General features: G+C 52.4%; 54 protein-coding genes (1 of these 54 running past the window's edge). 32 read left to right on the top strand and 22 right to left on the bottom strand.

All coding sequences use genetic code 11. From position 1 onward, the window contains the following. From B156_RS0106985 to B156_RS0106970, 4 genes are all read left to right on the top strand, one after another. A protein-coding gene (locus B156_RS0106985) for a M28 family metallopeptidase (protein ID WP_018618950.1) crosses the window boundary here: on the top strand, positions 1-1,001 show its 3' portion. 1,273 nt of this gene lie to the left of the window's left edge; the window shows 1,001 of its 2,274 coding nt (coding positions 1,274-2,274); its start codon lies beyond the left edge, outside the window; the stop codon is at positions 999-1,001. Positions 1,002-1,166: 165 nt separating this feature from the next. Then, positions 1,167-2,750, top strand: a complete 1,584-nt coding sequence (locus B156_RS0106980) for a serine hydrolase (protein WP_018618949.1) — start codon at positions 1,167-1,169, stop codon at positions 2,748-2,750. Between the two features lie 231 nt (positions 2,751-2,981). Further along, positions 2,982-4,211: an MFS transporter gene (locus B156_RS0106975; RefSeq protein WP_018618948.1), complete on the top strand. Its 1,230-nt coding sequence runs from the start codon at positions 2,982-2,984 to the stop codon at positions 4,209-4,211. Between the two features lie 82 nt (positions 4,212-4,293). After that, the gene (locus B156_RS0106970; protein WP_018618947.1) at positions 4,294-4,833 is read left to right on the top strand and encodes a hypothetical protein; all 540 of its coding nucleotides are present in this window, start codon (positions 4,294-4,296) and stop codon (positions 4,831-4,833) included. Positions 4,834-4,838: 5 nt separating this feature from the next. Here the strand turns inward: B156_RS0106970 and B156_RS0106965 are convergent, their stop codons facing one another. Further along, on the bottom strand, positions 4,839-8,405 hold the full coding sequence (locus B156_RS0106965) for a carboxypeptidase regulatory-like domain-containing protein (RefSeq protein WP_018618946.1): 3,567 nt from the start codon (positions 8,403-8,405) through the stop codon (positions 4,839-4,841). Between the two features lie 84 nt (positions 8,406-8,489). Beyond that, entirely contained in the window at positions 8,490-12,017 is a 3,528-nt protein-coding gene (locus B156_RS0106960) for a carboxypeptidase-like regulatory domain-containing protein (RefSeq protein ID WP_018618945.1), read from the bottom strand. A gap of 286 nt (positions 12,018-12,303) precedes the next feature. On the opposite strand from B156_RS0106960, the gene B156_RS0106950 reads away from it, so the two are divergent. Both B156_RS0106950 and B156_RS0106945 read left to right on the top strand, forming a co-directional pair. Continuing rightward, positions 12,304-12,585 (top strand): hypothetical protein, encoded by a 282-nt coding sequence (locus B156_RS0106950; protein ID WP_018618943.1) that lies wholly within the window; start codon positions 12,304-12,306, stop codon positions 12,583-12,585. Then, complete coding sequence (locus tag B156_RS0106945) at positions 12,572-13,051, top strand: PIN domain-containing protein (protein WP_018618942.1); 480 nt, start codon at positions 12,572-12,574, stop codon at positions 13,049-13,051. The genes B156_RS0106950 and B156_RS0106945 overlap by 14 nt, the downstream gene beginning before the upstream one ends. Here B156_RS0106945 and B156_RS0106940 read toward each other — a convergent pair. Beyond that, entirely contained in the window at positions 13,048-13,356 is a 309-nt protein-coding gene (locus B156_RS0106940; protein WP_026260660.1) for a putative quinol monooxygenase, read from the bottom strand. The two genes, B156_RS0106945 and B156_RS0106940, sit on opposite strands and share 4 nt — an antisense overlap. Before the next feature lie 116 nt (positions 13,357-13,472). Here B156_RS0106940 and B156_RS0106935 point away from each other — a divergent pair, with 116 nt between their 5' ends. Then, the gene (locus tag B156_RS0106935) at positions 13,473-14,444 is read left to right on the top strand and encodes an aldo/keto reductase (RefSeq protein ID WP_018618940.1); all 972 of its coding nucleotides are present in this window, start codon (positions 13,473-13,475) and stop codon (positions 14,442-14,444) included. A 572-nt stretch (positions 14,445-15,016) separates the two neighbouring features. After that, the gene (locus B156_RS0106925; RefSeq protein ID WP_018618938.1) at positions 15,017-17,218 is read left to right on the top strand and encodes a TonB-dependent receptor; all 2,202 of its coding nucleotides are present in this window, start codon (positions 15,017-15,019) and stop codon (positions 17,216-17,218) included. Positions 17,219-17,255: 37 nt separating this feature from the next. Here the strand turns inward: B156_RS0106925 and B156_RS0106920 are convergent, their stop codons facing one another. After that, on the bottom strand, positions 17,256-18,581 hold the full coding sequence (locus B156_RS0106920) for a DUF2254 domain-containing protein (RefSeq protein WP_018618937.1): 1,326 nt from the start codon (positions 18,579-18,581) through the stop codon (positions 17,256-17,258). Positions 18,582-18,662: 81 nt separating this feature from the next. Beyond that, on the bottom strand, positions 18,663-19,382 hold the full coding sequence (locus B156_RS0106915; protein WP_018618936.1) for an SDR family oxidoreductase: 720 nt from the start codon (positions 19,380-19,382) through the stop codon (positions 18,663-18,665). Positions 19,383-19,518: 136 nt separating this feature from the next. Here B156_RS0106915 and B156_RS0106910 point away from each other — a divergent pair, with 136 nt between their 5' ends. Both B156_RS0106910 and B156_RS0106905 read left to right on the top strand, forming a co-directional pair. Continuing rightward, on the top strand, positions 19,519-20,253 hold the full coding sequence (locus B156_RS0106910) for a fatty acid desaturase (RefSeq protein WP_018618935.1): 735 nt from the start codon (positions 19,519-19,521) through the stop codon (positions 20,251-20,253). A gap of 62 nt (positions 20,254-20,315) precedes the next feature. Beyond that, positions 20,316-20,771: a sterol desaturase family protein gene (locus tag B156_RS0106905; RefSeq protein WP_018618934.1), complete on the top strand. Its 456-nt coding sequence runs from the start codon at positions 20,316-20,318 to the stop codon at positions 20,769-20,771. Between the two features lie 349 nt (positions 20,772-21,120). Here the strand turns inward: B156_RS0106905 and B156_RS28860 are convergent, their stop codons facing one another. From B156_RS28860 to B156_RS0106890, 3 genes are all read right to left on the bottom strand, one after another. Next, positions 21,121-21,546 (bottom strand): DUF1905 domain-containing protein, encoded by a 426-nt coding sequence (locus B156_RS28860; protein ID WP_018618933.1) that lies wholly within the window; start codon positions 21,544-21,546, stop codon positions 21,121-21,123. A 30-nt stretch (positions 21,547-21,576) separates the two neighbouring features. Continuing rightward, positions 21,577-22,848 (bottom strand): amidohydrolase family protein, encoded by a 1,272-nt coding sequence (locus tag B156_RS0106895; RefSeq protein ID WP_026260657.1) that lies wholly within the window; start codon positions 22,846-22,848, stop codon positions 21,577-21,579. 122 nt (positions 22,849-22,970) lie between these two features. Next, entirely contained in the window at positions 22,971-24,059 is a 1,089-nt protein-coding gene (locus tag B156_RS0106890; RefSeq protein WP_018618931.1) for a helix-turn-helix transcriptional regulator, read from the bottom strand. Positions 24,060-24,253: 194 nt separating this feature from the next. Between B156_RS0106890 and B156_RS0106885 the strand changes: the two genes are divergently transcribed. The 8 genes from B156_RS0106885 to B156_RS0106850 all read left to right on the top strand — a co-directional run bounded on the left by B156_RS0106885 (position 24,254) and on the right by B156_RS0106850 (position 29,486). Next, positions 24,254-24,649 carry a pPIWI_RE_Z domain-containing protein gene (locus tag B156_RS0106885; protein WP_018618930.1) on the top strand — a complete coding sequence of 132 codons (396 nt, stop codon included), beginning with the start codon at positions 24,254-24,256 and terminating at the stop codon, positions 24,647-24,649. A gap of 21 nt (positions 24,650-24,670) precedes the next feature. Then, positions 24,671-25,282 (top strand): PARP domain-containing protein, encoded by a 612-nt coding sequence (locus tag B156_RS0106880; protein WP_018618929.1) that lies wholly within the window; start codon positions 24,671-24,673, stop codon positions 25,280-25,282. A 1-nt stretch (position 25,283) separates the two neighbouring features. Beyond that, a complete protein-coding gene (locus tag B156_RS0106875; protein ID WP_018618928.1) occupies positions 25,284-25,541 on the top strand; it encodes a hypothetical protein in 258 nt (85 codons plus the stop codon). Positions 25,542-25,638: 97 nt separating this feature from the next. Continuing rightward, entirely contained in the window at positions 25,639-26,106 is a 468-nt protein-coding gene (locus B156_RS0106870) for a pPIWI_RE_Z domain-containing protein (RefSeq protein WP_018618927.1), read from the top strand. A 207-nt stretch (positions 26,107-26,313) separates the two neighbouring features. Next, the gene (locus B156_RS0106865) at positions 26,314-27,261 is read left to right on the top strand and encodes an aldo/keto reductase (protein ID WP_018618926.1); all 948 of its coding nucleotides are present in this window, start codon (positions 26,314-26,316) and stop codon (positions 27,259-27,261) included. A gap of 1 nt (position 27,262) precedes the next feature. Continuing rightward, complete coding sequence (locus tag B156_RS0106860) at positions 27,263-28,288, top strand: zinc-binding alcohol dehydrogenase family protein (RefSeq protein WP_018618925.1); 1,026 nt, start codon at positions 27,263-27,265, stop codon at positions 28,286-28,288. Positions 28,289-28,295: 7 nt separating this feature from the next. Continuing rightward, the gene (locus B156_RS0106855; RefSeq protein ID WP_018618924.1) at positions 28,296-29,108 is read left to right on the top strand and encodes a sugar phosphate isomerase/epimerase family protein; all 813 of its coding nucleotides are present in this window, start codon (positions 28,296-28,298) and stop codon (positions 29,106-29,108) included. Between the two features lie 36 nt (positions 29,109-29,144). Then, on the top strand, positions 29,145-29,486 hold the full coding sequence (locus B156_RS0106850; protein ID WP_018618923.1) for an L-rhamnose mutarotase: 342 nt from the start codon (positions 29,145-29,147) through the stop codon (positions 29,484-29,486). Between the two features lie 347 nt (positions 29,487-29,833). On the opposite strand, the gene B156_RS0106845 is transcribed toward B156_RS0106850, so the two are convergent. Next, positions 29,834-30,382 carry a fasciclin domain-containing protein gene (locus B156_RS0106845; RefSeq protein WP_018618922.1) on the bottom strand — a complete coding sequence of 183 codons (549 nt, stop codon included), beginning with the start codon at positions 30,380-30,382 and terminating at the stop codon, positions 29,834-29,836. A 277-nt stretch (positions 30,383-30,659) separates the two neighbouring features. Between B156_RS0106845 and B156_RS0106840 the strand changes: the two genes are divergently transcribed. Beyond that, complete coding sequence (locus B156_RS0106840; protein ID WP_018618921.1) at positions 30,660-31,139, top strand: hypothetical protein; 480 nt, start codon at positions 30,660-30,662, stop codon at positions 31,137-31,139. 148 nt (positions 31,140-31,287) lie between these two features. Beyond that, complete coding sequence (locus B156_RS0106835; protein WP_018618920.1) at positions 31,288-32,229, top strand: homoserine kinase; 942 nt, start codon at positions 31,288-31,290, stop codon at positions 32,227-32,229. Between the two features lie 104 nt (positions 32,230-32,333). Here B156_RS0106835 and B156_RS0106830 read toward each other — a convergent pair whose 3' ends face one another. After that, positions 32,334-33,653, bottom strand: a complete 1,320-nt coding sequence (locus B156_RS0106830; RefSeq protein WP_018618919.1) for a lytic transglycosylase domain-containing protein — start codon at positions 33,651-33,653, stop codon at positions 32,334-32,336. A 514-nt stretch (positions 33,654-34,167) separates the two neighbouring features. On the opposite strand from B156_RS0106830, the gene B156_RS0106825 reads away from it, so the two are divergent. From B156_RS0106825 to B156_RS0106815, 3 genes are all read left to right on the top strand, one after another. Beyond that, on the top strand, positions 34,168-34,731 hold the full coding sequence (locus B156_RS0106825) for a cupin domain-containing protein (RefSeq protein ID WP_026260655.1): 564 nt from the start codon (positions 34,168-34,170) through the stop codon (positions 34,729-34,731). A 156-nt stretch (positions 34,732-34,887) separates the two neighbouring features. Beyond that, positions 34,888-36,357 carry an APC family permease gene (locus B156_RS0106820; protein WP_018618917.1) on the top strand — a complete coding sequence of 490 codons (1,470 nt, stop codon included), beginning with the start codon at positions 34,888-34,890 and terminating at the stop codon, positions 36,355-36,357. A 540-nt stretch (positions 36,358-36,897) separates the two neighbouring features. Continuing rightward, positions 36,898-37,902, top strand: a complete 1,005-nt coding sequence (locus B156_RS0106815; RefSeq protein WP_026260654.1) for an endonuclease/exonuclease/phosphatase family protein — start codon at positions 36,898-36,900, stop codon at positions 37,900-37,902. A gap of 143 nt (positions 37,903-38,045) precedes the next feature. On the opposite strand, the gene B156_RS0106810 is transcribed toward B156_RS0106815, so the two are convergent. From B156_RS0106810 to B156_RS0106785, 6 genes are all read right to left on the bottom strand, one after another. Beyond that, positions 38,046-39,239, bottom strand: a complete 1,194-nt coding sequence (locus B156_RS0106810) for a baeRF7 domain-containing protein (RefSeq protein ID WP_018618915.1) — start codon at positions 39,237-39,239, stop codon at positions 38,046-38,048. Positions 39,240-39,399: 160 nt separating this feature from the next. Further along, positions 39,400-39,954: a DUF4136 domain-containing protein gene (locus B156_RS0106805; protein WP_018618914.1), complete on the bottom strand. Its 555-nt coding sequence runs from the start codon at positions 39,952-39,954 to the stop codon at positions 39,400-39,402. A 109-nt stretch (positions 39,955-40,063) separates the two neighbouring features. Next, positions 40,064-41,107, bottom strand: a complete 1,044-nt coding sequence (locus B156_RS0106800) for an AI-2E family transporter (protein ID WP_018618913.1) — start codon at positions 41,105-41,107, stop codon at positions 40,064-40,066. Between the two features lie 9 nt (positions 41,108-41,116). Further along, the gene (locus tag B156_RS0106795) at positions 41,117-41,680 is read right to left on the bottom strand and encodes a DUF421 domain-containing protein (protein WP_018618912.1); all 564 of its coding nucleotides are present in this window, start codon (positions 41,678-41,680) and stop codon (positions 41,117-41,119) included. Then, positions 41,673-42,659, bottom strand: a complete 987-nt coding sequence (locus B156_RS0106790; RefSeq protein WP_245563697.1) for a mechanosensitive ion channel family protein — start codon at positions 42,657-42,659, stop codon at positions 41,673-41,675. The genes B156_RS0106795 and B156_RS0106790 overlap by 8 nt, the downstream gene beginning before the upstream one ends. Before the next feature lie 281 nt (positions 42,660-42,940). Further along, a complete protein-coding gene (locus B156_RS0106785) occupies positions 42,941-43,477 on the bottom strand; it encodes a hypothetical protein (protein ID WP_018618910.1) in 537 nt (178 codons plus the stop codon). Between the two features lie 326 nt (positions 43,478-43,803). Between B156_RS0106785 and B156_RS0106780 the strand changes: the two genes are divergently transcribed. Then, on the top strand, positions 43,804-44,157 hold the full coding sequence (locus B156_RS0106780) for a hypothetical protein (RefSeq protein WP_018618909.1): 354 nt from the start codon (positions 43,804-43,806) through the stop codon (positions 44,155-44,157). Here B156_RS0106780 and B156_RS0106775 read toward each other — a convergent pair. After that, a complete protein-coding gene (locus B156_RS0106775; protein WP_018618908.1) occupies positions 44,151-44,927 on the bottom strand; it encodes an NUDIX hydrolase in 777 nt (258 codons plus the stop codon). The genes B156_RS0106780 and B156_RS0106775 overlap by 7 nt on opposite strands. 130 nt (positions 44,928-45,057) lie before the next feature. On the opposite strand from B156_RS0106775, the gene B156_RS0106770 reads away from it, so the two are divergent. Both B156_RS0106770 and B156_RS0106765 read left to right on the top strand, forming a co-directional pair. After that, positions 45,058-48,828, top strand: coding sequence for a ThuA domain-containing protein (locus B156_RS0106770; RefSeq protein ID WP_018618907.1), 3,771 nt, complete (start codon positions 45,058-45,060; stop codon positions 48,826-48,828). A 52-nt stretch (positions 48,829-48,880) separates the two neighbouring features. Beyond that, complete coding sequence (locus B156_RS0106765) at positions 48,881-49,261, top strand: hypothetical protein (protein WP_018618906.1); 381 nt, start codon at positions 48,881-48,883, stop codon at positions 49,259-49,261. 146 nt (positions 49,262-49,407) lie between these two features. On the opposite strand, the gene B156_RS0106760 is transcribed toward B156_RS0106765, so the two are convergent. From B156_RS0106760 to B156_RS31270, 3 genes are all read right to left on the bottom strand, one after another. Continuing rightward, complete coding sequence (locus B156_RS0106760; RefSeq protein WP_018618905.1) at positions 49,408-50,043, bottom strand: MCP four helix bundle domain-containing protein; 636 nt, start codon at positions 50,041-50,043, stop codon at positions 49,408-49,410. Between the two features lie 250 nt (positions 50,044-50,293). Further along, positions 50,294-50,977, bottom strand: a complete 684-nt coding sequence (locus B156_RS0106755) for an MCP four helix bundle domain-containing protein (protein WP_084757673.1) — start codon at positions 50,975-50,977, stop codon at positions 50,294-50,296. A gap of 398 nt (positions 50,978-51,375) precedes the next feature. Then, positions 51,376-51,543: a hypothetical protein gene (locus tag B156_RS31270; RefSeq protein ID WP_018618903.1), complete on the bottom strand. Its 168-nt coding sequence runs from the start codon at positions 51,541-51,543 to the stop codon at positions 51,376-51,378. A gap of 70 nt (positions 51,544-51,613) precedes the next feature. Here B156_RS31270 and B156_RS0106745 point away from each other — a divergent pair, with 70 nt between their 5' ends. The 4 genes from B156_RS0106745 (at position 51,614) to B156_RS0106730 (ending at position 55,415) form a co-directional block, all read left to right on the top strand. Further along, positions 51,614-52,594, top strand: coding sequence for a hypothetical protein (locus B156_RS0106745; RefSeq protein WP_018618902.1), 981 nt, complete (start codon positions 51,614-51,616; stop codon positions 52,592-52,594). Positions 52,595-52,629: 35 nt separating this feature from the next. Next, positions 52,630-53,010 (top strand): tellurite resistance TerB family protein, encoded by a 381-nt coding sequence (locus B156_RS0106740; protein WP_018618901.1) that lies wholly within the window; start codon positions 52,630-52,632, stop codon positions 53,008-53,010. 453 nt (positions 53,011-53,463) lie between these two features. After that, positions 53,464-54,591: a sensor histidine kinase gene (locus tag B156_RS0106735; protein WP_018618900.1), complete on the top strand. Its 1,128-nt coding sequence runs from the start codon at positions 53,464-53,466 to the stop codon at positions 54,589-54,591. Between the two features lie 44 nt (positions 54,592-54,635). Further along, entirely contained in the window at positions 54,636-55,415 is a 780-nt protein-coding gene (locus tag B156_RS0106730) for a LytR/AlgR family response regulator transcription factor (protein ID WP_018618899.1), read from the top strand. Between the two features lie 261 nt (positions 55,416-55,676). Here the strand turns inward: B156_RS0106730 and B156_RS0106725 are convergent, their stop codons facing one another. Together B156_RS0106725 and B156_RS0106720 are read right to left on the bottom strand one after the other, a co-directional pair. Then, the gene (locus B156_RS0106725) at positions 55,677-55,934 is read right to left on the bottom strand and encodes a hypothetical protein (RefSeq protein WP_018618898.1); all 258 of its coding nucleotides are present in this window, start codon (positions 55,932-55,934) and stop codon (positions 55,677-55,679) included. Positions 55,935-56,225: 291 nt separating this feature from the next. Continuing rightward, positions 56,226-57,086 carry a DnaJ domain-containing protein gene (locus B156_RS0106720; protein WP_018618897.1) on the bottom strand — a complete coding sequence of 287 codons (861 nt, stop codon included), beginning with the start codon at positions 57,084-57,086 and terminating at the stop codon, positions 56,226-56,228. Positions 57,087-57,248: 162 nt separating this feature from the next. On the opposite strand from B156_RS0106720, the gene B156_RS32375 reads away from it, so the two are divergent. Both B156_RS32375 and B156_RS0106715 read left to right on the top strand, forming a co-directional pair. Then, a complete protein-coding gene (locus B156_RS32375) occupies positions 57,249-57,377 on the top strand; it encodes a hypothetical protein (protein ID WP_281167488.1) in 129 nt (42 codons plus the stop codon). Between the two features lie 67 nt (positions 57,378-57,444). Continuing rightward, positions 57,445-57,671 (top strand): transposase (locus B156_RS0106715; protein WP_018618896.1); only part of this gene is annotated, 227 nt, incomplete at its 3' end.

The following is a 57,671-nucleotide window of genomic DNA, read 5'->3' as shown; positions in this document are numbered from 1 at the left end:
TGGTGGCTTACCTGAACACCGACGGCAACGGGCGGGGCTTTCTGGGGGCGGGCGGCTCGCACACGCTGGAGCCCTTTTTTAATCAGGTAGCCCGCGACGTGACCGACCCCGAAAAAGGTATCTCAATCCTGGAACGTCGCCGGGCGGCCAATCTGGTGAACGGTTCTCCCGAGGCCCGGCAGGAAGCCCAGGCGGGGAACGACATGCGTATTGAAGCCCTGGGGTCCGGCTCCGACTACACCTCCTTTTTGCAGCACGCGGGCATTGCGGCCATGAATGTTGGCTTTGGCGGTGAGGACGCAGGTGGCGACTACCATTCCGTGTATGACTCCTACGAAGACTATGTTAAGTTTAAAGATACCGACTTTGCCTATGGCGTTGCGCTGGCAAAAACGATGGGACGCTGTGTCCTGCGACTGGCCAATGCCGATGTGTTGCCCTTTTCGTTCCAGAGTTTCTCGAATACGGTGGCCCGGTACGGCAGTGAAGTAAAAAAACTGGCCGAAACGATGCGGGCAGAAACCGACCGACAGAACCAGCTCATTCAGGATAAGCGGTACGACGCCGTGGCCGACCCGAAGGAAACCATGCTGTCCCCAACCCGTAAAGAACCCGTTCCTTACCTGAACTTTTCTCCGCTCGAAAACGCCCTGCTCCGGCTGGAAAAGAGCGCCCGCGAATACGATAAGGGCAGCAAAAAAGAATCTTCACTCTCCAACGCGCAGAAGCTGGAACTGAACCAGCTTTTGTACCAAACAGAGCGTTACCTCCTGAGCGAAGAAGGCTTACCCCGCCGGCCGTGGTTTAAACACCAGATTTACGCCCCCGGTTTTTATACCGGCTACGGCGTAAAAACCCTGCCCGGCATCCGGGAGGCAATCGAAGAGCGCAAATGGGCGGAAGCCGACGAGCAAATCCGGTCAACTACTGCTACCCTCAACCGCTTCACCGACCAGGTCGACAAAGCCGCTGCCATTACGGGGCAGGTATCGGCTAAGTAAGTACTAAAGCTGTAAATAAGCGTGCTTTTGTCATCCCGACGCAGGAAGTATCTAATTACCCTGACGCTTGAGATCCCTCCTGCGTCGGGATGACAAAAGCACATAAATCCGGAAATGTTTCTCACTAGTAGACGTCAACCGTTCACTGTTCCCTCTTTGTTAATCATGAAAAAACAACCTCTAATCCTTCTTCTCCCCTTACTGGTTTGCCTGATTACCGCCAGCCCATTAATCGCAACGGCGCAGGTGATTACGTCCCCGCAGATTGACGCGCTGGTGCAACGCACGCTGACGACGTTTGATGTGCCGGGTATTGCCGTGGCGGTTGTTAAAGATGGGAAGGTAGTACACGCGAAAGGGTACGGTGTTCGCTCGCTGAAAACGAAGGAAAAAGTAGACGAAAACACCGCCTTCGGCATTGCGTCCAACAGTAAAGCCTTCACGTCGGCCGCTATCGGTATGTTGATGGATGAAGGCAAACTGACCTGGGACGATAAGGTGATCGACTACATTCCGGAGTTTCGGATGTACAACGGCTACGTGACCGAAGAATTCACGATTCGGGATTTGCTTACCCACCGCAGTGGTCTGGGGCTGGGCGCGGGTGACCTGATGTTCTGGCCTGATTCCAGTAATTTTACCATTAAGGACATTATTCATAACCTGCGCTACCTGAAACCAACATCGGGCTTTCGGACTAAATACGACTACGACAACCTGCTGTATATGGTGGCGGGCGAAGTGGTGGAACGGGTAAGCGGTAAGCCGTGGGAAGTGTTTGTGGAAGAGCGCATCATGAAACCGCTGGGCATGAATCGCAGTGCCGGTTCATACGCCCGGCTGCCCGACAAAGGCAACGTGATTGATGCCCACGCGTCAGTCAACGGAACGGTGCAGGTCATCAGCCGGGACATGTTCCGGTTCGGGTATTCGGCGGGTGGTATCAACTCCAGCGTGGCCGATATGAGTAAATGGGTCATTGCACAACTCAATAACGGTAAGTACGGTGAGGGGAAGCGACTGTTCAGCGAAGGTGTTCATAATGAGATGTGGGCACCGCAAACCATCTTACCCGTAAGCCCCACGCCCGTTCCGCCTTACAACACCCACTTTGCCGCCTACGGTCTGGGCTGGTTTTTATCGGATGTACAAGGGTACAAACAGGTGACCCACACGGGTGGACTGGCCGGGATGGTAACGCAGGTTACGCTGTTGCCCGAACTCAACCTGGGCATTATCGTTTTCACCAATCAGCAGTCGGGGGCGGCTTTCAGCGCGGTTACCAACACTATAAAAGACAGCTATCTGGGTATTCCGGCATCAGACTGGGTCGCCAGGTACGACGAGCGGGTAAAGAAAGGCATGGCCGAAGCCGACAAAATAACTAAAGACATCTGGACCGGTATCACCAGTGAGCAAAAGAATAACACTGCAAAAGTTGATTTTGCGACCTATGCCGGTACCTACCGCGACCGCTGGTTTGGCGATGTAATCCTGAGTCAGAAAGATAACAAATGGTGGCTCCAGTCGGTGCGTTCGCCCAAACTAACAGGGGAACTGTTCTACTACAAGGATAATACCTTTGTGGTAAAATGGAACAACCGGAGTTTCGATGCCGACGCCTACGTCACGTTTCAGCTCAATGAAAACATGAAACCGGCTTCTATCAAAATGAAGCCCATTTCGCCCCTAACCGATTTTAGTTTCGATTTTCAGGACCTCGATTTACAGCGGGTGAAAGAGAAATAGAAACGGGCTATCAAACGGGACGAGTTACACACATCCTCACCGGCAAAACACCAAAGCCCTTCCCATTTGCCGAAACCAAAAAGCAATGGAGCAACCGCCTGCGCCCAGTGGCCTTGTACGGGTGCAGGCTCCTGCCGGATAAATATGGATTACTGCTGGCGCACCTGACCGGTACCAAAGGGTGGTGAGTTTTTTACGGCTACCTTTGCCGCTGAATTAATCCACCAATCCGTGCAGGATCGCCGACTGGCCCTCATTTACGCTATTATTTTTTTCGATGTTGTAGTGGGTTCGGCAGTGGCCCCCGTGCTGCCCGCCTTTGTTAAAGAACGACCCCACCCGGAGTTGTGGCTGGCCCTGGGCACGGGGCTTTTTCTGGGTGTACAACTATTCTCCGGGCCTTTACTGGGCAAACTGTCGGATGGGTACGGTCGCCGGTCCATTTTTATCGTATCGGCCGTTGGTACTCTGTTGGCCAACTGCCTGCTGCTCCCCGTGCGGCTGGGCTATTACCTGACGAACCGGGTAAGTGATGGGCTGACGAATGGCATGTACGCTACCGTCCGGTCGGCCATCACGGATATTTCTCCGCCGGATAAGCTCTTCAAAAACCTGGGTATCGAAGGCGCCATTCTCTCGCTCGGTTTTGTGGTCGGGCCGGGCGTAGCGGGCCTGCTGCTAACCGTACTCGACGTAACCGATGCCGAAAATCAGGCGCGGGTCGTTATCCTGATGGCCATTATCCTGTCCACCGTCAACGTGGTACTGAGTCTGCTCCTGCGCGAAACCAAACAGACGCCCGTGGTGCCGATTGCCCTGCGCGAACTAAAAACCGACGTTGGGCAGGCGGTGGATGTTACGACGCTCTGGCAGCGACTGTCCCACAAGAATACAGCCTCTCCCGGCCTGAAGCAGTTGGTACTCATGCAGGTAGCCCTCACCATGAGCACGGGCTACTATTTTTACTTCGTCACGTTTGTGAGTTTTGGTTCAATGCAGATGGATGCCCGTCAGATTTCGTACTTCTTTATGTATTTCGGCTTCCTGAGTGTGGTTATCAACTACGTGTTTTATACCTACTTTGCCGACCGCATCAATCAGCGCAGGGCCATTGTCTGGCTGGCCGCCCTGTCGGTACCGGTGCTGGCAGGGTATAGTTTTATCGGCACCTCAGTAGTTAGTTTGTACGTACTCGTCACGATAGACTGCTTAACGATTTCACTGATTCAGGGACTGATAGAAGGGCTAATGGCGGGGCACACGACGGACACTGACCGGGGCGAAACTTTTGGCATCAATCAGGCTATGCAGGGGCTGGCGAGTATAACGACAACGGTGCTGTTTGGCGGGCTATCCCTGCTCGACCTTCGCCTGCCCTTCATCTGGTTTGCCCTGTGCGTGGGGGCGGTAGCGTGGCTGGCATGGCGGGGTATGAAACGTAAAAATCAGACAGCGTTGTAAAGTAAACAGCACGCTCCTCAATCGGGCTAATACCCAGAACAAAGCAGTTTTTTCGTAATTTCAACGACTTTCCGTTTCCCCTATGCGTCCGACATCGCTAGTCTCTCTGTTGCTGCTTGTGCTTACCCTCAGTTGCCAGTCTTCCCAAACGGCCGAGCCGGAGCCGGTGCAGTACAACGTCCCGGCGGAGGTGGAACCCTATGTGAAGTCGTTTCGGGAGGAAGCCGGCAAGCGTAATAATCCGGTATCAACGACCAATCTGATCATCACCTTTGGCACGGTGCTAAAAGAAGATATTTGCGGACAATGCCTGCTGGAAACGGGCAAAACGCCCCGTATCGTTCTGAATAGCGACTCCTTTTGCTGGCAGCAGGCCAACAAAGAAGAGCGGGAAGGGCTGGTTTTTCACGAACTGGGTCATTGCCTGCTCAAACTGGGGCATCGGACCGATACGTTCCCGATGGGGGCGTTTAAAAGTCTGATGAATCCCAATAACGTAGGCGTGTATGCGCCCTGCCATTACCCAATTGGTGGGGACGAGTGCGACAAGCGTCCCCGACGGGAATACTACATCAACGAGTTGTTCGACCCTGCTACGCCCACACCAGCCTGGGCCAGGTAGCGTCCCTACTGCACCTTTATGTCAACGATACCCACCACCGGGCGGCCACTCATGCTGATGCCCTGCACGGTTACGCGAATGGTCCGTACCACGTCGGAGAGCGGGAATTGTACCTGACTGCGCCCCTGCCCATCGGTTTGCATCAGCGGCTTCCAATACAGCACATCCCGACGGTCGATGCGGTCATTCAGGGCAACCGGCTGCGATTCGGTCTCGTAGCGAGGCACGTAAAATTCCCGTTGCACGGACGGGTAGCCAATCAGTTGAATGGGTTTCATGCCTTTCTTTTCCTCATTCCTGAGTTGGTCGGGCCGGAATCGTTTGGTGTAGAAAGCAATAACGCCATTTCCCCCGCGCACCCCGTAAATCCCCGCCGTTCCGGCATTTTTCAGTAACTCGACCCGTTCAATATCACCCGGGTTGAAATTCATCAGCGCCGTTCCGTCCGGGTCCTGAATGGCCATCCCATCCACCAGATACAAGGGACCTCGCTCACCCGTGAGGGTCGTAACGCTGCTAACACCCCGAACAACCACCTGATACCCCGATGTCTCGCCGGTTGCTGATTGCAGCACATTGACACCCGCCAGCCGCCCGCGTATCATCTCGTACAGGTTAGTAAACTGGGGGGATTTTTCGTCGAAGATGATGGTAGCATCGGCCCCGTTGTGTAGGCTCATCCGTCGGATGTCTTCGGGGCGTTCATCAGGTCTGCGCGCCCGTACCACTACCTCCTTCAGTTGCTTGACGGTTTTATCCCGATACAAATCGGCGTTGGCTTCCTGCCGTACGCGGGCGGCCTCCAGTTGAGCCCGCAGGGCAGCCCAGTCCGGCATGCTACCCGTGGTATCTTTCTCCCAGGATGCTCCCGGCCCTTCCAGCACGAGATGGGCTACTTTATCGGGGAACTCCTTCAGTTGATGATCGGTAAGCTGGGTCATTAGCTGCACCGTATCGGCAATGGGGAGTCCTGCCAGCCGGAACCGTCCTCTTCTATCGCCCCCCGCCGACCGGACGAACGATGGGTCGGATGTGGTAGAGGCCACGATAACCTGGGCATCAGCAATGGGTTGGTTTTTGGCATCCAGTATCCGGCCCATCAGTGATACCCCACCGAGTAGCTCAGTTTGGGGCGTACCGGTAATCCGTCGCCAGCCCTGGGTGAGCAGCAGATCATCCAGCGCCCGACGCGTTTCGGGGGTGTTGTCTTTCAGGTAGCGATTCGGTTGCTCAACACGGCCCCGTAGCTCGCCCGTCAGCAGGAGATGGGTTTGAAAGGTAGCCGCAGCAGTATCGTCCGGCACCTGCCCCACATCGGTAACCGAAGCCGACAGAGCCGCCACCACGGGAAGACCATCATCGACTAAATTAACGCTCAGAATAGCCCGTTCGCGGGGCTGGTAGGTGGTTTTGTTCAGGCCAATCAGCACGCGCAGGGGCGGCAGCCGGTCGGGTATGAAAAGTAGTCGCTCCGCCTGCGGGTGGGCGGAGGCATCGTATAACGTTAGTTGATTCAATCCCGCCGGAAGTCCCGCCACGGGCAGGCTTACACGGGCAACTCCGTTTTCCAGCAGTACTTTTCGCTGGTCCACAATCCGCCCCTGCTGCTGAATCAGGATATACGCGGAATCCAGCGCCGACCGGCTGGTGCCGGTAATGGTGAGGCTCAATCGGTTAGTATCACTGACAACATCGGCAGACAGTACCAATCCTTCCAATTCTACTGCTGGAAGAGGTACCACCTGTTGCTGGCCGTTATATGACAGTTCGGCGTAGTATTTCCGTCCGGAAACCGGGGTTAGCAGTATACTCCCCATGCCCAGGGCACTGGTGTTGAACCGGGCGATTTCTGCCCCTTCGTTGTTTATAACCCGACCCGATACCGAAACACCGGTTCCATCGGCCCCACTCGCTTTGATACCCAACCGGGCGGGTGATCCCATTATCCAGCGGCCCCCTTCGGGCAGAAACTGGACATCCAGGGGCTTAGGCTTTATTTCCGTACTGCCGGGTTCGGTCGGCTGAATAAAGTTGTACACCGCAATTGACCGTTCGAAAGCCGGTCCGTGCTGGGCATCATCCTCATCGGTGTACGCCCGCAACCGGTACGTACCCGAAGCCAGGGAGTCTGACAGCCGAAAACTGCCCGCAGCGCGGCCATCCGTTACCCGCAGCCACTGGTGCTGCACCAGCTTACCAGCGGGCGTCAGCAAGTCTACATGAACAGCCGTTTCGCCCAGAGGACGGATATTAGTGGCTGCATCGAGCAGGTAGGTACTGAGCCACATCCGGTCGCCGGTGGCATAGAGCGGTTTATCGGTGTGGACGAATAATACGGGAGCGCGCAGGTTGAACCGGTCATTGAAGGCGGTAGCGATGCGATTCATCCGGGCATCGGGCGGGAGTAGTTTCCCCTGCGTCACAAGGGGCTTGTTGCTAACTGAATCGACGTCGTTTTTTTTCGGTTGCCAGTCGGCGGGGAGCATCCGCGACAGGCGGTCGTCGCCCAGCGAACCGGATGCCTCCATGCCGTTTGGTATCGTCACCGTCCCGTCCACAGTCAGCTGTATCTGGCCGGTGGGGAGTTTAATTTCCGAATACGCATAGCGGGCATCCATATAGGGCGAATAGTTCGATGTGGCAAAGGTGTAAAAAACGATCAGTGCTTTACTCGATACCAGCCGTCTTTCGAAGGGTAACCGGCCCGGCAGAATCAGTTGATTCAGGTTTATGGGTTGCAAATGCCCTTTTCGGGTGCTGTCACTAACCGAGCCATCCAGCGTGGTCCGGTTGTCCAGTGATTTCGCCGTCGGCACCCCTATATTCTCCTGATACACCATAAAACCCTCTTTCGCATACGTACTGTCGATCAGGCTGGCCATCAGGTGCCGGGTCGAGCCTTTGTAGGCAATCATCCGGTTACGCCGGAAGCGATTGGCCTGCCGTTCATTTTCTGGTTTCATCTCCTCGAATCGGGTCGACCCGGCAAAGTACACTTTCCGGGAAGTACTATCGAAGTAGAGCATGTCGTACCACATCCTGTAGCCAGTAGCCGTATTTTCGATAACGATGGGTTCGGTGGCCGTTGCTTTCAGGTGGCCCTTTTCTTCGGAGAAACTCAGGGCATCGGGATTCATTATCTGGCACTGCCCCGCAAACGGCTCGCCGAGGAGCTGTTTTTTAAACTGTTTGAGGTGCTGCTGCCACTTCTTGTAGTTACCGTGAACCGTTACCGAAGCCAGCGTTTGGTTGGTTGGTTTAAGCCGAAAATTTGCGCGCTGAACCTGTCCATCCTCAAACCGAAAAGTACCCTTCTGCGGAGTATACCCCACGAACGAAGCCACCACCTCGACGTTACCCAGCGGCACGCCAGTCAGCGAATACCGGCCTTCTTCATTCGTCAGCGTCCCCTGCGTGCTCCCGTCCACATATACGTTGGCAAAGGGCATGGGTTTCCCCGTCACGGCGTCGGCCACAATACCGGTCAGGGTAGTGGTCTGGGCAATGGATAGGGTTGCCAGTCCCAGGAGCAGGCAAGTGGCAAGCCAGATGCGAATAGACCGATAGTTCATTGGTCGTTAGCCGTAAGATTGCTTTTCTGATAAGCCACAAGTTAATCCATTTTACCCAATGTGGTGGGTCGCTACCGGGTTGGTTTACTGCACCTGGATAACGGCCATGCCTACCACCGGTTTTCCATCGGCTGTTATACCCTGAACAGTAACGCGCACGTTACGAACTACATCCGATAAGGGGAACAGGAGTTGCGTATGGCCCTGATTATCGGTTTGCATCAACGGTTTCCAGTGCAGCACATCCCGCCGGTCGATACGGTCATTCAGAGCAACCGGTTGCGATTCGGTCTCATAGCGGGGCACGTAAAATTCCCGCTGCACGGACGGGTAGCCGATTAACTGAATGGGTATCATCCCTTCTTTCTCCTCGTTTTTGAGTTGGCCGGGCCGGTAGGTCTTAGTGTAGAAAGCAATGACCCCGCCACCACCCCGAGCGCCATAAATACCGGCTGTCCCGGCATTTTTTAACAACTCGACCCGCTCTATATCGGTAGGCGTATAATTCAGCAGGTCATCACCCTGAAGCGCCATCCCATCCATTAAAAACAACGGACCGCTGCTCCCCTGCACACTACCAGGCCCGCGCACCAAAACCTGATAGCCCCCATCCAGTGGTCTTTGGCGCACCTCTACGCCAGCCAGCCGCCCCCGAATCATCTCGTAAAGATTAGCAAAACTGCCGCTGTTATCCTCAAAAATAACGGTCGCATCGGGTGCACCGTGCAAGCTTCTCCGCCGGATGTCATCAGGACGCTCTTCATTTTTTCTTGCCCGCACAACCACCTCCTTCAATACCTTAACGGTTTTGTCGCGGTAAAAAGCATTGTCGGCCGACTGCCGGAGACGGGCGGCTTCCATCTGTGCCCGCAGGTTCATCCAGTTGACAGACAATTTGAGGGTGTCTCGCTGCCACGATGCGCCTGGACCGTCGAGTACTAAATGCGCTTCAGTAGCAGACAAGTCTTTCAGCTTATGGGTAGCCAGCTGCACCAGCAGGTTCAGCGTATCGGCTACATTCAACCCTGCCAGCCGGAAATGACCCTGCTCATCGGCCACTGCCGAGCGCACAAACGATTGCCCCGGCCTGGTGGAAGCCACCGTAACCCGCGCCCCCGGAAGGGGCTTTTCTTTCCTGTCGAACACCCTTCCCATAAGCGAAATACCACCGAGCAGGTCGGTACCAGGCGTACCGCCGATGCGTCGCCAGCCCTGCGTCAGCAGGAGGTCGTCCAGGGCTTTCCGGGTTTCGGGGGCGGTGTTTTTTAGGTAAAAGCTGGGTTGCTCCACGCGACCGCGCAATTCTCCGGTCAGCAGCAGGTGCGTTTGAATGGTAGCCGCAGCGGTATCGTCCGGCACCTGGTCGGCATCGGTAATGGATGCGGAGAGAATACCCACGGCGGGTAGCCCTTCATCGTTGAGGTTAATACTCAGCGAGGCTTGTTCGCGGGGCTTAAACCGGGGTTTGTTCAGGTCCATCACCACCCGAACGGGGTCAAACTGCATAGGCGAGAAAATGAGCCGTTCGGCACGGGGACGGGCCGATACATCATAGAGCGTTACCTGATTTACACCGGCGGGCAAAGCCGCCAGTGGCAAACTAACCTTCGCCATGCGATCCTGCAACAGAATTTTGTGCTGACCCACTAAGCGGCCCTGTTGTTGAATAAGCACGTACACGGAATCAGTTGGAATACGGCTTCTATCATGGAGGGTCAGTAACAACCGGGTAGTGTCACTAAGCACATCGGCCACAAGCGTCATGCCTTCGAGGCTGGCTGATAGAAGCGGCACTACCTGATGATGGCCGTTGTGGGTTATTTCGGCGTGGTACTGCGTTTCGGCGGTGGCCGTCATCAATACGCTCCCCATGCCCAGAGCGTTGGTCTGAAACGGTGCTACATCTGCCCCCGTGTTGGTGACAATCCGCCCTGAAATGGCTGTACCCCGCCCGTTAGGAGTAAGTACTTTAATCCCAATTTTGGTCGGCACACCCACCAGCCAATGCCCACCTTCGGGCAGGAACTGAACATCCGGCGTTTTTTGTGCCGTGTCAGCAGCAGCATCGGGTATCGTTCTGAGCAGGTTATATACCGCTACATTTCGCTCGAAAGCCGGGCCGTGCTGTCCGTCGTCTTCGTCGGTATAAGCCCGTAACCGATAGGTGCCGGTGGCCAGTGAATCGGAAAGCCGCAAACTGGCGGTAGCCCGGCCATCGGTGACATAAAGCCACTGGTGTAGAACGGATTTTCCGCCGGGCGTGAGCAAATCGACGTGCATGGCGGTTTCGCCCACCTGCCGCCGGTTGGTGGCCGCATCGAGTACGTACGCACTCAGCCAAAGACTGTCGCCGGTGGTGTAAAAGGACTTGTCGGTATGCACGAACACCACCGGTGCCAGTTCGTTGAACGTCTCCGTAAAGTCGGTAGCAATCCTGACCAGATGGCTATCAGGATTTTTGAGTTTGCCCATCATAGCTACCGGCGCACCCGTGATAAGCCCATTTTCGGACTTAGTCGGCTGCCAGTCGGCGGGAAGCATCGTCGACAGCCGGTCGTCGGCCAGCGTACCCTCAATTTCCATGCCTTCGGGCAAGGTAATTGTACCATCGACGGTAAACTGAATTTGATTGGCCGGAAAACGGAACTGCGAGTAGGCGTAATGGGCATCAGGATAGGGCGAGTAGTTAGACATCGCTCTGGTATAAAACACCACAATTGGCAGGGCCGATACCAACCGACGTTCGTGCGGGAGTTGCCCCGGCTGTATCATTGCTCTGATGGGCAGGGGCACCAGTCGGCGATTGATGGAGCCGTAAAATGTAAGGCGTCCTTCTTTGGTTTGGGCAATGGGCGTTGCTACCTTTTCCTGATAAGCCATAAAGCCTTCCTGCTCGTAGGTGCTGTCCACGAGGGTAGCCATGAGGTGCCGCACTGACCCCCGGTAGGCCGTCATGCGGTTACGCTGAATTTTTTTCTCCTGTTTTTCGTCTTTTGAGGTCGTTTCCTCAAAGCGGGCCGCACCGGCGTAATATACCTTCTGACTGGTACCGTCGAAACGTAGTAGATCATACCAGAGTTTGTAGCCGAGAGCGTGATTGATAATGGCGAGTGGCTCAGTAGCCGTAGCGGTCAGATGACCGCGTTCTTCCTTGAAACTAAGCACATCGGGATTCAAAATCTCGCACTGTCCGCCGAACGGTTCGCCAAAGAGCTGACGTTTGAACTGGCGCAGATGCTGCTGCCAGCGTTTTAGATTACCCCGCACCACTACCGTAGCCAGGGTCTGGTTGGTGGGAGTCAGGCGAAAGTTAGCCCGTTTGGCATTGGCATCGTACAGGCGAAGGCGTAGCCGCTGAGGCTGGTAACCTACAAATGAAGCCACAACCTCTACCGTACCCAGCCGCATACCGGGCAGCGAGTATGTTCCCTTTTCATCGGTCAATGTGCCGTGTGTGCTGCCGTTCAAATACACATTGGCAAACGGCATTGGCTTTCCCGTCACGGCATCGGCCACCACACCAGTCAGGGTAGTGGTCTGGGCAATGGATAGCGTAGCCAGCCCCAGGAGCAGGCAAGTGGCAAGCCAGATGCGAATAGACCGATAGTTCATTGATTTCCAGCCCTTGATACGCTGATTCCAGAAGCCCTAAGTTAATCCATTTTACTCATTCCTGTATTATCCGAAACTACCTTCAGCGTTTCGCCCGAAAAGGCTACAGCCCGTTCAGCAAATATGGCTTTGGTGGCCACCCAGGTGGTGCGGAACAGTTCGCTCTGGCGGTAGACTTCCAGGGCCTCCGCCGACGCCCACAGGCTGGCGTTTGGCCGAGTCAGCGACTTCCGGTTTTATTGAATTTTTTGTTATAATATTGTGTGTTCACTAATCAAGTACATCTATGATTTCAGTTCGAGATGCCGCTAAAAATGCGCTGAATTTTTACAAAGATATTTATCCAGAAATCAGTGGCGAGCTAATAGAGGAAGTGGAATTTGATTCGACACGTCAATACTGGCTGATTACACTAAGCTTCCCCATGAAAGTTGATAATTCACAATCACCATTATCAAATATTCTCCAGCCAAAGTTTGAACGGAAATACAAAACATTCGAAGTAGATGCAAAAAACGGCGAAGTAGTGTCGATGAAAATCAGACTTCTTGAGAATGAACGTAACTGAATTATACTCCAGTAAAGGTTTATTGATAGATACAAATCTGCTGGTACTGTTGATTGTAGGTACTATCAACCCAACTCAGATAAGTTCGCATAAACGTACGACCAGTTATTCTGCCGACGATTACAGTCTGTTACTAGCATTTGCCGATCGATTTAAGTTACTGGTGACTACTCCCAATATTCTTACGGAAGCCAGTAACCTACTCGAGGGATATTCATACAGAGGCAATTATGCTTTGGCTACGTTGGAGCGCTTTACGCAGGGTACCAAAGAAATAATATGCGAGAGTCTGTCTACCATGCATGGTTATCCCAAAAGTTACCTCAAATACGGTCTAAGCGATGCCGTTATTCATCGGGTTGCCAGCGAAAAATACCTAATCTTAACAGACGACCTGAATTTCTGCGCTTACCTACAAGGCAATGGACTTTTATCCATAAATTTCAACAATCTGCGCATTAGCTAACTCTCTCTTTCTGTCACCTCCTCCAGTGTCTGGCCTGAAAAAGCCACGGCCCGGTCGGCAAACAGGGCTTTGGTGGCCGCCCAGGTGGTCCGAAACAACTCGCTTTGGCGGTAAGCTTCCAAAGCCTCCGCCGACGCCCACAGGCTGTACGTCATTCGAACGTTCGGCTGGTCAGGATCGCGCAGAAGTGCGAGGTGGTGGTTACCGGGAAAGTCCCGGATGTGCTGTTTCGATTGATTGAAGATAGCCTGAAACGCATCGAGTTTCCCCTCCTGAAACGTCATACGAACGATACGAATAAGCATGTTTTTTTGAATTCGTTTGTAGTTTGCGGTTTGTCGGTTGATGTTTGTATAACTATTTGCCCGTACCAACCATAAAGGCAGACTAAACTACAACTAACAAAACCTAAACCAAACGCATGAATTACCGAACATTTGGCCGAACCGGCTGGCAGGTTTCCGAAATTGGCTACGGCATGTGGGGACTGGCTGGCTGGACCGGCTCCGACAAACAGGAGGTCCTCCGCGCCCTCGAACGCTCCGTTGACCTGGGGTGCAACTTTTTCGACACCGCCTGGGGCTACGCCGAAGGCGTCAGTGAAGAAATCCTGGGGCAGCTGCTCAAAAAATTCCCCGACAAAAAGCTGTACGCAGCCACCAAAATCCCGCCCAAAAACCGACAGTGGCCGTCGAAGGCGGGCTCCGATATCGCCGACGTGTTCCCCGCCGATTATATTGTTGAGTACACGGAGAAAAGCCTGAAAAACCTGTCCGTAGAGACCATTGACCTGATGCAGTTCCACGTGTGGGAAGATAGCTGGGCCAGTCACGACGAATGGCAGGAGGCCATTACCAAACTCACCCAGCAGGGCAAAGTGCAGGCCTGGGGCGTTTCGGTGAACCGCTGGGAGCCGGACAACTGCCTGGACACTCTCCGCACGGGTAAAATTGACGCGGTACAGGTCATTTATAACATCTTCGATCAGAATCCCGAAGATACCCTGTTTCCCCTGTGCCGCGAGCTGAACATTGGCGTAATTGCCCGGGTGCCTTTCGACGAAGGAACGCTGACGGGTACATTTACCAAAGAAACGACCTTCCCGGCCAGCGACTGGCGGTCAACGTATTTCGTGCCCGAAAACCTGAACAGTAGCGTGGACCATGCCGACGCGCTGAAGCCACTTATTCCCGCCGGGATGACTATGGCCGAAATGGCCCTGCGGTTCATCCTGGCCAATCCCGATGTGCATACCACCATTCCCGGCATGCGCCAGATTCGGAATGTAGAAGCCAACACGGGCGTGAGTGACGGGCGTAGTCTGGCACCCGACTTACTGCAGGATCTAAAGGGCCACCGCTGGGACAGAACGCCCACCGAGTGGAGTCAGTAGGGGTGTAATTTCCGTTGTTTCGTGTTCCGTCAGCGGGTGACCGCGACGGTGGACTGTTTAATTCACCCGCTGACGGAATCGACGAACACTACGGAAACAGGCCCTGGCCGGTAAACTGACCGGCCACCAACGCCCTTAGTTGACTAAGGCAGTCAAACCGTATAGCTGTTCAGCAGACTATGCGGCCCGATATATACCTGCGTATAAGCCGGCAATTGGTAGTTGTGATGCGCACGAACCTACTCAGAAATGTAGTTCGGCATGACAAATCGGGTAGGTACGCCAGTGTTGAACTGAGGGCCGATGCCCTGCCAATCTGTACCGCCGGCTTCCCTACCTTCACTAATAGCCAGTTATTCAATTGCTTCGTGAAAGACCCGGCCCTACTCCACCGGCTTGAGGCTGGTATTAGCCAAGCAGGGCTGCGACCGGTATAGTCTGCCCTTATCGTATATGTACATTCCAGAGAGCGTAGAGCATCTGTTCCAGGTGGGTTCACCAGGAACATAAAATTGAACGCTTCAAATTCTCTCCAAATTCACGCCGTACCTTGCGGGCAAATTCAGTATGTGATGAACAAGCTCTTTCTCTTTATTCTACTCTTTTTAGCCATTGCCCCCGTTTTTGGCCAGACTATCTTGCTCATCCGGGTAGAAGACAGCCTGACCCGTCAGCCCGTTATTGCAGCAACGGTGCGCACCACGACCAAGCCCGTTGTGGGAGCTGTAACGGACGTTACCGGTATGGCCCGCATCACGAACCTGCCCGCTGGTATTACTACCTTGACGGTGAGTGCCGTCGGATACGAAACCGAAAAATTTCCGGTAACGCCGGAAGCCGACACGCTGGTTTTTCGGCTCAAAGCCGCCGAAGAAACCATTGAAGAGGTAACGGTGTCGGCCACCCGGACCAACTCCCGCATTGAGGATTTGCCCATCAAAGTAGAAGTGCTGGGGCTGGAGGATATGAATGAGGAAAGTGCCGTGGTACCAGGTAATATCAGCAGTATTCTGGGCGACATTTCCATCATTCACGTGCAGCGAACGTCGGCGGTAAACGGTAATCACGCCATCCGGATGCAGGGCCTCGACCCGAAGTACACCCAGATTCTGCACGATGGACTACCACTCTACGAAGGCTTTTCGGGCAACCTCGGCGTACTGCAGATTCCACCGCTGGATTTGAAGCAGATTGAAGTGGTAAAAGGCTCCGTTTCAACCCTATACGGGGGCGGAGCCATTGGCGGAATGATTAACATTGTCTCGAAAACGCCCCACTCCGAAACGCCTGAATTGACAGCCCTGCTCAACCGGTCGAACCTGAAAGAAACGAACCTGAACGCCTATTACTCGCAGCGGTATGGCAATGGGAAAACCGGCCTGACCTTGTTTACGGGCTATACCAACCAGCAGGCACTGGACGTAACGGGCGATGGCTTCACGGATAGTCCCGGTATCAAGCAGTTCAATTTTCATCCCCGTTTTTTCTGGAACCCATCCGACCATACTAAAATCGACGTGGGTTACGCCTTCACAACCGAACACCGCGAAGGCGGCTATTTACCCGGTCTGGATGGTTCTCAGGCCAACGGCTATAAAAATATCACGGACCTGCAACGCCATACCGTTGATTTTAACAGTAGTCACAATACCAGCGAAACCAACGTAGTAGGCTTTAAAGGGGCCGTGAGCACGTTCAATCGCAAAAATACCGACTACCAGAAACTATCCGACGGGCGGCAGGCCTCCGTTTATCTGGAAGCCAATGACCTGGTACGCTTCGGCAAAAACCAACTCATTGGCGGGGCCAACCTGACGGTTGAAGATTTTCATCGTAATCCAGACAGTACCCGGCTCGTGGATTACACCTATCAAACCATCGGTGCGTTTGTGCAGGACGATTACCAGCTAACGGAGAAAGTGGCGTTACAGGCGGGCCTGCGCTTCGACCATCACAACACGTTCGGGAGTTTCCTGCTGCCCCGGCTGTCCGTTAAAATCAAACCCTCCGACCCGTGGACGGTGCGGCTAAGCGTGGGTACGAGCTATAAAGCGCCAAACCTATTCGTAAATCAGACGCCCGGCGCCCTGAATGTCAGTCTTATTTTCCCGCGTTTGCTGCCCATCGATGTAAATACGGTAAAAGCCGAACGGTCCATTGGGGCAAACATGGATATTGCCTACACGAAAACCTTCGAGAGTGGTTTTTCGGTGCAGGTAGACCAGGCGTTTTACTATACGCGGGTCAATACGCCGGTAGTATCGGCTTTTTCCAATGTATCGGGGAGCCTGGGGCTCTATACCCAGCTTATCAACGCCCCATACAACCTGTTCAGCGTAGGAACAGACACCTATGTCCGGCTCGAATACAAGGCGTACGAATTATACCTGGGTTACAACCACACCCTCGCCCGTCGCGACGGACCTACCGATAACACCTATTTGCCTTTGGCTCCACAGGACAAATTCTCGACCACGGTGGCCTGGGAAAATGAGCACTTCCGGTTTGGTATCGAAAGCAGTTTCGTGGGTCGGCAATACCTGTACGACAATCTGCGCGTGGCAAATTACTGGATCGTGGCCGGTGCCGCCGAATACCACTACAACGACCACTGGCGGTTGGTGCTGAACGGCGAGAACCTGTTTGATGTCCGGCAGGCCAATTACGAAACGGTAGTGCTGGGCGCCAACCCAGCGGTACAGCCCACTTTCCGTCCTATATGGGCACCACTGGAAGGCCGGATTGTGAACATCGCGCTGAAGTACACGCTGTAGACACGGCAGAATGGTCAGTGCGTTATCCGTATACTCATCAGTGAGGAGTAGGCTCTTTTTCTTCGCCGAAGGCGATGAGCGTTTCGGACAGCTGCTGCTGCACCAGGTTACGCTGATAGTCGGTATGTAGCGTGGCGCTGGCCTGGTCGGCAATCAGCCGGGTGTGGCGCAATAAAACAGCGCGTCGGCCGGGGTTCCGGGTTTGCCGTCCCACCACCATCAGCAGGTACAGGAGCCGGGTCAGTATAACGGTGTTGCCACCCGCCGTATCCCGAAGCTGATCCATAGCGCCCGCCATCAGGCTGGCGAAAGATGGGTGTTTAGGGACAAAATAGGCGGTGCCAGTGGTCGGTAGCAGTTGTCGTTGTACCAGCTTAACCAATACGGTACTCAGATTATCCAGCGTAAGAATGGCGGTAGTGGTATCATCCGAAGCACCCGACAGGGCCTTTAGCCCAATGTCGACCAGTTGTCGGATACCAAACGCAATTTCCTCATCGACTGCCCGGGTTTGCCGAATAATGAAAGCTCCGTTTATAGCTTTCACGATAGCCGAACCAACAGTCTGTGGCAGTCCAATAATTGACACCAGCGAACTACCCAGCGTTACATAGTCCCCAGTGGCGGCATCGACGCGCAGGGCAAGCTGATTAGTCAGGGCAAACTGCCTTAATTTTGTTTCATCAATCAATTGTACGTAGCCGTACGACCGGGACTCTACCGTTTGCAGCACCTGACCGTTAGCAGGGGCCGGGAGGCTGGACACTAGCTCGGAACTGTCGGCGGGCAACGGGTCGGGATATAATTTATCCAGGACGGCCAGGGCCTCACGGGTTACGCTGGATACCACCGTACTGGCCTGCACGGCCCGGGCAATGTAGTGGATGAAGTAAACAACCACCCCAATGCCAATAATGGCCAGTACCATAGCCACCCATGCGCTGAGGGCGGGAACAAAAGGCCCGGCCGGGTCCTCTTTTATCCGGATGGTACGCATGACGATAACGCAGTACACAAACAGCCCCACGAAGAAGCCGAGTACCAGTTTGCTGGTAATGTGACTCGTGAAGTTTCGGATTACCCGTACTGTCAGCTGCCCGGACACCTGCGCCAAAGACGAGATGGTCAGTGAAAAAGTAATGCCCGACACCGTAACCATAGACGTGGCAATGGAAGCCAGCATAACCCGAATGCTATCGGCTCCTCCGGCAAAAGGCTGGGGGTAATGTCGGGCAAAATCGGCTGTCGAGGCATTGTCAATGGCCAGGCACGAATAGGCCAGTAGAATGGCCGCCCCCACCACCAGCAGGGGAACGAACCACATACTGGCCCGGAGGTAAATTAAAATGGCTTTTAAGGTCATGGTGCGTGGTAATGAGCCGTGTATTCCAGCTCAATTACCCGTTGTGTACCCTGGTTGTTCAGAGCATATAACCGTTTCCACTTAATATTCCTGCTCCAGCGGATGCACCATGAATTCGTCGATGACCACATGAGCCGGACGGCTAATGATGAAGAGCATAGATTCGGCTACGTCCTGCTCTTTCAGGTAATGCGACGATGTCTCGTGGCCGTGCCCTTTAGCGTGAAAATGCGAATCGACCAGCCCCGTGTACACCCCGCTGACCTTGACACCAAACGACCGAACTTCCTTACGCAGCGCACCCATGAACGCTTCCTGGGCGTACTTGCTGGCGGTGTACAGTGATCCACCCGCAAAGGTGCGTTTGGCCACATCCGAAGCCACTACAACGACGTGCCCCGAGCCCTGCGCTTTCAGGGTCGGCAGAGCCGCTTTCGTGAGCAAAAACGTGCCCTTTACGTTGGTGGCCATCACGCTGTCCCACTCGTCGGATGTTATTTCTTCCACATTTTTAAAGACGCCATAGCCTGCGTTGTTAATCACCACGTCGATACGCTTGAAGTGGTCGAGGGTAGTTTTCACAACCGCTTCCATGTCGGCTTCGTTGGTCACATCGCCCGGTATCGTTACAACTTTCCCGCGAACGCGCCCTTCGGTAGCCGTTTTCTCCAGGTCTTTCAGGTCATCGGCATTGCGGGCGGTGGCTACTACGTTGGCACCGTGCTGCGCTAACAGCAGGGCCGTAGCCCGGCCAATGCCCCGCGAGGCACCGGAAATGATGATGGTTTTGTTAGTTAACATTAGGTAGTTATTGAGCGAATTTGATCGTACAAAGTAAACCCGGTTTGCGCTGCCAATGAAGAATACCTGTAGAGAACAGCGTTTTACAAACCGTTTTTCGTAGAAACCATTTCGTAAAACCAGCCGTTAAATACACATGCATGAGCACTCAACGGTTCAGATAAAGCCGGTCCAGATCGGCACGAAGGGCATTTTTATTGCGATGGCTATCTTAATCAGCTGGGTGGCCCTGCTTGCCTTTCTGCTTACCTATACCATCCAGTGGGATGACCCACTGGTTTACGTCTTCGTGCTGGCACAAACTCATCTCTTTACGGGTGTTTTCATTACGACTCATGACTCCATTCATGGCCTGGTAGCACCAGATTTCCCCCGTATAAACCGCTGGATTGGTCGATTTTCGGCTATTTTCTTTGCGTATAACAACTACGATACTTTATACAAAAACCACCATTTGCATCACAAGCATCCGGCGTCATCCGAGGATCCCGACTACCACAGTGGTAATCCGGGTTTGCTGGCCTGGTGGTATAGTTTTCTACTTGAGTACATAACGGTGTGGCAGGTACTGGCTATGGCTTCAACGTTTACGGTGCTCTACATCTGGTTCCCGGTAGAAAATCTGATTATGTTCTGGGTCGTACCCGCCTGGCTGAGCACCATTCAGTTGTTTATTTTCGGAACGTACCTCCCCCACCGGGGTGATCACTCCCAACCGCCACACTATGCCCGTAGTCAGGGGCTGAATCATATACTTGCCTTTTTTAGCTGTTACTTTTTCGGCTACCACTACGAACACCACGCTTACCCCTACCTGCCCTGGTGGAAACTGGCAAAAGCCCGCGAACAGACGGCAGCCAGGTCCCGTTGATAAAAAACTTTATTTTTCATTTACCTGTTCACAAACAAGTCCGTAATCCTTTGCTACTACCTATGATCTGGCTTAAGATTTTCATTGTTGTTGCTACTGTCATTTTTATGGAAGGTGCCGCCTGGTTCATTCACAAATACATCATGCATGGCCTGATGTGGAACTGGCATGAAGACCATCACAATCATCATAAAGGCTTTTTCGAGAAAAACGACTATTTTGCTGTCGTCTTCAGCGTCGTTTCCATCCTGACCATTGCGGTTGGACTGCGCGTTGAAAGCCTGTGGTTTCTGCTTTGGATTGGTATTGGTGTTTTGTTCTATGGCGTCTTTTATTTTGTTTTTCACGACATCATCGTGCACCGGCGCGTTAAGATTAAGTATTCAGCCCGGCATACCTATATGCGCCGTATCATGAACGCACACTACATTCACCACCGCGTTCATACCAAAGAAGGAGCCGAAGCCTTCGGCTTCCTGTTTGCCCCGAAAAAATTCGAGCCAAAATCGCGGGAGTAACTCCCGGTCTTACAATAAAAAATGCCCAAAGTCCTGTTCAGTGGCCTTTGGGCATTTTTTTATGCCTTCGTTCCGGACCAGGGGTGAACATCCGGTGGAAACTTTCCCACCTGCACAAAGAGCCGGGAGACAGCAAAGCCACGGGCGGCACTAACTGGCAGGCCTACTTACCCCCATGCACCAACAATGGGTGTTTTTTCCGTCGCTATGGTCGGCGGGGGAACGGCAAAGCTGGGGGCAATTCCTTCAGCAATCTGCTACCTGAACCTTACGAGTGCTTCTTGAAATAGCGGATCATTTCGCCATACCCCAAACCCATAGATAAACCCATAACGGCCTGCGTAAGCCGTTATGTTTTGGTTTCCATTGTTTTGGCCTCATCAATCCAGTTGCTGAAATACCGCTGGTGGCCCTGGCTCAACTGCTGAAAATAGGCCAGCGCGTCGGGGGCATCGTCCAGACAGGCCAGCAAATCCGTGGAGAGCGGCATGGGTGAATCGTCGGCCTCCAGCGCTACCTGAACCGACGCCCCCGCTTCTTTGCGAATGGCCCGGCGCATGGCTGCATTGACCGGAATGATAAATTCTCCATCGCCCATGGGCAACACCGCCACCTGACTCAGGATAAACGCATCCAGCTTCCCTTTCACCCGGAAAGATGGTTTCTGGCCGGGTCTGATGGCTTCGGTAATGTCCGGTGGAATGTGGATATATGTCCAGCCGGTTTTCTCCCCTTTATCGCCAAATTTCAGCAGGGTTGTTGTAAACGTAGGCATGGGGAAACAAGGTTGCTTCTTGTAATAGGACTACCGCTCATCGACCACCACTTTGCCATCTTTCATCACCCAGCGTACCTTATCGATTACCACGTCGATAGTCTCTACCGGATTACCGTCTACGGCCACAATATCAGCCAGAAAGCCGGGAGCAATGGCCCCCAGTTCATTCGTTTTGCCCAGCAGTTCTGCGGCATTGACCGTAGCGGTCTGCAATGCCTGTAGCGGGGTCATACCTGCTTTTACAAACCAGCGCAACTCCCGGGTATTTTCACCAAATCCGGTAAACACGGCATCCGACCCCATCGCTATTTTCACCTTCATTTTTACGGCTAATTGCAGGCTTTTAAAGTTCCGGTCTATGTACGCATTCAGCCCGCTCACAACCTGGTCCGTATAGCCGTACTCCGCCCGATGATCGGCGTAGTACCGGTTGTGGTCAACCGTTGGCACGTAGTACGTACCCCGTTTAATCATCTCCTCAAAGGTTGCTTTATCCACATCCGTAGCGTGCTCAACCGATTCGGCACCGGCCAGTACGGCCGCCTTACACCCATCCGGACCGTAGGAGTGAATAGCTACCCGTTTGCCCGCCAGGTGCGCAATGGTAACGGCAGCCGCCATTTCTTCCTGCGTAAACGTCTGAAAACCGGTTACGTTCTGGGCACTTCCGGTAGAGCCGTAAATCTTTATCCAGTCCACCCCGGCACCGAGTTCCTGCCGCACTACTTTTATCACCTCATCGACCCCATCGGCTCGACCCGGGTCCACCGTACTTACACCGGGCGTAACCCGGGCTCGGGAAACGTGCAGGCCATTACCGGCCACATACATGCGGGGACCTTTCATGGCACCGCGATTGATCAAATCCCGCATAGCAATATCCGTACCGCCCGACGAGCCCAAATCCCGGATGGTTGTCACGCCGGTTTTCAAGGTTTTCAGGGCATTTTCCTGCGCCAGAAAAACCGTTGTGGCGGGGTCCATACGGCTGGCCCACGGATTGGTCCCGGCGGTTTTATCCCAGTAGTAGGTGATGTGGGTGTGCACATCGATGAGCCCCGGAATGGCGCAAAGCGGACGGAGATCGACCAGCGTCGTATTGGGCGGGATGCTGGCTTCTCCGGAAGCAACCTTACTAATTTTATTGCCCTCGATCACTACAACAGCATCCGTAATAACGTCGCCCCGACCGGTTATGAGTTTCCCAAACCGGAGTGTTGTGGTTTGCGCATCAGCGCCGGGCAGACCAAAAACCAGGCCTGTCAGAGCCATGACCAATGTGTGATATAACTTCTTCATAGAACTCGGTTTTACATTTGCTGACTCCGGGTCAGGATAACCCAGTTTTGGTCGACCATCAACTAAATCCTTCTGTTACTCCACCAATCACTACGAAACAGGCTATGGCGGTTTCAGCCTGCTCAGTACCGCGCCAACGTAGCGGACAGCGATTCTTTCATCTCCTGCACCAGACTGGCCGGTTGTTGCACCGTGAGGTGTTCCCCGTAACTGCGAAGGTGCATCAGTAAATCGCGGTTGGGGGCCAGCCGAAGCCGGATGACGCATTCGGTAGCTGTATCGCTCAAAACTTCCTGCGACTGATGGATGGGCTTGGCTTTGACGTAGCGACCAAACAGAGGGCTAAATGACAGGACAATATCCTCAACCGGTCCGTGGCTATCGGTGATGCCGTAAATATGCTCGAATAACTCACTCACATTGGTCAGGATGGCGGGGGGCACATCGCAGGGGTCGTCCAGAATTTCCAGCTCACTCATCCGGTCGAGGGCGAAAGTACGCTCACCACCGCTGGCCGCATCGTAGCCGATTACGTACCAGCTATCCGCTACTTCCCGTAGCAGAATGGGGTGTAAAATACGGAGTTTGGGCCGTTCGGGGGGAATCGGGCTGGTTATGGCAGGGCGGGGGCCGTTCTTTTGTTTAGGAACAATGGCGGTCATGCTCCGGATGGATACCACATCCTCGTGCTTCAGGTACCGAAACGCTACCTGCCGACTCTGGTTCACCGCCCGAATAAGAATGGGTACGTACTGCCGATTCCCCCCCAGAATCTTCTCTTCTACGTATACAATCCGGCGGGACAGAGCCGGGCTATCATCACTTTTCACCTCCCGGATAATGTCCAGACTCTGCCGTACTTTTTGCAGTGCGTTGGTCAGTTCGTCGGCAACGGTAGCCCCCTGTGTAGCGGCCAGTACCTCGCGGGCGTAGTCGAGGGCATCCATGTCCTCCGGCGAGAGCATCAGGTTCAGCAGTCGAAACTGCGGATTGCTGTAGTAATAGCCATTGGCCCGTTTGTCATATTCGATAGGGGCTTCGTGGTCTTCGCGCATCCGCTGAATGTCTTTTTCGAGCGATGAGATGGACCGGATACCGCATTTGTCCTGACAGAGTTCAAACAAACGCTGTTTGGAGAAGCGACGTGGGTATCGACTAATGGTTTCGTCAATCAGGCGATACCGCTGGAAGGCAGAACGGGTGATAGGCATGTGTGCGGTGGAAAAGACGCAATACCCTGCGTCTCCTGATCCGGAGGTCTTGGTTCAATCGTAAACAGACGCAAGGTACTGCGTCATACCACCCGACAAACATGATAAAAAATAATTTATAAAAAAAAGAACACCGTAAATAGATTACGTTTTTGGGGACATAGTTTTGACACGGACATTTACACAGCTCACTCATGACTCATACATCGCGTCCCCGCCCAAACACCCCGGCCACTGCGCCCCGCACGGTTCTTTCGACCCGGCAACTGGTTGACCTCGAACTGGGGTTGTATCTACTTCATCAACTCCATCCAGCCGCCCCACCTGCTGCCCTGCCCGAACTGCTTCGGTTCAGCAATGAAACCAACAACCAGTTTACCCCCCGGCAGCAGAAATTCCTGAACCGGGGCCGGATGCTCCTAGCCCATTTCGCCGATAAACTGCACTGGCAGTCTCTGTTACGCGTTTATGCCTCGGCACCCGACTACCGGCTGGCCTATGACCTCAACCAGGAATGCACGCATTTTGCCGAGAAAACCGTTGGCTTCTCCCGCAACCGCCTAGGCGTGTTACGTAAAATGCTAGCTTAAACCCTCTAACGACTAATTATCATGCTCAATCAGTTGCTGCAACGGGTATGGAACCGGCCAGACCCGGTCAATACCTTAACCCGTCTGTCTGAACAGCGAAACCTAACCGTTGCCCCCGTTACAGACGGCCACGTACTGACGCTCATTCAACGCATGATGGGTACCGGAGAAAGTAGCTTTAGCGCCGTTTTCAGCGTACGGCAGGCCACAACAGAAGCGGCTTTCAACGCCTACGTACGAAATCGGTCAAATCGAAAAACGCTGGCTCTCTGGCACGACTGCCCGGATGGTTTATCCATTCTTCAACCAGATGGAGCAATCAAAACGGCGGCCAGGGTCAGGCAACCGTTCGGGCAGGGAATCCGCTTCACGGACCAGTTCAGGCAGGCTAAAGGCTGGCCTGACGGCCAACGGCGCATCGTGTACGGAGCCATCTGTGAAGTACACCTGGGCAACCAGCTGGAACTGACTACGCACAAACCGGAACAGGGGACTCCTCTCTTCCTGAATAGCCTGGACGAACACTACGATTCGGTATTCGTCCGTCAGGGTAACCGGTTGCACACCAACGAATTCACCGTTTACAACCCGTCGCAGTATACCATTCGGTATCTCGTCCAAATCAATGCTTAGTATGCACACACAACGCAAAAAACTGGAACCGCTCGTTGTCCGTTTTGTGGCCACCGCCCTCATTCTGGCGCACGGCAACACCACCGCCGAAACGGTTAAACAGGCCCTGCGCCGACGCGGCTACGAAGCCCGGCAGGCCGATGTAGCCCAGTGGCTGCTGGTCATTTGTTTCTGGGAAAACTGGGCCGTAAAAGACACGGGGCAGCAGCGGGTGTACTCGTTCCCACGCGTGTTGTCCGCCCAGCTGGCATCGAACTGACAAGCGCAAAAAAATAATCAAAAATAAATAGAACAACGTAAAAAGATTACGTTCTAAGGGGTTGATATTTGTATAGAACAAAAACAACAACCTACTAATGAATACGGCTTTCACATCGGCATATCCTACTACCGCTTCTGCTACTCGTCCGGCTTTGGCCAGTCTGTTACAGTGGCAGGAGCCGCTGGCAACCCGGCTTCGTTTTCGGCACGCACTGCCCGGCATGGTAGCTAACCGCATTCTCAACGTTGAACTGGGCCTGTACCTACTGGCCGAATTATTACCCCTGGTGCCTCCCCAGTTTTTACCCGACCTGCTCAACGGACAGGGAGCCGCTTACCGGCAACGGCCCATCTGGTCGCCCCGGCAGCACCGCGCCCTAGGTCAGGCCCGCATCCTGCTGGCTCCTTACCTGGATCGTAACGCCTGGTTACGGGCACTGGACAAATACGCCAACCTCCCCGCCGACCTGCGGGCCTTTACCCTGAACGGCAACCTTCGCTCCGATGTCAGCAGCTATCTGCTGCGCGAACGGGTGGGTTTATTTGCCCGCGCGCTGGCATAAGCCCCTGCTTGATGACGTAACAACAACATACTGAACTATTCTAACCCGCTGAGTCAATTGACTCAGCGGGTTTCTTTTTACTATTTCGGGTAAATCAGCGTACTGGTACACTTATCCGCTATGAGGGTTTCACCCCTAATTTAATCCTAAAACTTGCCCCCGAAGCGAGGTTTTCTAGCTTCGTGACGCAAAAAATGTAGCCAACGTATGGAGTATAGAAAGCTGGGGAAAACGGACATGCAACTCTCGGTGATTGGGTTCGGGGCCTCCCCATTGGGCGACGTTTTCGACGTAACGGATGAACAGGAAGGGTTTCGGGCCGTTCATACCGCCATCGATTCGGGTATCAACTTTTTTGACGTTGCCCCCTTCTACGGCGATACACTGGCAGAAACCCGACTGGGCAACGCACTATCCGGCAAACGAAACGATATCTTTCTGGCTACCAAGTGCTGCCGCTACGGAAATGGTGTTTTTGATTTTTCGTACCAGCGCGTACTAACCAGCATCGACGAATCCCTCAGGCGGCTAAAGACCGACTACGTAGACTTACTTCAGGTCCACGACATTGAGTTTGGCGACCGAAAACAGGTGCTGGAAGAAGCCATTCCGGCCGCGCTGGAAGCCAAAAGACAGGGGAAAGCGCGCTATGTGGGTTTCTCCGGTTTGCCCGTCCGCTACCTGGCACAGATTGCCCGGCAGGTGACGGTCGACACGGTATTGTCGTGGGGCCATTACACCCTGCTCGACGATGAAATTAACGATGAACTAGTTCCCCTCTCGCAACAGATGGGCTTTGGCCTGATGAATGCCGCCCCACTGATGCAGCGCATCCTGTCCGATGTTACCGTGCCCGTCTGGCAAAGTTCGCCCCAGCCAGTAAAAGACCTGCAACCCCTCCTTATTAAGCTATGCCAGGAGTATGGAGTGGCCCTGAGTGATGTGGCCCTTCGGTTCGCCCTCGACCATCCGGCCATCACCACAACCATCATTGGCATGTCGGATCAACGGCAGGTGGAGCAGAACGTACGCGTGCTGGATTTTCAGCTGCCCGACGGCCTGCTGGACCAGATTGATGCGTTGGTGGCCCCGGCAAAAAACTGGATGTGGTTTGAGGGAAAACCCGAAAATAACATCCCCAAACCAACCGCTTAGCATGGACAAAATGAACGCACTCGTGCTGGTAGAACCCGGCAAAACCGAAATCCGGGAAGTGGATAAACCCACACCCAGCGAGAACGAAGTCTTGTTACGGGTGAGTTGGGTGGGCTTTTGCGGGGGTGACCTGAACGGGTATCGGGGCTTGTTCGAGTTGCAGGAATACCCCAACGTGCTGGGCCACGAAGTAGGGGCTACCATCGTGGAAACCGGGTCGCAGGTGCCGGACGAGTTTCAGCCGGGTATGCACGTAACCATCGACCCCTACCAGCATTGTGGCGTTTGCGTTTCCTGCCGAAAAGGCCGAACAAATGCCTGTCAGGATAACAAAACGATGGGTGTCCGGCGACCGGGTGCTATGACCAGCTTTGTTGCCGTGCCCTGGCAGAAACTACACCCGTCTTCCCAGTTATCCTTACGGGAACTGGCCCTGGTTGAACCGCTGACGGTGGGTTTTCACGCGGCTGCGCGGGGTCGGGTGGCCGCTGGCGACACCATAGCCGTCATTGGGTGCGGCATAGTGGGCATGGGCGCACTCGCAGCGTCCGCCCACCGGGGTGCCGAGGTTATCGCCATCGATATTGACGATGCCAAACTGGCCATTGCCCGGAAAGCGGGGGCTACTCACACCATCAATACGGCCAAAGTCGACCTGCACGAAACCCTGATGCAACTCACCAACGGCGATGGCCCGGATGTCATCATCGAAGCGGTGGGTAATCCGACTACCTACCGGGCTGCCGTGGATGAGGTGGCTTATACCGGTCGGGTGGTGTACATCGGGTACGCCAAGAAACCAGTCGACTACCAGACCGGGACCTTCGTGCGTAAAGAGATCGAGATCCTTGGTTCCCGCAATTGCCTCGGCGAATTCCCCGACGTAATTACCTACCTGGAATCGGGCCGGTTTCCGGTGGATGACGTCATCAGCCGGACGGTTTCACTGGAGCAGGCGGGTTCGGCCTTGGCCGAATGGTCGGAGAACCCCGGCCCCATCACCAAAATCATGGTTCACTTCGACTAAATTTTCCATGAAATCCTGTGTTACCATTGCGCTAGTACCCTCCATCACGTCGGGGCCCTGGATTTACTGGAACGACCTGGAAGCCAGTGCCCGGAAAGCGGCTGCGCTGGGATTTGCCGGTATCGAATTATTCACGGCGTCGGCCGATGCCGTTTCTTTCGACAGCCTGTCGGCCTTAACCCAGGAACTGGGCTTGTCCGTAGGAGCAGTGGGAACCGGGGCCGGCAAAGTTATTCATGGCTTAACCCTCACCGATCCTGACCCTGCGATTCGTGCCGGAGCCGTTACGTATATTCAGGACATGATTTCGTTCGGGGCATCGGTCGGCGCACCGGCCATTATCGGTTCCATGCAGGGCAATGTGCCCAACGGCATCGACCGGGAGCGGGCAATGGACTGGTTGGCAAAGGGGTTAACAACGCTCGGCGACTTTGCCGAAACGAATGGCGTAACGCTCATTTACGAACCCCTGAACCGATACGAGACCAACCTGATTAACCGGCTGGACGATGGTGTAGCCCTGCTCCATTCCCTCAACACCCGGAACGTGCGCTTGTTAGCCGATTTATTCCACATGAACATCGAAGAAGCCTCCCTGTCCGACAGTATCCGCCGGGCGGGTTCGCTGATTGGGCACGTTCACTTCGCCGATAGCAACCGGGGGCCAATCGGCATGGGACACACGGCTATGACTGCTGTAGCACAAGCGCTGATCGACATTGATTATCAGGGCTACATTTCTGCCGAAGCTTTTCCCTTGCCCACCCCTGACGAAGCCGCTCAACAAACGATTCAATCCTTTAACCAGTATTTCGGCTGATAATCAGTACCTAACATTTCCCTTAACTTTCTCCCCATGAAACGCTACTGCCTGGCCCTCGACCTGAAAGACGACCCCGCCCTAATTGCTGAATACGAACGCTGGCATGCGGCCGGTGCGGGCTGGCCGGAGGTACGCCAAAACGACCTGAATGCCGACATAATCGACCTTCAGATCTACCGAACCGGTACCCGGATGTTCATGATTATGGAAACAAACGACGATTTTTCGTTCGAGAAAAAAGCCGCGCTGGATGCCAACAGCCCACACGTGCAGGAATGGGAACGGCTGATGTGGGGCTACCAGCAATCCCTTCCCAATGCCAAACCCGGTGAGAAGTGGGTGCTGATGGACAAGATATTCCAGTTTGAAGGGTGATGGTTTTAGCTTCCCTCAACACAGTTCCATCGCTCAAACTGCAGGTGAGTCTTCTTGCGGGGTCACAGAGAAAAGGGTTTCTACTTATCCAGAACACTGTACAATTCCCGGTTGATGAAGTAGTAATTGCCGCCGATTGTTCTGCGTTCCAATACTTCTAGCTCAACCAGCCTGTTCAGGTAATTACGTGCTATATTATCGGCATACGTGGCTGACTTAACAACAAAGGAGAGCCGTTTTAAAGTTAGGTAGTAGTCACGACCTTAAACGTACTGCTTTGACAGTCAGCCAACCTTAAACAGATAAATAGTAAAGATCAACTCACTTTACTAACAACGTGAAACATCTTATTCGACAATGTGTTGCAATACTCTACTGACGGAATAAACGACGCCGTTAGTGGTCCGGATATCGGATTGGATGACGTCGGCTACCGTACCCCGGCCATCCTCAATGGTAATGGTATTGCCCTGCTTGTGGATTAACAGAATCTGGCCAGTCAGGTTAGTAAGGGTTTGCCCATCCCGTAACTGATCGGAGGTTAGCCGGCCTTTTACAACGTGGTACGTCAGCAGCTTAATCAGTTTCTGCTTACTCGATGGTAATAACAAGTCACGCCGGTCGGCCTCAGGCAGCTCCGAAAAGGCGGCATCGGTTGGCGCAAAGACGGTGTATTGTCCCTTTGCAGCAGCCGCCTGTTTGAGCAAACCGGACGCTTTCAGGTATTGAAACAAAACCTTATGATTGGGGGCATTGGCCGCACTGATGGCCATATTCGTATTGGTTTTGATACCCGTTGGCGTCAGGCCGGTTGTCGTCTGTGCTACAACCTTGCTGCAAAATGCCATCAGCAGAATACTGATTGACAGGAAAATAGTTATAAATAGTCTGTTCATACCGATTGAGAAAATACATGGCAAACCCATCATGAGTTACTACTAAATTAACGGCCATGCGGGTCGATTGTTCAGTTGCGCGTCTCTCCAGGCACCTGCTTACTACTCCGCATAACAACCCGGCCTGACTATATGTCGGTGGGGAACGGCATATACCCATCAACCCGTCAGCACGCAGGAATGGCCCATTTCGGGATTCGTTTTACCCTTCTTCTATTTCCTGCTCATTATATCGTGCCCTTTCATCAACTTTACCAAAAACACGACAATAGAGACAATGGAAAATAACGCGAAACAAACAACCACCGAACAGGCCCGGACCGCCAAAGAAACAATGGCCGACAAAATGGAATCCTTCCGCACTACGGCCGGTGAGCATCTTGATGTAGTGGCTGCTCAACTCGACGAGATGCGGGATAAATTAGTGGCTCAGGCACAGGAATTTGGAAAAGATATTGATGTTGACGGGTTGAAGGCTAAAGCAACCGAGCACTTCGATGCCGTAAAAGCATCCACTGCCGATAATGTGACCAACCTACAAACTGAAGCGGAAAAAGTATTTGCGTCAGCCGCAGCAAAAGCCGATAAACTATCGGACGTAGCCGAAGATAAGTTCGACGAAATGAAAGCCGAAGCCGCTGTGCATCTAGAAGCCGCTAATCTTAAACTGGAGGAACTCAAAGCCGAAGCTGCTCTCCAGATTGAAGCTGCCAAAGAAAAAGCCAAAGGCATATGGAATCAGTTATTTGGGCAGTAGCTGTAAACAATAGAAACAGGAGAGACAAAAGAACAACGGTCTGGATAGCTGGTATACTAACAGATTAACCCGTAGGCGGGTCGGAGTACGCCAATTGATTTCTAATCCAAATTATTACCTTTGCGCTTCGTTACCCCCTCATTCTATCGTGAATTCTATTCGTGTATTTGCTCCGGCAACCGTGGCTAATGTAGCCTGCGGATTTGATATTTTTGGTTTTGCAGTCGATAACCCCGGTGATGAGCTTACGCTCACGTTCAGTGATGAACCAGGCGTTCGGATAAAGGATATCACGGGAGATGGGGGACGCTTATCCCGCGATGCCAGCAAGAACACCGCCGGTATTGCCATTCAGTCTTTTCTTAAATTCATTCGTCGGCAGGAGGTAGGATTCGACGTTGTTCTTCACAAAAAGATGCCGTTGGGTAGTGGGCTGGGTTCCAGTGCAGCCAGTGCCGTAGCGGGTGTTTTTGCGGCCAACGAACTCCTCGGTCGTCCGTTGCCCACCATCAACCTGTTACCCTTCGCGATGGAAGGCGAGCGATTTGCCAGCGGATCAGCCCATGCCGATAACGTAGGGCCGTCGTTGCTGGGTGGTTTCGTCGTTATTCGCAGTTATCAACCGCTGGATGTTATCCGTATCGACACGAAAGCCCAGTTGTTCTGCACCCTCGTTCATCCCGACATTGAAGTGAATACGAAAGATGCCCGGTTTATTCTTAAAAACGAGGTATCGCTCAAGAACACCATTACCCAGATGGGGAATGTGGCGGGTCTGATTGCCGGTCTGATGACGCCCGACTACGAGCTTATCAGTCGCTCGCTCGTCGATGTGATTATTGAACCCGTACGGGCTATCCTGATTCCGGAGTTCAACGAAGCAAAAAAAGCCGCCCGGGATGCCGGGGCACTGGGCTGTAGTATTTCCGGTTCCGGCCCTTCCATGTTTGCCTGGAGCCGGGATGCCCAAACGGCCGAAAAAGTGGGTGAGGCCATGCAACAGGCCTTTTTGTCCGTCGGCATAACCAGCGAAACTTACGTTTCCCAAATCAATCAGCAGGGACCCCGGGTGCTGACGGACGCGGAATAATACAGCATTGATTTCTTTCACCCTACGCCCTCGTTGCTCCGATTCGGCTTCCGCTAGTTAGCAGGCTTTAGCAGAAACAAGTAGCCCTTATCAGCCTGCTCAACTTACAGCGACTCCCAGTTCAGTTGCCAGTTGTCGAAGCGGTTGGGCAGGGCTACGCCCGGTTGTTTCGATTGTTCGGTCGCTACCATTTTGAGGGGAAAGACTTCCCTCGTCTGTGCCGATGTGAGGTGATCGGTACGCAGGTACACCCGCCCCGAACCGGCATCAATCACGTCGATATACGCATGAATCATATCACCAACGGCAAAGAACCGTCCGTTTAGCGTAACCGGCTGTATTACCTGAAACAGGCACAGTTTCCCTTCCGTGAGCGGCCCCTCACTCATACTACGGGTTTTCAGTGTAGCCGTGGGTGCCTTAGTCTCCTGTACCAAAACAACAGGAGAGGATTGTGTCTTTTTCCCACTGGCGGCCAGCGTTTGGGAAGTAACGCCCGTTGTGCCCTCCTCCGTCAACAGGACAACAGTGGTGGTTGAATCGGAAATAAACGGAATAGCAGCGACCACGGGCTGTTTTGCCAATGCCTGCGCAACCATCGTTTCGTCCATATCGAACGAGGCCAGTATAGCGGCTCTTTCGGCGGTTTCTACCGGCTCGGCACCATCCGAAAGAGACTCGATATCGGCATCACTCAGCTGATCGCTATACAAAGCCGGGTGAGTAAGTAACTCCTTGATAACTACCGCCTGAAACAGGTACGCTTTGGTTTCGGATGCCCGGTAGGGTAACGCCATCGGATGCATGGCAGGATGCTGCCGAACAAGCTGCTGGATATAATTTGGTCCGGCATTATAGGCCGTTGCCACCAGCATCCAGGAGCCTAACAGATCGTGCAGTTCTACAATATACCGACAGGCTGCGTGCGTTGCTTTGAGCAAATTAAACCGCTCATCGTTCCGGGGCGATACCGTCAGTCCCAGCGTCTGGGCCGTTCCAGGCATCAGTTGCCAGAACCCGGCCGCTCCCTTCCGGGAAACGGCGCGGTTGGTAACAGCACTTTCGAGGAGCGGTAAAAACTTGAAATCGGAAGGAATCTGATACTGCTCGAGGATGGGCTCTATCAGGGGGAAAACCACTGAGGCCCGTCGTTTCAGCAGCGCCAGATTGGCCGCTAATGCCGCCTGATGAGTAAGCGTTCGGGTCCAGCGATCAATAATAGCCGGGTGATTGATGGGAACCGTTTCACCGCAGAAATGGATGATCGTTTCATTCGTACGGGCTACTAATTTACTTGTTACCAGTTTACCGGCAGCGGCTATACGCAGTGAAAGAAGTGGACCGGGCTGGGCTGTACCTTTCAGCGAAGGGGTAAGGGTGGCAAATCCGAATCCAACTGCCACAATCAGGGGTAGTTTCGTCACAAGCAATAAGGGGTTCCGGTGGGTACACTACTACGCCATTTGGTCAGAATGGTAATCAATACGCAGCGGCCTGGCATACGTACCGTTTTCGTTAATCTGTTAATTCAACAGCTGCCTGGTAACTTCTTTACCGAATTATGTTTATTTTAGGTTTACCAAGTAGCCTTTTTATCGACTACTGTACCGAATTGCATCCGAAGCTGGCGGTACAACTGGCCGTTACTTATAACCAATTAATGTATTGCTCAGACAAGCGTTTCACGGGGCATTTCGGTGTAAAACCCCGTGAAAGTACAAGGATTAATTTGAATATCAATGGCTTACCGATTAGTTGATGTCGGCCGCCTTTTGGTTACCCTCCGCCTGTGCCTGTTCGTTTGCTGGTTATTACGTTGCTCAATTTGCCGATTCCCCAGGCGGCTGGACAAGTACCGGTCGCTAAAGAGTTTGCTGCTTACAACAGGTATATTAGTAAATTCGGTTATTAGTACCATCACGTTAAACTTCATCCCTCGTGAAACGTCGAAAATTCATGCTGGCTACCCTGGCAGCCGCACCACTGGCGACTATTGCTTCCCCGTCATTCTCCACAGATGACCCTCTGCTTAAAGGCTTTAAAACAACGCCCGGCGAGGGGCGATATCACGGTCATATTCAGTTAAAAGGAGTAAACGTTAATATCCTGGATGTGAAAGTATCCGGCAAGGACACCAACGGGAACCTGGCCATATTTGAGCAGACGAGTTTGTCGCCCAAACGGGGTACCCCGCTGCACATCCACCCCAATCAGGACGAGGTGTTTCAAATTCTGGCTGGTGAATACCGATTTCAGGTAGGGCCGGATACGTACACGCTCAAAACCGGCGAGAGTATTTTTCTACCCAGAAAAGTGCCCCATGCCTGGACCCAGGTAAGCGACCAGGGCCGGATGACGGTAATAGTGCAGCCAGCAGGTAAGCTGGAAGAGTTTTTTGTAACGATGGCTGCCCTGACCAAAGAACCTGAGCCAGCCGAAATAGCCCGTATTTTTGCCGCCAATGACATGCAGGTAGTGGGGCCACCGCTGAAAGTAGACTGAATGCTAATCCCAGGCAGAGGCTGGCAGGTGCTCCTGTAAACCAGGAGAGGTGTGATTTAAGGGAACCCGTTTGGTTTTTCACCGAATTGAACGCTACTTACAGGAAGTTTTGCTTAATGTCCGTCACAAACTAACTTTCTGTACGATTATTCCTTTATGGCAGAAGATACTGCTCCATCAGCGTCCGTAACCACAGAATCAACTGAGTTCCACCGTTCGCTCAGTCTGATCGACTCTACGCTTATCGTTTCCGGCTCCATGATTGGCTCCGGCGTTTTTATCGTCACCGCCGATATGGCCCGTAACCTCGGCGCGTCGGGCTGGCTGTTGATGTTATGGGTGCTGACGGGTGTTTTGACGGTTGCTGCTGCGCTTAGCTACGGCGAACTGGCGGGCATGATGCCCAAAGCGGGGGGACAATACATTTATCTGCAGCGGGCGTTTGGTCCGGTAACGGGTTTCGTATACGGGTGGACCGTTTTCATGGTTATCCAGACGGGTACCATTGCTGCCGTTGCCGTTGCCTTTACTAAGTTTACTGCCGTATTTATCCCGGCGCTGAACCCGGCCAACGTGTTTTTAGCCGTTGGACCAGTCAATATCTCCTTCGGCTCGCTGTTCGCCATTTCCAGTTTGGTGTTGCTCACCTGGCTTAACAGTCGGGGTATCGAAAGTGGCAAGCTGATTCAGAACGTATTTACGTCGGCCAAATTAATCGCGCTGCTGGGGTTAATTGTCATTGGCATCACCCTGGGGGTAAGCAGCGGAATGCTGTCTGCCAACCTGACCAATGCCTGGGAAGCCAGTACCACATCGGCAGCGGGCGAGATTGTACCCATTGCGGGTATCGCACTGATGCTGGCTTTTGGCACCTCCATGGTGGGGTCGCTTTTTTCGGCCGATGCCTGGAATAACGTAACGTTCATTGCGGGAGAGATTAAAANCCCCCGCCGAAATATTCCCCTGGCCCTGTTTTTCGGTACCCTCATCGTAACGACCATCTACTTTCTGGCCAACATCTCCTACCTCTCCCTCCTACCCCTGAAGGGCTTACCAACCGCCACCGACATCATTGGCCGGGGCATTCAGTTTGCCGAAGCCGACCGGGTGGCTACGGCCGCCGTGTCCACTATTTTTGGAAACATCGCCGTATCCATCATGGCCGTACTGATTATGGTTTCAACCTTTGGCTGCAATAACGGATTGATTCTGGCCGGTGCACGACTCTATTACGCCATGGCGAAGGACGGCCTTTTTCTAAAGCAGGCGTCGCACCTGAACCAGAACGGTGTTCCGGGCCGGGCCTTATGGCTACAATGCATCTGGGCCTCTTTGCTCTGCCTGTCGGGGCGCTACGGCGACCTGCTGGATTACTGCACGTTTGCGTCACTGGTTTTTTACATCGTTACCATTGCGGGACTATTCCGGCTCCGGCGCATCGAGCCGGACACCGAGCGACCTTACCGGGCGTTTGGCTACCCGGTTGTTCCGGCTCTGTACATCATCGCCGGCCTGACCATCTGTGCCATTCTGCTCTATACTAAAACCTTCAATACGGGTATGGGTCTGCTCATTGCCGGGCTGGGCATCCCGGTTTACTACATAACGAAGCGTAGTCAGGCCTAAAAACGCCCCGTTCAAAACCGGATAGGCCGCTCCCGTACCTGCAATTGAGGAAATATCGATAGCCTGACGGGGCGTTCGGACAGGAAAGGACTGTCCTTCTTTATGGCCTGAATTAGGTTCTGCCCCAGCAACGTTGTCTGTTGGGAATGAGTTAGTACTACCTATTTTTCATACGGCACCGTGAAAGTCTCCTACATTGATTGGTGTAGTTCGGGGTACTCGTGGTCATAGCCATAACTGGCCTGCTGATAGGCCAAATCAACACTTATTACCTATTCTGTTAACGGCTGAGAACGGGTATCACACATCCATTGATAAGACCGGGTTTAGGCTGGTGGCCTTTTTTACCCATTACCAGCAACATGATAGGGGTGTTGATTCGTACACCGGGCTTTCGCTAAAAAAGTATATTTTAGCTGTAGTATTGCAATCCTACCGGAACAGGCGGGGCCAGCTGAGTAATAAACGGGAAAGCTTTTTTTCTTTGGGCAGCTTCTTACCTGTACTACCCGGCAACGAAGCGCCTGACGAACCTGCATTATGTCTACTCTTAAACGAGTCCTCTTTTATTTTTCTCTGGTAAGCGGCACAGTGCTTATCCTGGCTTCGCTGCTTTCACTGATTTCCAACAGTATCATCTGGTTCCTGCAAATCCTTAATTTCCCCCGATTGGAGATGTTGCTGGCTTTGCTGGGATGCCTAGTGCTTTTTTTACTCTGCCGAAAAGAGTGGGAACGCTTTAACCTGATTTTTCTGGCGGGTATGCTGGTTTCAATCGGGATACAGGCTTACATTATTTCCCCTTATACTCTCCTGGGTTCGCGCCCTGTTGAGTCGGCTGATCCGGCATTCGTCGACAAAGAGACGGTTTTCAGTATTATGCTAGCCAATGTACTGATAACAAACACTCATTCGGATGAACTGCTGAAGATTGTGGCAGATAAAGACCCCACCTTTCTGCTCACGATGGAAATCAATAAACGCTGGCTGGATCAACTCAGTGTGTTGACCAAAAAGTACCCGCACCGCATGATGTTTCCCAGTGATAATGCCTACGGGATGGCACTGTACTCCAAGCTCCCTTTAGAGAATCAACAGATCATGTTTCTCAATTTCGACCGGGTACCTACTTTTAAAGCAACCTTTACCCTGCCTGGAGGCCAATCCTTTCAGCTCATCACGATTCATCCCGTAGCGCCTACGCCCAGTAAGTATCCCGACATTACCGACAGAGAGAAAGAGGTGGCTTTACTGAAGGCAGGCCGGATGGTGGGCAAGCGGTCGCTCCCAACGGTGGTAGCCGGTGATTTCAACGATGTGGGCTGGTCCTACAATACGCATCAGTTTATGGCCCTCAGCGGCCTGAACGATGTGCGATACGGACGGGGTCTGTACAGCACCTTCAATGCTCAGTCTATGTTTATGCGGTGGCCGCTGGATTACGTATTCGTCTCCAGCGAGTTCAAGGTACTGGCGGTGGAACGACTACCCGAATTCGGCTCCGACCATTTCCCGTTCTACGTACAACTGGCCCTGAAACCCTGAAACCAGCCGACAGCACCTGGTTAGTCAACCAACACGGCGCACAACACTGACGATTTTGGGCATCGTAGAAATGCGCTGGGTCACAAAAAAGCAGAATACCCAAGATGGTGTTCTGCTTTTTTGTGACCAGCCAGCCGGATCTGTTAAAACCGGAACAGGGCGGTCGCCATAACGTCCTGCTGATTGGGGAGCAGATCGATTTCATCCAGCACATACACTTCCCCACCGTTGCGGAGGGTGTGCAGCGCCAGGTTATCAATTAGCAGCTCATCGCCATCCTGCTTTTCGTCGTGGATGGATGTCCGCAGGGTATCTTCTTTCAGGCTTCCCCATACGTGGGCTCCTTTTTTCAGAAACAGCGTCTCGATTTGCCCTTTCACCGAAGCTTTCAGCAACTGCTTCATGTCACTCGATACCAGATCGCCCCCGCTGCTGTTCTGATATTGTTCGATACGGCGCTTTTTTTCCTGTTCGATGGAATTGCCCAGCAACTCCTGCGCCATCTGGTGCATTTCGTGGGGCTGCGTATGGTCAAAGTTGCCGGTCAGGCTTTTTTCCTGCAGGTGCGGGTACGTGTTGATACCCCGGTAGATCGGCTGAAAATACTCCACTGAAGCCAGCACCAGGGGTAGATTCTGCGTGCCTATCACCCCAACAATGGCCGCGTCAATGAGTCGGAAATAGTCGGCCAGGAGGTGATCTTTCTCTTTATTGTCGGCATCCTGGCTGCTGGTATACATGGGCATAGATCCGCCCGTACCTTTTGTACGACCCTGCAACTGTTCCTCAAACTCATAGTATTTCGTTACGGCATCCAGCCCCGATGGCATGGCGTCGGTCGCATTAACTTCGGTAATCGTGAAGGCATCGGCCTTGTAGAGTTTGATGCCATTCTTTCCAACCTGCAACAGGTAATAGGCCGGAGAACGCTGGGCGAAGGGCAATAACGGACTGATGTGAAACCGGCTGTCAACCTGACTGCTGCTTTCCAGCGGCAGCGGGCTTTGAAAATACGCAAAGAAATCGGGACTCCTGAACACCGCCAGCCCCTCCTGCTGATGCCGCCAGAACTGGCTGTCGTCCAGCAATGCTTCCAGCGGTTGCACCAGGTCATTCACCTCATTACTGCGTAGCGCCTGGTTCTCGAGCGTTTGCCGCACACGCTGAACGTGATTTTTGAAGACGATATGATCCTGCCCTTCATTTACTTCTTTCCCGCGCTGATGCGTAGGAATAAAAATAGAGATGGACTGTTTATGGGTGCGACCGGCCAGTTCGAGCAGGGTAGCCTTATTAACATTTTCCAGTACGGTATCGGTCGTTTGTTGGTCTGTCATAGCGTTAAATTGTATAGTTATTGTATAATCTGTTAACTATCGAAGGGGCGTATCGTTCTAAAGAAAATCGGTTTCCCTTTTTTTCGCTGGTTCGCTAGTAAAAAAATGGTGGTCTGCCCATCCTGGGTAAACCACCATTTCGGGCTGTCGACAGAACAGATTAGTACTTGTCGGCCCGGTAAGCGTACTTTTCAAAAATCAGATTAACGGCCTGCTTGATTTTGTTCTGGTCGCGGTCAAATCCATTATCGCTGGTAATACCCGATGCCAGCCCACGCCACACCGCCTGCCCCGTTTTCACATCAATTAGATTGACAATGATTGATCCGGCTTTTACGTCGAACGTTTTCTGGTCTTCCGGGTCGCGCAGTTCTGTTCCGAAATAAGTGGTCCCATAACTTGTGTAGCCAGTAATAGTAGTTGGCTTATCGAATACCCGGAAATTCACGATTAAATCGGGAGCCCGTCGCTGGTACTTGTAGCCCCGGCCTTCCAGTTCAGATTTCACAGCATCCCGGATTCGCTTTTTCAGTTCAAGGTCATTGAGGAAGTAAAATCCCGGATCGAGTTTGTTATCCACCTGCGAGGCCCAGGCGAATGTTTTGTATTTACTGAAGTCAAAATTCAGTTTTTTCTCGGCGTCTACCGTCACGTTTTGGGCCTGTGTCAGGCTGGCCGTCAGCAATAGCGCTGCGGCAATAATCAGACTTTTCATAATCGTTGGGTTGAGTGATAATATATTCTGTGGGCAAGGTGTCCCGGGGAGCTTAAAGTCGGCTTAGAGAAATCTTAGAATTTCCTTAACACTACCCGCCACAGCTGCATCAACGCTGCTTCTCCAGGCGGTCTTTTATGTACAGTTCCTGCACAATAACAAGCAGTACGGCAATGAGGGGGGAGGCAAACAACACCCCCGCCAGCCCTACCAGAACACCCAACAGCACCTGGCCGAACAATAGCAACGCGGGTGGCAGCGACACGAATTTTTTGTCGAGCAAAGGCGTCAGCACATACCCCTCCAGGGATTGTACCCCCATGTACAGGATGAACACGTAGAGTACCTGCGAGATGCCTCCCGGCAAGGCCACCAGCAGGGCCGGGGCCAAGGCAATGTAGGGACCGAGATTAGGAATAAAATTGAGTATGCCCGCTATGATACCCAGCACAATGGCAAACGGAACGCCCAGGATAGCCAGACCTGCCCCCGTTACGACGCCTACAACGGTCATGGTAATTGACCGACTGATAAACCAGTTTTTCAGCGTATCGTAGCACTTGTCCATTACGTTTAGCAGGCGGTTTCGATACGTTGGGTTAAACAGTTTTACAAACCCCTTCCGATAATTATCAGGGCTGGACGCGAGGTAAATACCCGTAATCACCACAATCAGAATGTTTACCAGCCCGCCCAGTGTACTGGAGAAAACGCCCGTCATCTGCGACAAAACTCCCTTACCCAGGTTGTCGGACGATAACAGCTGACCGGGATTTTGGGGAATACCGGCCAGCAGTTTTTGCCCCCATTTTGTTTGCGACAGCGTACGCCTGAGCTGATCAAATGCCTTCGGCAGGGAGGTAGCCAGTTCGTCGGCCTGCTGGCTAACGACCGGGGCCAGCAACCAGATAGTGCCGCCAATCAACACCGCCAGCAGTACCAGTACCAGTGCGACAGAGAGGCTATAGGAAAGCGAGGTTTTATCGCTGACAAAGTGACTCAATGCACTGATAACTACGGCGAAGATGATACCCCCGAAAACCAGAAAGAAGAAGTTAGCCGCGTAACCAACCAGCAGAAACAGGGCGAGCATGAGCAGGCTGATGAAAGCTGCTGTGGCAACCCGGCGCGCGAAGGAAGGTGTCTGTTCCATACGAATGTATTAGTTTGGTGCGGAGTCATTGCCAGCCGGGCCTTTTGCACTCTGGAGGCTAAACGACTGATTGAGGTTATCGCCCTGGGTTACGGTAAATGACCCGTCTGTTTCCAGTACCACGGCGGTATTTTTGCCAGGGTGCGCCACGCCCGAACCCCGCATAGCCGCGCGTACTTCGTTTTCCGTCACCCGCTCCCGTCGTAAAGCCCGATGCAGAAAGTCTCCCTGGTAGTACAGCAGCGTCGGCTCACTCTTTATCGCGTCCCGAAACCAGGGCCACCGGACAGACAGCCACGCCACACAGAACTGAAGCACAATGAGTAATCCCAGCGCCGTCAGCCCGTCGGCCAGTCCTGTTTGTTTCGACATGATGATGGTTGACAGCGTGGAGCCAAGGGCTACCGTAACCACCAGGTCGAAGGCATTCATCTTGGACAGGGTACGTTTTCCCGAAAGGCGCAGGAAAGCCAGCAACCCGGCGTAAGCCAGTATGCCTACGAACATGACCCGCCAAACGGGTCCCCAGCCTTTAAAAACCCAACCGTGAAGCGTGTGCAGAACATCATCCATCAGTTTGCCCGTTTATGCCCGTAATCTGTTGTTTTTTTGCGGGTGGACGCGACAGAACAGCCGGTCCCTGAGGCTGTTGTTCCAGCAGAACAACTGTGTGCGGGAAAGGCATGTCGATACTGGCTTCGTCCAGGGCCAGCTTAATTCCGGTCACCACCTGATCACTGACTTTCAGCACGTTGGCCTGGTGTGATTCCGTCCAGAAAAAAACCGTCAGGTTAACCGACGACCCCGCCAGCTCGGTTACGTATACCCAGGGAGCTGGTTCTTTCAGCACACCTTCTATCCCATCCAGAACGGTATGAATCACCTGCCGGGCTTCTTCAATGGAGTCGGGGTAGCCGATGCCCACCACAAACTTCACCCGGCGTTTGTCGTAAGCAGTTTTAACGAGCATAACGCTGGTGTACACATCGCCATTGGGCAAAATAGCCCGTTCGCCATCGTAGGTTTTCAGGCGGGTAGAGCGCATATTGATATCTTCAACGGTACCTTCAAAATCCTTGACCCGAATTTGGTCCCCTACTTTGAACGGTTGTCGCCATAGAATGAGCAATCCGGCAAAGTAGTTTTGCAGAATATCCTTGAAGGCAAACCCAATGGCTACAGTCGATATGCCCAGACCCGCAATGATATCGCCGGGCTTAAATGAGGGTATAATGACAACGCACGCCATCAGAAAGCCGAAAACGCTTACCAGAGCTCCCACAATACGGCTAATCAGACTAGCCAGCATATCGTTGATAGAGTCCGAGCGTTTGGCTAAATTATTGATGCCTTTCCGTATGAGTCTGCTCAGTAGCCAGAAGAACAAAAAGACAAAAACACCCACGATGAGATAAGGCAGCCGCTCGGCCGTTCCTTTCAGGAAATCACGAATGGTACCCCAAAACAACGTAATGCCGTCATTGATGGTAAATGGCGGTTGATTTACCCTGTCAGGTTGAAGAAAAGAGCCCAGTAAAAGCATATTATTCATAAAGCAGTAGTTGGTAAATCCTGATTTGTAACTACGGTTGTCCCTAAACACAACCCACATAATCAGCCGTTTGTTAGGTACGCAGGTTGTAAAAGCTCAGCCGATAAACCCGTTTCCAGCTCCCAGACCTGTCACCACCATTGTTTTAGTGTACTTTGGCCAGTGGCCCGCACCGGGCAAATCGGTAACGCTCCTGCGCCCGCCTTCGGCAATTGGGAGGGATAACTACGGGCTGGCAATACGGCAGCTGGAGGCTGTTACGCTTATAAATGGTGAGTCCCTTAGTTATTGCTGTATCCGGCCAGCGTGTCGGGCAGTACCGGGGCGGGGCTGTAGAACATCACCAGGGTGCCAAGCCGCTTGTTGGGAGCCGTAATGGGAGCCGATAATTCGTAGGGCGTTTTATCGCCAAAATAGACCTCTTCCCGCTGAAGCAGATAACCCGGAAACCGGTCGGTGAACGCGATGCCCTGATTCTTCTTGTTGGTCGAAATCATCACGTTCCCATCATTACCTACCAGCAGCATTTCTTTGATGCCCCGGTCTTTCACCAGCGTGTTGAAGTATTCGTTTATCTCCCCCGGTTTATTTTGTAAAAGCGCATTTCGAACGGCCCACGCAAAGGTTTTTATACCAAACATCAGTTGTTGCTGGTCGTTCTGCAACTGGTTCGTTCGTACCATCGCCCGCGTTTCGCTGCGTTCCTGCGCAAACTCCTTGTGGTACTGTGCATTCTTGTACAGCAGATAGGCTCCCCCGAACAGCAGCAGCACAATGACTCCATAAAGCACAAAAATAAGTTTTGGGTTATTTTTCATAAGGATTGAATCGTTTAGGCAGTGACCGCTGATGGGGCACTACTACACGAATAAACAGTACTAACCTTAACGAGTACTGAGTAACTCCTTAGAATCTGATTAGATTACTTGTACATCTTCTACCAACTCGATTTTTTGACAAACCCCTTAAAGATAAGCACCTGTCTATCAAGTACCCAGCAAGATACATTCCTGGCTCATCCGTCTAAAACCTGCACTCATCTACCTGATTCAGGCACTCATCATCTTACTTTTTCCGGCTTACCAACCGGGTGGCAACTTTGTATCACCAAAAAGGAAAATCAACCATTTAACTAAAAATAGCCATGAAAAAAGTACTTATGCTGATGCTGGGACTGGTAGCCACTACCGCATCGTTTGCCCATCAACCAACTGCCACACCCGAAACGGCTCAGGCCCGCGTAACGATGACTGCTGCACACAAAATCAAACTCTATATTCAGCCCATACAGACCAAGGGTCAGGTGGTAATCCTTGACGCTGATGGCCAGGCCATTTACACCCAGCATGTAGCCCTGGGAAAAGGAATCAGTCAGCAATTTGATGTATCGGGTTTAGGCAACGGAACCTTTCGGTTGATGCTGACAACGGGCAGCGAAACCCTGACCAGAACCTTTGTGGTGCAGGCCAATCCCAATGAGAGTTTTGTTGTTCAGTAGGTATGCACAATTCCCTGTTTCAGTGCCTCCTCATAGGTTTCCTTATTGAATTGATATAGGTAAGGAGACCGATGGGGACCAATAGCCCGCTGCTCGGCTAGTTTTGTGATTAACCCTAAGCTCACGAGCTTTTTGGCGAAATTCCGCTGATCCAGCACCTTACCCAAAATAGTCTCGTACAGGGTGTGCATTTCCGGCAGGGTAAATTTTTCGGGTAACAGGTTAAACCCAATCGGCTGGTGATAAATCTGGAGACGAAGCGTTGTCAGTGCTTTTGCCACGGCCTCGTTATGGTCGAACAAGAGAGTGGGTATGTCGTTGACATCCTGCCACTGGTAATCTTCGGTGAAAAAATCCGTTGTGACGCTGACCTTCGAATAATCCACCAGCGCAAAATAACCGATCGACAACGTCCGTTCAAACAACCAGTTATCGTCATCCACAGCGATGCCATAATTTTCTCTGAACTCGTGGGCACTACGCTCCTGAAGCCGGTAGGGCGAATCGCCGAAAACATGGAACTGCTGCAGGAATAAGTTGCCAAGTCCGGTACGTTCCTGCAGGATACGATGAGCCGCCTGACTGAGCGGTTCTCTCCGCTGAATAAAACCACCCGGCAACCCCCAGCCGTTTTGTCCTTTCCATTTCAGGAGCAAAATCCTGAGTTGCTGATTGTGGTAGCCGAAAATAACCGGATCAATGGTTACGTGGGGCAGGTACTGCCGATGGCCATTCTTAACAAATTCCGCTACTTCTTCTTCCGAGTTCATTCGTCAAAGTTAAAAAAACTTATTCCGTATATTTTACCAAATATAAAATATTCACCTTACCTTTATTCCGTAAGTAGTACGGTTTAAAAATCACTCGTACTCTATTTCTTTCCCAATCAACCCAATACCAATGATTTATCGTATTCCTATGTCGCTCCGGTGGCTGGCCGGAACGGTGCTAACCGGCATCCTGGCCACCGGCCTATGGTCGTACGTGGCTGTCAATGAGCCACCCCGAATTCTTGTGTTTAGCAAGACAGCTGCCTTCCGCCACGCGTCCATTGGAGCGGGTCAAAAGGCTATTTTCCAACTGGGTAAGGCGCAGGGATTTGCTGTTGACACCACCGAAAATGCGAGCCGTTTTACCGAAGAAAATTTAAAGCGTTACCGGGCAGTCGTCTTTCTGAGTACCACTGGCGATGTACTCAATTCGCAGCAGCAAAATGCCTTCGAACGCTATATTCAGGCGGGTGGCGGCTATCTGGGCATTCACGCGGCTGCCGATACCGAATATGACTGGCCCTGGTATAATAAACTGGCCGGAGCCTGGTTTTCGAACCACCCCATGCCGGACAATGTGCAGAAAGGCACCTTCGTCGTAGCGGATAAAAATAACCCGGCAACCAGTTTCCTGCCCGAACGCTGGGAGCGGGAAGATGAATTTTATTCGTATAAAACCATCAGCCCGAACCTCAATGTATTGCTGACTATTGATGAAAAGACCTACAAGGGTGGCACCAACGGCGGTAATCATCCGATGGCGTGGTATCAGGAATTTGACGGAGGCCGTTCATTCTATACGGCTGGTGGCCACACCGATGCAACTTTCTCAGAACCGCTGTTTCTGCGGCACCTGGGGGCGGGTTTACAGTACGTAATGGGTAGTGACGCACCGAAGCCGTTAGACTACACCAAAACCAAAACCAAACTATTACCCGAAGAGAACCGGTTTACCAAAGTTGTGCTGGCCGAGAAGCTCAACGAGCCAATGGAGCTAACCGTACTGCCGGACAGCCGTGTGCTGCTGGTAGAACGGCATGGAGCAGTTAAACTATTCAGCCCTTCGACCGGTAAGCTCAGCACCATTACCACCATTCCGGTCAATACGAAAGTTACTGACAAAGAAGGCAAAGTGGGTGAAGATGAAGGGGGCTTGCTAGGGATAACGAAAGACCCTGCCTTTTCGCAGAATCACTGGATTTACCTGTATTACTCGCCCGAAGGAAACGAAGCGAAAAACATCCTGGCGCGCTATGAGCTGAAAGGTGATGAACTGGTCCTGGCCTCGAAAAAAGTCATTCTGGAAGTAGCCACCCAACGCGAAATCAGCGGCCACGCGGGTGGTTCATTGACCTTCGATGCGCACGGCAACCTGTTTCTCTCTACCGGCGATAACATCAATCCGCAGCAATCCAACGGCTACAGCCCATCAGACGAACGGCCGGGCCGTTCGCCGTTCGACGCCCAGATGACATCGGCCAATACGAACGACCTGCGCGGCAAAATCATCCGGATTCACCCCGAAGCCGATGGTACTTATACCATTCCAGAGGGAAACCTGTTTCCTAAAGGAACGGAGAAAACAAGGCCCGAAATCTACACCATGGGCCACCGGAACCCGTTCCGCATCTCGGTAGACCCTAAAACTGATTTTCTGTACTGGGGCGACATTGGCCCCGATGCGTCCAAGCCTGACTCCACCCGTGGCCCCGCCGGGCAGGACGAAGTAGGACAGGCCCGCAAGGCCGGTAATTTCGGCTGGCCTTATTTTGTGGGCGACAATAAAGCCTATCATCAGTATGATTTTGCGACCAAACAGTCTGGCGCGTTGTACGACCCGGCCCGGCCGATCAACAAATCCGTTAATAACACGGGGCAGAACGAGTTACCTCCGGCACAGAAAGCCTTTATCTGGTATCCCTACGCCGAATCCACCGAGTTTCCGATAGTGGGAGCCGGTGGCCGGTCGGCCATGGCGGGTCCGGTGTATCATAAGGACCAGTTCGGCGGGGCTAAACGTCCTTTCCCAGATTATTACGACGGCAAACTCCTGACCTACGAGTGGATGCGGGGCTGGCTGATGGCCGTTATGCTGGACAAGGATGGTCAGTACGCGGGTATGGAACGGGTCATGCCAAGCTATAAATTCTCCAATCCCACGGATATGGAGTTTGGCCCCGAAGGTGATTTGTACATGCTGGAATATGGCAGCGGCTGGTTTACCCAGAATGACGATGCCCGGCTGATTCGCATTGAGTACAATGGCGGTAACCGCAAGCCCATTGTGGAAGTTGCCACGGCCAGAAAAGGCGGAGCGATTCCCTTCAAAGCCAAACTGTCATCAGCGGGTACGAAAGACTTCGACAACGATGCGCTCACCTACGTCTGGACGGTAACGCCTGCGGCTGGCGGTGCAACCCGCACGTTTAAGGAAGCCAACCCAACCGTTGCGTTCGACAAAGCCGGGGTGTACAAAGCCACGCTGACGGTAACCGACGGTAAAGGCGGTAGCAGCAGTCGATCCCTCGACATCATGGCGGGTAACGACGAGCCGGTACTGACGTTTGCCTCCAATAACAGCAACCAGACTTTTTTCTTTCCGGGTCAACCCTTCACCTACGATGTAAAAGTGCAGGACAAAGAAGATGGAAGTCTGGCCAATGGGAAAATTAAACCGGGTCAGGTAGCGGTCAACATTGACTATCTGGCCGAGGGTTATGACCTGGTCACCATTGCGCAGGGGCACCGCAGCGCCGACGCCACGGCCCGGCTTGGCAAAGGGCTTAGCCTGATTGAAGCCAATGATTGCAAAGCCTGCCACAGTATTGAGAGAAAATCCGTCGGGCCCGCCTACCAGCAGGTAGCCCTTAAATACAAGGGTGATGCCGGTGCTGCTGACCGCCTGGCCAAAAAAGTCATTGCCGGTGGGGCTGGGGTGTGGGGTGACGTAGCCATGAGTGCTCACCCGCAACTATCATCGACCGATGCCCAAGAGATGGTATCCTACATACTGGGATTGGGTGAGAAAAAGCAGGCTGCACCGTCGCTACCCGTTAAAGGAAGCTATGCCATGACACTGCCTGCGGGCGACAAAGGAGCAGGCCGTTATGTGGTTCGGGCCGCCTATACCGATAAAGGCAATGCGGGTATCCCCTCCATTACGGCCGAGCAAACGCTGGTTCTGCGCAGTGCCAAAATACCCGCCGGAACCGCCGACAAGTCGGATGGCATCATGAAGTACGGAACAGTTGTCATTGCCTCGGTGAAAGGTGGTAACATCGGCTTCAGCGATATCGACTTAACGGGAATTACCCAAATCATGTTTACGGCTTCAGCACCAAAAGCACAGTTGAATGCCGCTGGTGGCAGTATCGAGGTCCACCTGGATACCCCAACCGGAAAGCTAATTGGCGAAACAGCTTTTATAGCAGCAACGGATGGGGGCAGCATGACCACTATGCCCCCGCCGGTAATTGCCAAACTATCGCCGGTAACGGGTCTGCACACTGTTTATCTGGTCTTTAAAAACGATAAGGCTCCGGCTGGGCAGGCTTTGTTTGTACTGATTGACCTGGAATTCAAAACCAGTGAATCTGCCAGTCGGGCAGCAACCGCTACAAAAGCTACCCCGTCATCAAGCACGTCCGCTCCGAATCTGGCCGATTACGCGGGGAAGTACAAAATGACCGGAATGCCGTTTGAGTACATTGAAATAACGCCCAAAAACGGCAGGCTGCACATAAAGGCAGGCACCAATGAAGGAGAACTAACGCCCGGCGCGGAACCCGATGAATTTAAAGGAGACAATGGAACGGTGTTCAGTTTCGGCCGGGGAGCCGACCAGAAGCCTGCGTCATTGACGCTCAAGGTTCAGGGCATGACGTTCAACGGCGTCAGGTAGCGGAACAACACACGTCTTTCACTTAAATTTCACGTTTAAACAATTGATATCTATGAAAAAAGTAAGCTTATTCCTGTTCGTTTTCCTCCTGGGCGTTTGCCTCAGGGGCTATTCGCAAACCACGCCCCCCACTGATTTTTTTGCCGGAAAATGGGAAATTACCATAATGGGCACCCCAAATGGAGACGCTAAAATGGTGGCAGATCTGACTCGAAAAGAGGGCAAACTAACCGGTGAACTGAAAGATCCGACGGGCACCAATCCCGCCATGCCTATCACGAAAATCGAAGAAGATGCCGGCAACAAAATCACCATTCATTTTGATACGGCTCAGGCCGGAGAGATAGGGCTCGAGCTGGCCAAAGTAGATGATGATCACCTGAAAGGTCAGCTGATGAGTATGTTTGAGTCGACAGCCGTACGCGTCAAATAACTCCTGGCAGGCTACTATTTATTTGGTCAACCATAATTGCCCTGATAGCTTGCCTGACAAAAAAACCGGTCCGTTAGTATTAATGGACCGGTTTTTTTGTCGTTTGACGAGCCGTTTTGTCCTGTACCACCCAGAAGTCGTTCTGCTTAAAATCGGTGCCAGAACAGGCTGACCCCAATCAGCAGCACCAACCCAATCTGTAGGGCCGTTAGCACATAAATGTAGTTGGCCTGCCCCCTGGACTCATTCAGCAGTTCATTGCCCACCGTGAGTTGCAGAGCCGATAGTTCGTCGAGCATTTGAGTCACCTGTCCAAATGATGCGCTACTGGTACCAATCAACCTGGTGCGCTGCGTACCGGGTTGATTGGGTTGATTCGTGGTCAACTGGGTTTCCAGGCTGTTATAGATTGACAGCCGTTCGTTCAGCAACCGAAGCCGGTCACCCTCTCTGACCGTTAACTTAGTGCGTTCGAAATCGGTCAGCAGGGAATCAATCCGTCGGTTGAGTCGCTCCAGCTCTGAACTGATCATCCGCGTATCTGACTTCCCCCCTGTAAGTACGTAGGTGTCGAGCACCAGCCGTTTTTGGTAAATGGCCGATGTAAGGTTGACAAGAATACCCGATGGTACCAGACGGTCCTGATAGATGGCTACCGATGCTTGCTGACCCTCATGCACACTGCGACGACTCAGAAAAATGCTGGTCAGTACTAGTCCTAACAGGCCGATAACCAGCAGGGTAGACTGTAAGCGCGAATGTTTTTTAGCAGACTGTTCCATGAGCAGATGATTTAGCCGTGTCTGGCTGGTTCAGGGAGTTTCACTTCTGATACCCGACGGATTAGCATAACAAGCTGGCTGCGGGACGTATTTGCTCTGTTCTGTCTTGGCCAATGCGTTTGCGTAGCCGTTGATAATCGAGCTTATTCATCAAGTAATTTGCCATGATAACAGCCATTTAACGGTACTAGTAGTACCAATGAATACGCTGGTTGCCATTGGCAATCAAACAGATTTGAGCTGACCTTCGTCAGTTGAGATTCCCGTAACCAACCGATTGTTTCTGCTGGGTCTTTTTAACGAGTAGTTGCTGAATTAGCAGACCAATAATGATGGCTAACCCGATAAGAAACGTGGTGTTTATCGTCCCTCCGGCGGCCTGTCGGTGCGCGGTCTCTACGGCCTGTTGCCCGGTTTCGTGCTGGATCGTAACTAATCCATGGAGTAGCCGAACGTCCCGCTGAAAGAGCCGATACCCTTTCTGTTCAAACAGATCGACTGCCCGCTGGTGCTGCCCGGCTTCCGTTAGCTGCAGAATGCTGCGTTCCAGGTCGACCTGGGCACGCAGGTTCGTTTTAAACAGGTGCAATTGCTGCGCTTCCTGGCCGGTGAGTTCCGTTTTTTCAAACATATTGATCCGCTGGTAGCTGTTTTGGGTGGTTTGCCGCAATTGTGCCCGCAGCGCACTCATTGACAGCATGGAATGGTCAGATAAATACGTTTCCAGTAATAGTCGTTTGGCATACAGGTTCTCATTCAGATAGACCAGTTCAACGGCTGGTTGTAGACGGTCCTTGTACACGGAGGTCAGCGTTTGGTCCATGTTCCGTAGAGCGTACCGCATACTCAGGGCCGTGAACACCATTAGTACCATCAATATGGCCAGCAGAGCGGCCATTTTTATTTTTTGCGGAAGTGCAGCGAGTGTTTTCATAGACCGGTAGTTAGAGCGGCTGTGAAGCGGTGTATATTGACATTACGCATAATGACGCATCCCCTGCGTCTATCCTGAAAACAAACCGGTTAGTTAACCGACAGGGCAGTGCCGCTGATTGGAATCAGTGGCCCGGGGTGCCATAGTCTGGTCGTATCAGGTACCTCCTGAACACACAGGTACCACTCGGTGTTGCACACCACACGACTTTGCCGGATGCGTTCCTTTTCAGCCAGCAGACACACATACACGTGTCCATTACCAGGATAAGGCAGACCGCCGGAAGCCAGCGATCAGCCATGGTGAGCTTACCTGTTAAAAAGTCCATAACCTTGCGTTCCAGGAGGCACGAAGTACCCGTACTAATTTGGCCTGACAGGGTAAATCAGCCTGGTGTCCTATATGCCCAGCCACTCCGACGATTGGTCAAAATATAAGGCTGGTTTGGACCCCTCTTCTGACAGATGATGTCGCCGGTATAGCCAGCTTAACGCGGCACCCGCCAGCAGGGAGACTGAAAGGAACCGCAGCGAAACCGGTATTTTCGATAAGGGAAACTGAAACATAGTAGTAAAGTTTTGGTTTCTATTTTCGTAGCTGTAAATTTACAACTGTAAAAAACAAGACGCAAACTTCATGACCTATATTAGTTCTCAGCCTGAGCTTACCCAACAGTGGGAGGATATCTGTTACCCCATCCAGCCTCTCTGGCTCAGCGACCTGTTGCCCGACTATGATATTATTGCCACCGACCGACAGCAATTGGTGGTGGGCCAACTGGCGGGCGGGCGTAAAACCCTGTTTGGTATTCAAAGTGCCGACTACACGATTATTCCCAATGAAACAATTCGGGAGGTTATCGATGAGTTGATTCCGGACTACCAGCTGTTGATCAAACACACCAATACGGGTGAGTTCAGCATCAGTATCATCCTTCCCGCGTCTCTCCCGGTAGGCAATGAGGTGCTTCAGCGTAGCTTGACAATTACGAACAGTTATAATGGCAAAACACCCTTTAGCATTCAGGGTCAATCGCTGATGGCTTTACTGGACCCATCAACCCACCTGGGCAGCAGTGTGTACCGCAATGTATGTCAGAACGGCCTGCTGGGCTGGGCCGACCCATTTCCGGATTTAGCCAATTACCAGAGCTGGTTGGGTCCGTGGACGAAGGGAAAGCAAAAAATGCCGGTTATCAAAACGCAGTCGGCCCCAATCCGCACCAAGCGGTCCGCTCCCGACATTCGTAAAATTCACCACAGCGCGCTGACCATTCCCCGGTTTCAGGAGCATCTTCGCGAGTTGGTTCTGGATCACCTAACGAATCAATCGACCCTGACGGCCACCGTTTACGACCATTTCCAGCAGATAGACACGTCAACGGCAATTAACGAGAGCCTGCTGAAGAAGTTACCCGTACCAGCTCAGTTGATTAAGCAAGCCCGCGAACGCCTGCGGCTGGAGGAGCGGATGCTAAACGCGCCGGCTTCTTACTGGCTGCTTTATAATGCAGTAAACTATGCCCTGTTCACTGGCCGTAGTAGCCTGACCCTCAACGATCGCTACCGTTTAGACGAACGGGTGTTTCACCACCTGGCGGCTCATGCCTTTGCCTGATCAAGTTTCAACGGACTAAAAAAACAACTTACAACATGTATAACCGAGCAATTCAACTGGCTATGTATTCACCCGATGTAGCGGTAGGCTTAGGCAGCATCGTGTATGCGCTGTCTAAACTGGATGGACAACTTCAAAAAGAGGAGGCTATCGTAGCCCGCGAACTCCTGGGCGATTGTCCATACGGTGACTTATCAATCTGCGCTCTTTTTCTGCGCGACAACGTTGGCGAATCCGTTGAGGAAGCGAGTGCCTTCGGCCTGCGCCGACTGGCTGGGCATCGCGTTGAACTCAATTCGCAAACCAAGAAGCGGTTCATCCGCATCCTGCTCCGGGTAGCGCGGGCGCACGAAGGTGTGTCCAGGGAAGAGCGGGAATTTATCCGGCAATTCTGGCGGGAACTTCAGCGGCTTTAACCGGTTGGGTTCCGCTGACAGGCCGAAACGTTATGGACATTGTTCGTGCGCCGATTGCCTGAATTAGGCAGTTTGAGACTACCTGTTCACTGTTGCAAGCCTGTCCATCAGTGACAAAGGACTCATTTTGCTAAAGGAAGTGCGGTTCATTCTTCCCGCCAAAACCTGCGTTTAGTGCCAAAAAATAACAACTCGTCCTCTTTTTATTGGCTTTTTCTCCAAGTTCATTCACTTTTACAATCGTTATTAAGCATAAGGCGGCTTGACTGTTCCTTTTATCGCTGGCCATTCCTTCTTTCCGAATAAGCTAGCCAATAAGAAAATAGAGAGCTTACCTTCGACTTTATACCAGCAAACGAACCAGCGAGGCACCAAAAATGGAGGTTTGCCCGCTTTCTACCCGAAGGTGACCCATCAGCCTGTATCTTCGCAGGTTCCCGACTTGATTTCCTTATGACCAACCGACTACCGGCCCGCCAGAAATGGCTTTTGTCGCTTCAGTTGCTGCTGTTGTATCTACCCGTCGCTCTCTACATAAATGTACCCGCGTCGGCACGGACGGGGGAAGGCATCATCCATGTTATTCCCATCCTCTGCCTTATAATCCTCCTGACATTCTGCTTTTATTTCGTCTGGATTTCCGCCATCGATCTCATTCAGCAACGCCTGACGGAACGGTTTGGCGAGAATTTTCTGCTCGAATTCAGTTTTCTGGCCGTGGTATTCGCCATTCTTATCTCCACCGGGTTGGCAGCCCTCCACATTGTTACATTCCAACAGCTTACCCGAAGTATAATCGCGCTCATTGCTGACCTGTGGCCTGCCATTCTGCCCCGAAATATGGCCCCGGCCATCTCCCCCGAAACGCTTGTTTTTGTCCAGCGGGTAGGCTACGCTTTTTCGGTTGTTAGCATGCTGACGGCGTTTTACATTACTAATAATGCCCGCTCTTACCAGCAACTGAAAGATGTACAGCTTCGGGCCGAGCGGCTGGAAAAGGGGGCTGTAGTCAGCCAGTTCGAAGCCCTCAAGAATCAGATCAGCCCTCATTTTCTGTTCAACAGCCTGAGCATTCTTACCTCCCTGGTACACGAAGACCCAAACCTGTCCGAAACGTTTATCAAGCAATTATCCAAAGCGTACCGTTACATTCTGGAGCAGCGTGACCAGGACCTGGTGCCGCTCGCTATCGAACTGGATTTTATTCAGGCCTACACCTTTCTGCTCAAAATTCGTTTCGAGAACAAGTTCGACGTCACGATTGATGTACCTCAGGCCATCCGGGACCAGTACCGCATTGCGCCCCTGTCCTTACAGATGCTGGTCGAGAATGCAGTGAAGCACAACCGGATGTCGTTACGAGAACCCCTGCTGGTGCGGATATACACCGAGGCTGGTTTTCTGATTGTCGAGAATCCATTGCAGGCCCGAGACCAGCCCGAATTCTCAACGGGAATAGGGCTGAAAAACATCACCGACCGATATTCATTGCTTACCGACCAGCCGGTTGAGTTTGGCGAACGTGCCGGGAGTTTTATGGTGAAAATCCCTTTGTTGAAGAGTGACAAAGCGAAAGAGTGAACCGGTTCGCTCTGTCACGCTTTCACTCATTCGCTCTTTAAAACATGAACGTAATTATCATCGAAGACGAAGCCCGCACCGCCCGGCAACTGGAGCGGATGCTGAGGCAGTACGACGAAACCATCCACATCCTGACGCAGCTACCCTCGGTGGCGGAGGCCGTGGCGTGGTTCAGTGAGAACCCGGCACCCGACCTCGCCTTTATGGATATTCACCTGGAAGACGGACTGGCGTTCGGCATTTTTGAGCAGCTACATCTGACGCTCCCGGTCATATTCACGACCGCTTACGATGAGTACATGATTAAGGCGTTCAAGGTGAACAGCATCGACTATTTGCTGAAACCGGTGGACTACGACGAACTGGTAGCCGCGCTGGAGAAGTTCAAACTCATTCATGCCGTACCCGCACCGGGCGAAAACACCCCTGCCAGCCCCGACCTGAACACCCTGATTCAGTTCATGCAGCAGTCGCGTCAGGCTACCTACCGGAAGCGGTTTATGATTAGCCTGGGCACCAAAATAAAGAGCGTGGAAGTAGCGGATATTGCTTACTTTTTCTCGGAAGATAAAGCGACTTATTTAGTGACCAACGAAGGGCAGTCACTCCCCCTCGAATACAGCCTCGACCAGTTGGTAAGTTTACTGAACCCAGACCATTTTTTCCGGGTCAACCGGCAGTTTTTCGTGGCCCGACCGGCTATTCAAACCATCCACACCTATTCGGCGGGCAAGCTGAAACTGGACCTGACGCCTGTTGCCCGGCACGAGCTATTTGTCAGCATCAGCCGGATGTCGGAGTTTAAGGACTGGCTCGGCCGCTGAAATCTTCTTTCACTCGTCACCCAAAAACCAACGCACCTGCGTGTTCATCGTAAGCCGTACAACTATAGTCGGCGTACTGTGACTTGTGTTTTTTCAGTGCTTTTCATGCCCACTCGATAACAGCGGAGGCTGATGGTGGAAGCAAGGCTAATCAAACTCGGGTACGCTGACCCTTTAGCACCTCCGCCTGAATGGGCTGCTACGTCGCGCGACGGCTGCTTCCTGTTCATCGCGAATGGATCACGGATCACGTAAAGAGAATTAACGATCAGTATCCCTGCTGCTAATTTCCGCCTGGAGGTTCTTCAGGTTTTTAGAATAGCTGGAACCAATCCACAACGCGGAGAGTAACAAACCACCAGTGAGGAAAAAACCACCTTTGTGCGTAGCCGACCAGATAGCGATGCCTACCAGTAGACCAATTAATACGGCAGTTATAGTTTTTTGTGATTTCATTTTTGCCGCTTTCGCCACTAATTCATCACGTGTCAGTGTCGAGTAATCGTTGGTTGATAACATACACCTGTTTAGGTTAAGAAAACGGCGGCAAAACGCTCCATACAGCCCACATCGACCTGTAGCCAAGTGCAATAAGACAAAAAAACGCTCACGTTCAACTCACTATCCTGTCGACCGCGACCCGGAAATGCCATTTGTATAACTGGAAGTTCCCAACGCTAACGGGGGTTGATGGTGAGATACAAGCCTTTACACACATGGACGGTTAGGCTGTTCGCCTGACCTCGCGGCCTGCTAGCTGTCGCCCGACAAGCCGCCCAGGCGGAGCGGACAGCAATGTGATTTCTGCTTTTAATTTGAAGTGGAAGTAACATAAGCAAAGACCTGAGCTTCAAATTTGTCAATCACTAACGGATTTCTCTGAAACATTCTGTAAAATCCTTCAAAAGGATCAGACTTGACTACTCCCTGTACTATCAATTTAACTAGATCAGGATGTTTCTTCTCAAAAGAGGCTTCAATTGAATGTTCTTTAACAAAACGTAAAAATGTTTTAACAAAAGAAATACGACTCTGAATCGGCACCTTACTTTTTATCCTGTTCAATTCTGCTAAGATATGAGGATACGATATGGGGTTTTCCTCATACTTAGCGTCTGTATTTTGTTCATCAGTAGCACTACTATCAAAACGCATTTTCAATTCACTGATACGATTTTTTAAAACTACAATCTCTCGCTGTAAGGTAGCGACTGAGCTTTCCTTTTGAGCGAGATTACTTTTAAGAACTTGCAACTCTTCGGCTATTCTTTTTTGATCGGCTTGTTTTTTTGCTTCATTTTCCTTTCGCTTTTTCTCTAACTCTTCAAAAGCTCTCTGTGCAGGTGTTTGATACCTCTGCTTTATCTCTTCTTCTTTTTTGCGTAACTCTTCTTCATATTTTCTCTTCAGGGCTTCCTCATATCTCTTCAATGATTCAGAATTTCCATTTCCAGCTTTGTAGCTACTCAACTGAGAATCGTAAATTATTCGCTTACTTGGATTAGAAAGCGTCTCATAAGCTTCTTGTATCTGCCTAAATCTCTTCTCAAAATAATCATCTCCACTATTTTTATCGGGATGAAATTTCAGAGATAATTTCCTGTGAGCAGTTTTAATCTCTTGTTCAGGAGCATTAGCTTCAATTCCAAGAATGTAATAAAAATCTCTCATCTACTTTTAACAAACTTATTGATGCGTGAGAAAATATGTAATGATAAAACGCGTACAACTTCCTGCCAATCAAATCATTGAGAAAGACAAAATATTACGGACTTATTTACGCGCCTATAATAAACTCTGCCTGTCGGGGCGTTTGCCCTGTAGCCCAAGTACGTGGCACACCCACAAAAACGCGGCCTGTCGGGGCGGTTGGCGTGTCAGCCGAAGCCCGAAATGCAAGCCCAAACTCGCCCAACCAAGACGTTTGGCCTGTCAACAGGAACGCCGGAAATGGAAGCCTAAGAACGTGTTTGGGAATTGAAGAGGATTGAGAATCGTGTCAACTTTGTATCGACCAAAATGCAAAGTAATGACCAAACAGTGGGAGCCACTGACCGACCCTCAATGGGCCGCAATTTCGCCTTTTTTTAATCTCAAACGCAAACGAAAAGTTGACCTTCGAGAGGTTGTGGACGTCATCTTATGGTTGCTGCGTACGGGCACACAGTGGCGTAACCTGCCCGCTACATGGCCCCACTGGCAGGCCGTTTATTATTACTTTGACCAATGGAAAAGTAATGGAACCTTTGAGCGAAT

Origin of the sequence: Spirosoma luteum DSM 19990, from assembly GCF_000374065.1 — a bacterium.
Lineage (GTDB): Bacteria > Bacteroidota > Bacteroidia > Cytophagales > Spirosomataceae > Spirosoma > Spirosoma luteum.
This window is presented reverse-complemented; position numbering and strand designations above follow the sequence as displayed.

Excerpts from the sequence above, each read along its gene's own strand:
- B156_RS0106770 (WP_018618907.1), top strand. The coding sequence starts at position 45,058 with ATGATTTATCGTATTCCTATGTCGCTCCGGTGGCTGGCCGGAACGGTG.
- B156_RS0106885 (WP_018618930.1), top strand. The coding sequence starts at position 24,254 with ATGACTCATACATCGCGTCCCCGCCCAAACACCCCGGCCACTGCGCCC.
- B156_RS0106970 (WP_018618947.1), top strand. The coding sequence starts at position 4,294 with ATGCGTCCGACATCGCTAGTCTCTCTGTTGCTGCTTGTGCTTACCCTC.
- B156_RS0106720 (WP_018618897.1), bottom strand. The coding sequence starts at position 57,086 with ATGAGAGATTTTTATTACATTCTTGGAATTGAAGCTAATGCTCCTGAA.
- B156_RS0106815 (WP_026260654.1), top strand. The coding sequence starts at position 36,898 with ATGTCTACTCTTAAACGAGTCCTCTTTTATTTTTCTCTGGTAAGCGGC.
- B156_RS0106810 (WP_018618915.1), bottom strand. The coding sequence starts at position 39,239 with ATGACAGACCAACAAACGACCGATACCGTACTGGAAAATGTTAATAAG.
- B156_RS0106765 (WP_018618906.1), top strand. The coding sequence starts at position 48,881 with ATGAAAAAAGTAAGCTTATTCCTGTTCGTTTTCCTCCTGGGCGTTTGC.
- B156_RS0106785 (WP_018618910.1), bottom strand. The coding sequence starts at position 43,477 with ATGAAAAATAACCCAAAACTTATTTTTGTGCTTTATGGAGTCATTGTG.
- B156_RS0106730 (WP_018618899.1), top strand. The coding sequence starts at position 54,636 with ATGAACGTAATTATCATCGAAGACGAAGCCCGCACCGCCCGGCAACTG.
- B156_RS0106850 (WP_018618923.1), top strand. The coding sequence starts at position 29,145 with ATGAAACGCTACTGCCTGGCCCTCGACCTGAAAGACGACCCCGCCCTA.
- B156_RS0106875 (WP_018618928.1), top strand. The coding sequence starts at position 25,284 with ATGCACACACAACGCAAAAAACTGGAACCGCTCGTTGTCCGTTTTGTG.
- B156_RS0106880 (WP_018618929.1), top strand. The coding sequence starts at position 24,671 with ATGCTCAATCAGTTGCTGCAACGGGTATGGAACCGGCCAGACCCGGTC.
- B156_RS0106980 (WP_018618949.1), top strand. The coding sequence starts at position 1,167 with ATGAAAAAACAACCTCTAATCCTTCTTCTCCCCTTACTGGTTTGCCTG.
- B156_RS0106760 (WP_018618905.1), bottom strand. The coding sequence starts at position 50,043 with ATGGAACAGTCTGCTAAAAAACATTCGCGCTTACAGTCTACCCTGCTG.
- B156_RS0106805 (WP_018618914.1), bottom strand. The coding sequence starts at position 39,954 with ATGAAAAGTCTGATTATTGCCGCAGCGCTATTGCTGACGGCCAGCCTG.
- B156_RS0106940 (WP_026260660.1), bottom strand. The coding sequence starts at position 13,356 with ATGCTTATTCGTATCGTTCGTATGACGTTTCAGGAGGGGAAACTCGAT.
- B156_RS0106855 (WP_018618924.1), top strand. The coding sequence starts at position 28,296 with ATGAAATCCTGTGTTACCATTGCGCTAGTACCCTCCATCACGTCGGGG.
- B156_RS31270 (WP_018618903.1), bottom strand. The coding sequence starts at position 51,543 with ATGTTTCAGTTTCCCTTATCGAAAATACCGGTTTCGCTGCGGTTCCTT.
- B156_RS0106860 (WP_018618925.1), top strand. The coding sequence starts at position 27,263 with ATGGACAAAATGAACGCACTCGTGCTGGTAGAACCCGGCAAAACCGAA.
- B156_RS0106920 (WP_018618937.1), bottom strand. The coding sequence starts at position 18,581 with ATGACCTTAAAAGCCATTTTAATTTACCTCCGGGCCAGTATGTGGTTC.
- B156_RS0106795 (WP_018618912.1), bottom strand. The coding sequence starts at position 41,680 with ATGGATGATGTTCTGCACACGCTTCACGGTTGGGTTTTTAAAGGCTGG.
- B156_RS0106800 (WP_018618913.1), bottom strand. The coding sequence starts at position 41,107 with ATGGAACAGACACCTTCCTTCGCGCGCCGGGTTGCCACAGCAGCTTTC.
- B156_RS0106890 (WP_018618931.1), bottom strand. The coding sequence starts at position 24,059 with ATGCCTATCACCCGTTCTGCCTTCCAGCGGTATCGCCTGATTGACGAA.
- B156_RS0106740 (WP_018618901.1), top strand. The coding sequence starts at position 52,630 with ATGTATAACCGAGCAATTCAACTGGCTATGTATTCACCCGATGTAGCG.
- B156_RS0106925 (WP_018618938.1), top strand. The coding sequence starts at position 15,017 with ATGAACAAGCTCTTTCTCTTTATTCTACTCTTTTTAGCCATTGCCCCC.
- B156_RS0106745 (WP_018618902.1), top strand. The coding sequence starts at position 51,614 with ATGACCTATATTAGTTCTCAGCCTGAGCTTACCCAACAGTGGGAGGAT.
- B156_RS0106790 (WP_245563697.1), bottom strand. The coding sequence starts at position 42,659 with ATGAATAATATGCTTTTACTGGGCTCTTTTCTTCAACCTGACAGGGTA.
- B156_RS0106845 (WP_018618922.1), bottom strand. The coding sequence starts at position 30,382 with ATGAACAGACTATTTATAACTATTTTCCTGTCAATCAGTATTCTGCTG.
- B156_RS0106735 (WP_018618900.1), top strand. The coding sequence starts at position 53,464 with ATGACCAACCGACTACCGGCCCGCCAGAAATGGCTTTTGTCGCTTCAG.
- B156_RS28860 (WP_018618933.1), bottom strand. The coding sequence starts at position 21,546 with ATGCCTACGTTTACAACAACCCTGCTGAAATTTGGCGATAAAGGGGAG.
- B156_RS0106960 (WP_018618945.1), bottom strand. The coding sequence starts at position 12,017 with ATGAACTATCGGTCTATTCGCATCTGGCTTGCCACTTGCCTGCTCCTG.
- B156_RS0106935 (WP_018618940.1), top strand. The coding sequence starts at position 13,473 with ATGAATTACCGAACATTTGGCCGAACCGGCTGGCAGGTTTCCGAAATT.
- B156_RS0106915 (WP_018618936.1), bottom strand. The coding sequence starts at position 19,382 with ATGTTAACTAACAAAACCATCATCATTTCCGGTGCCTCGCGGGGCATT.
- B156_RS0106895 (WP_026260657.1), bottom strand. The coding sequence starts at position 22,848 with ATGAAGAAGTTATATCACACATTGGTCATGGCTCTGACAGGCCTGGTT.
- B156_RS0106965 (WP_018618946.1), bottom strand. The coding sequence starts at position 8,405 with ATGAACTATCGGTCTATTCGCATCTGGCTTGCCACTTGCCTGCTCCTG.
- B156_RS0106865 (WP_018618926.1), top strand. The coding sequence starts at position 26,314 with ATGGAGTATAGAAAGCTGGGGAAAACGGACATGCAACTCTCGGTGATT.
- B156_RS0106910 (WP_018618935.1), top strand. The coding sequence starts at position 19,519 with ATGCATGAGCACTCAACGGTTCAGATAAAGCCGGTCCAGATCGGCACG.
- B156_RS0106840 (WP_018618921.1), top strand. The coding sequence starts at position 30,660 with ATGGAAAATAACGCGAAACAAACAACCACCGAACAGGCCCGGACCGCC.
- B156_RS0106905 (WP_018618934.1), top strand. The coding sequence starts at position 20,316 with ATGATCTGGCTTAAGATTTTCATTGTTGTTGCTACTGTCATTTTTATG.
- B156_RS0106780 (WP_018618909.1), top strand. The coding sequence starts at position 43,804 with ATGAAAAAAGTACTTATGCTGATGCTGGGACTGGTAGCCACTACCGCA.
- B156_RS0106755 (WP_084757673.1), bottom strand. The coding sequence starts at position 50,977 with ATGAAAACACTCGCTGCACTTCCGCAAAAAATAAAAATGGCCGCTCTG.
- B156_RS0106870 (WP_018618927.1), top strand. The coding sequence starts at position 25,639 with ATGAATACGGCTTTCACATCGGCATATCCTACTACCGCTTCTGCTACT.
- B156_RS0106775 (WP_018618908.1), bottom strand. The coding sequence starts at position 44,927 with ATGAACTCGGAAGAAGAAGTAGCGGAATTTGTTAAGAATGGCCATCGG.
- B156_RS0106725 (WP_018618898.1), bottom strand. The coding sequence starts at position 55,934 with ATGTTATCAACCAACGATTACTCGACACTGACACGTGATGAATTAGTG.
- B156_RS0106945 (WP_018618942.1), top strand. The coding sequence starts at position 12,572 with ATGAACGTAACTGAATTATACTCCAGTAAAGGTTTATTGATAGATACA.
- B156_RS0106950 (WP_018618943.1), top strand. The coding sequence starts at position 12,304 with ATGATTTCAGTTCGAGATGCCGCTAAAAATGCGCTGAATTTTTACAAA.